General features: G+C 66.4%; 46 protein-coding genes, 7 tRNA genes and 1 other RNA gene (1 of these 54 only partly in view). 27 read left to right on the top strand and 27 right to left on the bottom strand.

What is annotated here, in order from left to right; genetic code table 11:
- The 14 genes from AC5P6S_RS16525 to AC5P6S_RS16460 all read right to left on the bottom strand — a co-directional run.
- Positions 1-247, bottom strand: partial view of a hypothetical protein gene (locus AC5P6S_RS16525; protein ID WP_050483582.1) — the 5' portion only. It extends 92 nt beyond the left edge of the window; the window shows 247 of its 339 coding nt (coding positions 1-247); its start codon is at positions 245-247; the stop codon falls past the left edge of the window.
- Positions 229-2103, bottom strand: a complete 1875-nt coding sequence (locus AC5P6S_RS16520) for a DNA polymerase (protein ID WP_065428010.1) — start codon at positions 2101-2103, stop codon at positions 229-231. Before AC5P6S_RS16520 ends, AC5P6S_RS16525 begins: the two co-directional genes overlap by 19 nt.
- Positions 2104-2115: 12 nt before the next feature.
- Positions 2116-2766, bottom strand: a complete 651-nt coding sequence (locus AC5P6S_RS16515) for a Gabija anti-defense Gad2 family protein (protein ID WP_049434078.1) — start codon at positions 2764-2766, stop codon at positions 2116-2118.
- A gap of 10 nt (positions 2767-2776) precedes the next feature.
- A complete protein-coding gene (locus AC5P6S_RS16510; protein WP_005412417.1) occupies positions 2777-3025 on the bottom strand; it encodes a hypothetical protein in 249 nt (82 codons plus the stop codon).
- Between the two features lie 165 nt (positions 3026-3190).
- Positions 3191-4657, bottom strand: coding sequence for a toprim domain-containing protein (locus AC5P6S_RS16505; protein WP_005412418.1), 1467 nt, complete (start codon positions 4655-4657; stop codon positions 3191-3193).
- Between the two features lie 151 nt (positions 4658-4808).
- On the bottom strand, positions 4809-4988 hold the full coding sequence (locus AC5P6S_RS16500) for a hypothetical protein (RefSeq protein ID WP_049434079.1): 180 nt from the start codon (positions 4986-4988) through the stop codon (positions 4809-4811).
- Positions 4985-5371, bottom strand: coding sequence for a helix-turn-helix domain-containing protein (locus tag AC5P6S_RS16495; protein ID WP_004154592.1), 387 nt, complete (start codon positions 5369-5371; stop codon positions 4985-4987). Before AC5P6S_RS16495 ends, AC5P6S_RS16500 begins: the two co-directional genes overlap by 4 nt.
- Positions 5372-5382: 11 nt before the next feature.
- Positions 5383-5745: an N-acetylmuramoyl-L-alanine amidase gene (locus AC5P6S_RS16490; protein ID WP_004154593.1), complete on the bottom strand. Its 363-nt coding sequence runs from the start codon at positions 5743-5745 to the stop codon at positions 5383-5385.
- Complete coding sequence (locus AC5P6S_RS16485) at positions 5746-6183, bottom strand: RusA family crossover junction endodeoxyribonuclease (RefSeq protein WP_160314062.1); 438 nt, start codon at positions 6181-6183, stop codon at positions 5746-5748.
- A complete protein-coding gene (locus tag AC5P6S_RS16480) occupies positions 6167-6832 on the bottom strand; it encodes a hypothetical protein (RefSeq protein WP_004154595.1) in 666 nt (221 codons plus the stop codon). Before AC5P6S_RS16480 ends, AC5P6S_RS16485 begins: the two co-directional genes overlap by 17 nt.
- Positions 6832-6990, bottom strand: a complete 159-nt coding sequence (locus tag AC5P6S_RS16475; RefSeq protein WP_154267700.1) for a hypothetical protein — start codon at positions 6988-6990, stop codon at positions 6832-6834. The genes AC5P6S_RS16480 and AC5P6S_RS16475 overlap by 1 nt, the downstream gene beginning before the upstream one ends.
- Positions 6990-7274: a hypothetical protein gene (locus AC5P6S_RS16470; protein WP_329750774.1), complete on the bottom strand. Its 285-nt coding sequence runs from the start codon at positions 7272-7274 to the stop codon at positions 6990-6992. Before AC5P6S_RS16470 ends, AC5P6S_RS16475 begins: the two co-directional genes overlap by 1 nt.
- Positions 7267-7410 carry a hypothetical protein gene (locus tag AC5P6S_RS16465; RefSeq protein WP_005412422.1) on the bottom strand — a complete coding sequence of 48 codons (144 nt, stop codon included), beginning with the start codon at positions 7408-7410 and terminating at the stop codon, positions 7267-7269. The genes AC5P6S_RS16470 and AC5P6S_RS16465 overlap by 8 nt, the downstream gene beginning before the upstream one ends.
- A gap of 44 nt (positions 7411-7454) precedes the next feature.
- Positions 7455-9890 (bottom strand): DNA-directed RNA polymerase, encoded by a 2436-nt coding sequence (locus tag AC5P6S_RS16460; protein ID WP_329750776.1) that lies wholly within the window; start codon positions 9888-9890, stop codon positions 7455-7457.
- A gap of 563 nt (positions 9891-10453) precedes the next feature.
- Between AC5P6S_RS16460 and tig the strand changes: the two genes are divergently transcribed.
- The 11 genes from tig to AC5P6S_RS16405 all read left to right on the top strand — a co-directional run bounded on the left by tig (position 10454) and on the right by AC5P6S_RS16405 (position 19745).
- Positions 10454-11749, top strand: coding sequence for a trigger factor (gene tig / locus AC5P6S_RS16455; RefSeq protein ID WP_005408268.1), 1296 nt, complete (start codon positions 10454-10456; stop codon positions 11747-11749).
- A gap of 76 nt (positions 11750-11825) precedes the next feature.
- On the top strand, positions 11826-12452 hold the full coding sequence (gene clpP, locus AC5P6S_RS16450; protein ID WP_004146318.1) for an ATP-dependent Clp endopeptidase proteolytic subunit ClpP: 627 nt from the start codon (positions 11826-11828) through the stop codon (positions 12450-12452).
- A gap of 126 nt (positions 12453-12578) precedes the next feature.
- Positions 12579-13868, top strand: coding sequence for an ATP-dependent Clp protease ATP-binding subunit ClpX (clpX, locus tag AC5P6S_RS16445; RefSeq protein WP_004154600.1), 1290 nt, complete (start codon positions 12579-12581; stop codon positions 13866-13868).
- 143 nt (positions 13869-14011) lie between these two features.
- Positions 14012-16459 (top strand): endopeptidase La, encoded by a 2448-nt coding sequence (gene lon / locus AC5P6S_RS16440; RefSeq protein WP_012479268.1) that lies wholly within the window; start codon positions 14012-14014, stop codon positions 16457-16459.
- 217 nt (positions 16460-16676) lie between these two features.
- Complete coding sequence (locus AC5P6S_RS16435; protein ID WP_005408270.1) at positions 16677-16949, top strand: HU family DNA-binding protein; 273 nt, start codon at positions 16677-16679, stop codon at positions 16947-16949.
- An 11-nt stretch (positions 16950-16960) separates the two neighbouring features.
- Positions 16961-17035 (top strand) — tRNA-Val (locus AC5P6S_RS16430).
- 26 nt (positions 17036-17061) lie between these two features.
- A tRNA-Asp gene (locus AC5P6S_RS16425) sits at positions 17062-17138 on the top strand.
- A gap of 83 nt (positions 17139-17221) precedes the next feature.
- A tRNA-Asp gene (locus AC5P6S_RS16420) sits at positions 17222-17298 on the top strand.
- Between the two features lie 85 nt (positions 17299-17383).
- Positions 17384-17460 (top strand) — tRNA-Asp (locus AC5P6S_RS16415).
- Positions 17461-17566: 106 nt separating this feature from the next.
- A tRNA-Asp gene (locus AC5P6S_RS16410) sits at positions 17567-17643 on the top strand.
- 146 nt (positions 17644-17789) lie between these two features.
- Positions 17790-19745: a peptidyl-prolyl cis-trans isomerase gene (locus AC5P6S_RS16405; protein ID WP_005408271.1), complete on the top strand. Its 1956-nt coding sequence runs from the start codon at positions 17790-17792 to the stop codon at positions 19743-19745.
- A gap of 212 nt (positions 19746-19957) precedes the next feature.
- Here AC5P6S_RS16405 and AC5P6S_RS16400 read toward each other — a convergent pair whose 3' ends face one another.
- The gene (locus AC5P6S_RS16400) at positions 19958-21157 is read right to left on the bottom strand and encodes a lytic transglycosylase domain-containing protein (RefSeq protein WP_044569572.1); all 1200 of its coding nucleotides are present in this window, start codon (positions 21155-21157) and stop codon (positions 19958-19960) included.
- The gene (gene gloB / locus AC5P6S_RS16395; RefSeq protein ID WP_005412427.1) at positions 21154-21918 is read right to left on the bottom strand and encodes a hydroxyacylglutathione hydrolase; all 765 of its coding nucleotides are present in this window, start codon (positions 21916-21918) and stop codon (positions 21154-21156) included. Before gloB ends, AC5P6S_RS16400 begins: the two co-directional genes overlap by 4 nt.
- Positions 21919-21929: 11 nt before the next feature.
- On the opposite strand from gloB, the gene AC5P6S_RS16390 reads away from it, so the two are divergent.
- Genes AC5P6S_RS16390 through dnaQ form a run of 3 tightly spaced genes read left to right on the top strand, consistent with a single transcriptional unit; the run spans position 21930 to position 23782 of the window.
- A complete protein-coding gene (locus tag AC5P6S_RS16390; RefSeq protein ID WP_005408274.1) occupies positions 21930-22580 on the top strand; it encodes a class I SAM-dependent methyltransferase in 651 nt (216 codons plus the stop codon).
- 13 nt (positions 22581-22593) lie between these two features.
- On the top strand, positions 22594-23046 hold the full coding sequence (gene rnhA, locus AC5P6S_RS16385) for a ribonuclease HI (protein ID WP_005408275.1): 453 nt from the start codon (positions 22594-22596) through the stop codon (positions 23044-23046).
- Positions 23047-23050: 4 nt separating this feature from the next.
- Positions 23051-23782, top strand: a complete 732-nt coding sequence (gene dnaQ, locus AC5P6S_RS16380) for a DNA polymerase III subunit epsilon (RefSeq protein WP_005408276.1) — start codon at positions 23051-23053, stop codon at positions 23780-23782.
- A gap of 111 nt (positions 23783-23893) precedes the next feature.
- Here the strand turns inward: dnaQ and AC5P6S_RS16375 are convergent, their stop codons facing one another.
- Complete coding sequence (locus AC5P6S_RS16375) at positions 23894-24598, bottom strand: PP2C family protein-serine/threonine phosphatase (protein WP_005408277.1); 705 nt, start codon at positions 24596-24598, stop codon at positions 23894-23896.
- Between the two features lie 164 nt (positions 24599-24762).
- Between AC5P6S_RS16375 and AC5P6S_RS16370 the strand changes: the two genes are divergently transcribed.
- A tRNA-Ser gene (locus tag AC5P6S_RS16370) sits at positions 24763-24853 on the top strand.
- 420 nt (positions 24854-25273) lie between these two features.
- Here AC5P6S_RS16370 and AC5P6S_RS16365 read toward each other — a convergent pair.
- Complete coding sequence (locus AC5P6S_RS16365) at positions 25274-28288, bottom strand: autotransporter outer membrane beta-barrel domain-containing protein (RefSeq protein ID WP_495204675.1); 3015 nt, start codon at positions 28286-28288, stop codon at positions 25274-25276.
- 292 nt (positions 28289-28580) lie between these two features.
- On the opposite strand from AC5P6S_RS16365, the gene AC5P6S_RS16360 reads away from it, so the two are divergent.
- Positions 28581-28985, top strand: coding sequence for a DUF6165 family protein (locus AC5P6S_RS16360; protein ID WP_005408281.1), 405 nt, complete (start codon positions 28581-28583; stop codon positions 28983-28985).
- 78 nt (positions 28986-29063) lie between these two features.
- Here AC5P6S_RS16360 and AC5P6S_RS16355 read toward each other — a convergent pair whose 3' ends face one another.
- Complete coding sequence (locus AC5P6S_RS16355; protein ID WP_495204674.1) at positions 29064-30110, bottom strand: glycosyltransferase family 9 protein; 1047 nt, start codon at positions 30108-30110, stop codon at positions 29064-29066.
- 20 nt (positions 30111-30130) lie between these two features.
- Between AC5P6S_RS16355 and AC5P6S_RS16350 the strand changes: the two genes are divergently transcribed.
- Genes AC5P6S_RS16350 through AC5P6S_RS16340 form a run of 3 tightly spaced genes read left to right on the top strand, consistent with a single transcriptional unit; the run spans position 30131 to position 32033 of the window.
- The gene (locus AC5P6S_RS16350; RefSeq protein WP_012479275.1) at positions 30131-30880 is read left to right on the top strand and encodes a 3-deoxy-D-manno-octulosonic acid kinase; all 750 of its coding nucleotides are present in this window, start codon (positions 30131-30133) and stop codon (positions 30878-30880) included.
- Positions 30880-31647 carry an MBL fold metallo-hydrolase gene (locus AC5P6S_RS16345; RefSeq protein ID WP_005408284.1) on the top strand — a complete coding sequence of 256 codons (768 nt, stop codon included), beginning with the start codon at positions 30880-30882 and terminating at the stop codon, positions 31645-31647. The genes AC5P6S_RS16350 and AC5P6S_RS16345 overlap by 1 nt, the downstream gene beginning before the upstream one ends.
- Positions 31644-32033, top strand: coding sequence for a nuclear transport factor 2 family protein (locus AC5P6S_RS16340; RefSeq protein WP_005408285.1), 390 nt, complete (start codon positions 31644-31646; stop codon positions 32031-32033). The genes AC5P6S_RS16345 and AC5P6S_RS16340 overlap by 4 nt, the downstream gene beginning before the upstream one ends.
- Before the next feature lie 78 nt (positions 32034-32111).
- Here AC5P6S_RS16340 and ffs read toward each other — a convergent pair.
- Positions 32112-32208: signal recognition particle sRNA small type (gene ffs / locus AC5P6S_RS16335), an RNA gene on the bottom strand.
- Positions 32209-32508: 300 nt separating this feature from the next.
- On the opposite strand from ffs, the gene AC5P6S_RS16330 reads away from it, so the two are divergent.
- Together AC5P6S_RS16330 and AC5P6S_RS16325 are read left to right on the top strand one after the other, a co-directional pair.
- The gene (locus AC5P6S_RS16330) at positions 32509-32826 is read left to right on the top strand and encodes a DMT family transporter (RefSeq protein ID WP_005408286.1); all 318 of its coding nucleotides are present in this window, start codon (positions 32509-32511) and stop codon (positions 32824-32826) included.
- Positions 32827-33184: 358 nt separating this feature from the next.
- Positions 33185-44077, top strand: coding sequence for an autotransporter-associated beta strand repeat-containing protein (locus tag AC5P6S_RS16325; protein WP_495204673.1), 10893 nt, complete (start codon positions 33185-33187; stop codon positions 44075-44077).
- Positions 44078-44133: 56 nt separating this feature from the next.
- Here AC5P6S_RS16325 and AC5P6S_RS16320 read toward each other — a convergent pair whose 3' ends face one another.
- Positions 44134-44577, bottom strand: coding sequence for a GNAT family N-acetyltransferase (locus tag AC5P6S_RS16320; protein ID WP_012479278.1), 444 nt, complete (start codon positions 44575-44577; stop codon positions 44134-44136).
- Between the two features lie 339 nt (positions 44578-44916).
- Between AC5P6S_RS16320 and AC5P6S_RS16315 the strand changes: the two genes are divergently transcribed.
- Positions 44917-45327: a DUF3592 domain-containing protein gene (locus AC5P6S_RS16315; RefSeq protein ID WP_024956127.1), complete on the top strand. Its 411-nt coding sequence runs from the start codon at positions 44917-44919 to the stop codon at positions 45325-45327.
- Positions 45328-45668: 341 nt separating this feature from the next.
- Here the strand turns inward: AC5P6S_RS16315 and AC5P6S_RS16310 are convergent.
- A tRNA-Ser gene (locus AC5P6S_RS16310) sits at positions 45669-45761 on the bottom strand.
- 145 nt (positions 45762-45906) lie between these two features.
- Here AC5P6S_RS16310 and dnaX point away from each other — a divergent pair.
- From dnaX to AC5P6S_RS16290, 4 genes are all read left to right on the top strand, one after another.
- Positions 45907-47958 (top strand): DNA polymerase III subunit gamma/tau, encoded by a 2052-nt coding sequence (dnaX, locus tag AC5P6S_RS16305; protein WP_049397088.1) that lies wholly within the window; start codon positions 45907-45909, stop codon positions 47956-47958.
- A 6-nt stretch (positions 47959-47964) separates the two neighbouring features.
- A complete protein-coding gene (locus AC5P6S_RS16300; RefSeq protein WP_005408298.1) occupies positions 47965-48285 on the top strand; it encodes a YbaB/EbfC family nucleoid-associated protein in 321 nt (106 codons plus the stop codon).
- A 111-nt stretch (positions 48286-48396) separates the two neighbouring features.
- Positions 48397-48996, top strand: a complete 600-nt coding sequence (recR, locus tag AC5P6S_RS16295) for a recombination mediator RecR (RefSeq protein WP_005408299.1) — start codon at positions 48397-48399, stop codon at positions 48994-48996.
- A 67-nt stretch (positions 48997-49063) separates the two neighbouring features.
- Positions 49064-49423, top strand: a complete 360-nt coding sequence (locus tag AC5P6S_RS16290) for a histidine triad nucleotide-binding protein (RefSeq protein ID WP_005408300.1) — start codon at positions 49064-49066, stop codon at positions 49421-49423.
- Between the two features lie 77 nt (positions 49424-49500).
- Here the strand turns inward: AC5P6S_RS16290 and AC5P6S_RS16285 are convergent, their stop codons facing one another.
- Genes AC5P6S_RS16285 through AC5P6S_RS16270 form a run of 4 tightly spaced genes read right to left on the bottom strand, consistent with a single transcriptional unit; the run spans position 49501 to position 53867 of the window.
- Positions 49501-50028 carry a Slp family lipoprotein gene (locus AC5P6S_RS16285; protein ID WP_005408301.1) on the bottom strand — a complete coding sequence of 176 codons (528 nt, stop codon included), beginning with the start codon at positions 50026-50028 and terminating at the stop codon, positions 49501-49503.
- On the bottom strand, positions 50025-51974 hold the full coding sequence (locus AC5P6S_RS16280; protein WP_012479283.1) for a transglutaminase TgpA family protein: 1950 nt from the start codon (positions 51972-51974) through the stop codon (positions 50025-50027). Before AC5P6S_RS16280 ends, AC5P6S_RS16285 begins: the two co-directional genes overlap by 4 nt.
- Positions 51967-52911, bottom strand: a complete 945-nt coding sequence (locus tag AC5P6S_RS16275; RefSeq protein ID WP_043033683.1) for a DUF58 domain-containing protein — start codon at positions 52909-52911, stop codon at positions 51967-51969. The genes AC5P6S_RS16280 and AC5P6S_RS16275 overlap by 8 nt, the downstream gene beginning before the upstream one ends.
- 2 nt (positions 52912-52913) lie before the next feature.
- Positions 52914-53867, bottom strand: a complete 954-nt coding sequence (locus tag AC5P6S_RS16270; protein ID WP_005408304.1) for an AAA family ATPase — start codon at positions 53865-53867, stop codon at positions 52914-52916.
- Positions 53868-53909: 42 nt separating this feature from the next.
- Here AC5P6S_RS16270 and AC5P6S_RS16265 point away from each other — a divergent pair, with 42 nt between their 5' ends.
- Positions 53910-55751, top strand: a complete 1842-nt coding sequence (locus AC5P6S_RS16265) for a glycosyltransferase family 39 protein (RefSeq protein WP_329755350.1) — start codon at positions 53910-53912, stop codon at positions 55749-55751.
- Between the two features lie 103 nt (positions 55752-55854).
- Here the strand turns inward: AC5P6S_RS16265 and AC5P6S_RS16260 are convergent.
- On the bottom strand, positions 55855-55980 hold a 126-nt coding region (locus tag AC5P6S_RS16260), incomplete at its 5' end, for an integrase core domain-containing protein (protein WP_146257439.1).

Raw genomic sequence — 55980 nt, 5'->3', positions numbered from 1 at the left:
GCACGTTGCCCCGGACGTAGCCGAGGTCAGGTTCGATGCGGTCGAGCGTGGGTGAGTTGGGGCCTTGGGCCTTGCGCCCGACAGCGCGGTACAGCGGGATGCCCAGCGCCGGGCAGAAGTCGGGGACCACGATGTCGTCCGACGTGAGGTCGAACGGCAGTCCCTTCCTTGCTGCCCGGCGTTTCGCTTGGCGCACCAGGGCGAGTGCAATGTCCCGCTTGCCGCGGGTCAGTGCGTCTCGGCCCAATTCCTTCCGATCTTGAACTCGCCATCGAGCGGACAGCGGAAGCCGAAGTATTCGCCAGCCTTGCGGATGGCAGCCTGTGCGGTCTTGCCCACGAACTCGGCCTTGTCCTCGTCCACTTCGATCTGCCACTCGTCATGGACGTTGGCGAGGAACTCGTAGTGGACGCCCGGCACCAACCTTGCGGCTTGCAGGTCGGCGTCGAGGATCACCAGGGCTTTCTTCATCACCAGCGCACCGGCCGACTGGAGCAGGGTGTTGAGCGCGGCGTGGTCGCTGCGGATGTGCAGCTTCCGGCCATCGAGACCGATCAGGTATCCCTTCTCGGCCGCGCGCTTCTTGACCCCGCGTACCAGCTTCTCCAGCGCAGGCAGCCCGGCCAGGAACTTCGAGCGGAGCTTCGCCCCGGCCTGGCGACCCTTACCCACGATGGAGCCGAGCTTCGCGTCGCCTGCCCCGTAGAGGAAGGCGTAGATGAAGGTCTTGGCGTTGTCGCGGGTGGGCAGTCCTGCCGCCGATTGGTTGACGGAGTGGATGTCGCCTTCGAGGATGACCTTGGCGTACTCGCCGCCGTCGTGCTTTGCCATGAAGTGCGCCAGGCAGCGCAGCTCCAATCCCGAGGCGTCCGCGCCGACCTGGAGCTTCCCTGTTGGGACGCAGAACAACGAGCGGCACTCGAATCCGTAGCCGCCTTCCTGGCCCTTGAGGATTCCCTTCTCCTTCGAGTGCTGGACCTTCGGCACCTGAGCGATGTTCGGCTTCGAGTGCGTCATGCGGCCGGTCACCGCTGCGTTCTGATTCACGCTGCCGTGGATGCGGCCGTCCTTCTTGATGGCCTTGAGCCACGCCTCGTCGCCTTCGGCGAGCTGGCCGAGGCGCTTGTTGACGATGAAGTGCTCCAGCAGGAGCGGGATGATCGGGAACTTGAGCGCGCCCAGGACTTCTTCGTCGATCTTCGGCTGGCCCTTCTCGGTGAACTCCTGGGGCTGCCAGCCGTACATTGCAGTCAAGCGGTCAGCGATGTGCTGGCGGCTTGCCGGGTTGAACACCACGTCCTTGTAGGTCGTGACCTCCACGCCCTTGACGTAACCGCGGCGCTTGTCGTCGCGCTTCGGTACGAACTTGCGCTTCACCACCTTCCACGGCGGAATGACCTTGCGCAGCTCGGCCTCCAGCGCAGTGCGCCGGGACACGAGGATGCACTCCAGCTCACGCGCCTTCTCCTGATCGAACAGGTAGCCGTAGCGCTGCTGACGCGAGAGGATCGGCGCGACGGCCTGCTCCAGCTCGATGGCCTCGGTGGGGAGGCCCTTGCTCATCAACAACGCGAACAGCGCTTGCGTGACCGCAACGTCCTGGTCGCAGTAGTCGTCCATTTCCTGAGACCACTGTGCCCAGGGGTCGAGGCCGCGTGCGGCCATCTGCGCCGCGTAGTCGCCTTTCCAGCGGCCGAGGCGGTAGCCCCACGCTTCGAGGGAGTGACGGCCGATCAGCTTGCCCGGCAACACCGGGTTCGCTCCCTGCTTCTTGCGGGCCTTGAAGTCGCGGTCCTTGAGGTCCGGGTAGACCAGCGTGGACATCAGCAGCGTGTCGAAGTACGCCTGGACCTTGAAGTCCGGGAACACCTTGGCGATAGCCGGAATGTCGAATCCGGCGATGTTGTGGCCGACAACGCGCTTGGCCTTCTTGAGCCTCTCGACGGCCTGACGGACTGTCATTTCGCCCGTGCCGTGATCGTTGGCGGACAGGATGGGACCGCGCGGTGCGCCGGTCTCATCTACCTCTTGGAGGGAAATGCAGTGGATCGTGTCAAGTTCGTCGAGGAGGCCATTGGTCTCGCAGTCGAATACGAGGATCAACGGCGGTCCTCCTTACGGGTAGCCGTGGTTGGTTACGGGGATTGCGCGGACGCGGCGGCGGGCGCGGAGGATGTACTCCGGCTCGGGGGCCTTCGGCGGCGTGTGGACGCCCTGCGGCGCGTGGCCGGAGAAGTCGTCGTCCTCGAACAGTTCGTCCTGCTCGGGCTGGTCGGGATGCAGCGTGTAGCCGTAGTCCTCGACGTAGTGCGTGATGCGGCGGATGGTGCGCTCGGTGCCGTTGTTGTTCAGCACGAACAGCAGCTTCTCCGATGCGTCGGCAACCGCGCCTTCGAGGGATACGACCACCACCTCGTCGGTGCTGGGTTCGTAGATGGCGACATGGGCGCAGCACCGCAGATCGAAGCGGGCGCAGTGCTCGTGCGGCGTGCCGAACTCGAAGCCGATCAGGCTCACGAGGTGACCCTCGGGCGAGCGGAAGTTGCGGATACCGTTCGGAGCGGCTTCGCTGGTCCAGTCGCTACGGCCGCTCAGGTACGCGGCCACGTAGGTGTAGCTCGCAAGTGACACGAAGAAGCAGTCGATGTCCTTGATTTCGGTCCCGTCGTAGAACGCGCGCAGGCTTCCGCCACCCAGGATGACCAGGTGGCGGACTTCGGCCGGCAACACGTCGAACAGGGACCGAGCGTGTTGCTCGGCAGTCATGGTTGGTCCCTTAGCGGATCAGGTTGGTGAAGCGCTCGGCGACGCGCAGTGCGCGCTCGGCTTCTTCCTCGTGCTCGTCGGCCTGCGAGTGCAGGACATCGGCCTTGTCGCGCAGCGTCGAGGCGGTGGCGATGCGGTCGGCGCTGATCTTGAACAGCTTGTCCACCTGGCCCTCCAGCACCTTCACCACGTCGGTCACGGTGTCCTTGCGGAACGGGGCGGTCAGCAGGTCGATTGCGATGGCGACGATCTCTTTCATTGGGGTAGTTCCTCGGCTTTGATGTGGATGACCACGCGCCGCCCTGGCTTGCCGTACATGACACGGCAGGCTTGGTCGGAGCGCGGGAGTTGGTAGGGGAGAACGAGGCTCTCAGCGAAGGAGAGCGGAGCATCAGCTGGGATGAAGCCGACGACCGAGCGGCCGTCAGTAGTCGGAGGTGGATACATCGGATGACTCGTCGGCGAAGTCGCCGTATTCGCCCGGAGCATCTGCATTGAGCAGACGGCCGGATGCGTGGTCGTAGCTGTAGTAGAGAACCTGGCCGTTCGACTGGCCGGTGAAGCGATCCTTGAGGACGCGGAAGGTCGTGCAGTTGCGCTCGGCCTCGTTCTCGGCCTGCGTGTTGCGCTCCAGGCCGAAGGCGAAGTGCGTCCAGAAGCCGATGGCGCGGCTGCCCTTGAAGTGACGGAGCATCACGCGCCCGCCTTCCTCGTGGGGCTTGCCTTCCGGCGTGGCGAGGTGCGAGACCAGGTAGATGCAGATGAGGTGGCGCTGCGCGAACTGCGCGATCTTCGCCATCGTGTCCTCCAGCATCTTCCGCTCGTCCTCGGCACCGGCCGCGAACGACGTGAGGTTGTCGAGGACGATGTGCTTGACGCCCTCGGCGACGACCATGTGGGCCATCTTGGCTTCGATCACGTCCCACTCGGACGAGCCGAAGTGGTCGTAGATGAACACCTGGCCCTTGTCGAGAATCTCGAACGCGGCTTCCAGTTCCTCCTGCGTCCAGCTCCCATCGGGAACGTGGAAGCGGCGGCCTGCAACCTTGCCTGCCATGCGCTTCGCCGTCTCGACCGGCTGCTGCTCTAGGAAGAACAGGCCAACACGGTCGCCGGTTTCCTGCGCGATGAAGGCTGCTTCCTCCATCAGCCAGTCGGTCTTGCCGATGCCGGTGCCTGCGCCGAAGGTGTAGACCTCGCCGTACCGCTTGCCGTAGGTCAGCGCGGTGAGGCGCGGGTCGTGCCAGGGCATGCCCATCGAGACCGGCTTGAGTGCCTTCTCCTTGAGGGAGCCGAACGTCACCACGCCATCGGGGCGCTTGGTCTGCGCTTCGTAGATGGCGCGAGTGATCGCCTCGGCGTCGCCACGCTGGAGCAGCTCGTTCGGGTCTTTCGCTGGGAGCTGTGCGATCTTGGCCTTGCCGGGAGTCAGCAGCAGCGCCACTTCCTGCGCGGCGGCCTGGCCCGGTTCGTCCATATCGAACATGAGCACAACCTCGTCGAAGCCGTTGACCCACTCCAGCTCGCGCTTGATGGACTTGGCTGCGCCTTGCGCCCCGTTCGGGACGGACACCACCGGCCAGCGGAGGCCGAGTGCCTGCGCCACGGAGAGCGCGTCGATCTCGCCTTCGGTGATGACGAGGCGTCGCCCCGGTTCGTAGAGGTGCTGGCCGAACAGCCCGCACGCCTTCGAGTCGCCGATGAACGAGAACTTCTTGTCGGGGTAGCGGAGCTTCTGCGCGACGATGCCGCCATCGCGCTTGTAGTTGGCGATCTGCACGGTCTTGCCGTGCTTGTCCTTGCCGATCCAGTAGCCGTACTTACGGCATGCTTCCTCAGTGATACCGCGCTTCGCCAGGGCTTGCGGTTCACCCTTCGCAAAGTCGCTCATGGTTTTCCTGCTGGTGGGTTGAGAGACCTCCTCGCCTTCGGCTGGCTCGTAGTGACCGCAGCCGAAGCAGTAGCCGTGCCCGTCGCTGTAGCGCGCAAGGTTGTCCTTGCTGCCGCAGTTCGGGCACGGCTCTTTGTGGAGGTATTCGGAGTCAGCGCTTTGCACGCTCCACGGACCACATGCGCTTGCGGTAGGAAATGCCGAGGCGACGATTCAGCGCACCCTTGACGGTGCGGCCCAGGCCGCGGAAGGGCTTGTCGGCGCTCGCCCATGCGCGCTCGAAAGCCAGGCGCATCGCGGACGGAATGACGGTGGTGGCAGTGTTGGTCATGCGTTCTTCTCCAGCAGGAACTTGGTGAATGCGGCGACTTCTTCGGTCGCATCGTTGGCGTCGAGGCCCAGCTCGTCGGTGCAGTAGTTGCGATACAGCTGGAGCAGCGCATCGACGCGGTACTGCTTCGGAGCGCGGCGCGCTTCCAGGAGCGGAGCCTTGCTGCGGCGCTGACGGCGCGACAGGCGATAGCGCGTGTACCGCTGCCCCGAGGCGTCCTCGCAGGTCTGCGTTTCGATCTCGAAGCCAGCAGCGCGCAGCTCATCGACGCGCGAGGCAAGGCGGCGGATGCGGTAGACGCCTTCGGCCTGCCACGAGGTCAGGTGCGAGTGGCGACGCAGGTGATCCAGGACGACCTGGGTTTGCGGGGGCAGCGGTTTCACGTTGGGTTCTCCTATCGAGGGAAGTCAGGTGCCCACACGACGGGCTTGCCGTAGGCGGCGAGCAGGCGTCGCAGCGCGGCGTGTTGGGCTTCGGTGAAGTTGTCCTCGGGCTGCATGGCGTCGTTGACGCCGCCCAGGAGGCAGACTTGGTATGCGGATTGGTTGTGCTTACCGGCGAGAGCGCCGGGCTGATTCAGCGGGCGACCGTCGTAGATCGAGCCGTCACGTTCGATGACGAAGTGGACGGCGATCTTCGAGTAGCCCTGCGAGCGGTGCAGGCGTGCGAGTTCTTCGCCGGTCGTGACCTGCTCGGGGCGGGTCATGCTGGCGAGGACGAACAGCGCCTCTACCGATTCCAGAGGTTTGAGGCGCACTTAGAGTTTGTAGAGGTGGACTTCGGTGCGTGGTTCTTCGTCCGGCTGCGCCCAGCGCTTACCGGAGAGCAGCCACATGACTTGCTTGTCGTCGGCCCAATAGCCGGTGGCTTTGGTCACAACGTCCATCGGCCCCTTGGCGAGGTTGTCCACGTCGCCCTTGGGAAACGCGGCCTTCGAGGTCTTGGCGCGTTTGCATACCGCGATGATGACCACTAAAACCGGATCGGTCGGCGACAGGTCCAGGTCACCGGCTGGCAGATGCTTCTCTGCGGCTTCCTTCCAGGTCTTGTAGGTCTTGCCGTAGTAGACGCCCCAGCGCGAAACCTTCGGGCGCGAGGCGGGCACCGGGTCAAACGGGAACGTGAGGGAGGCCAAATGCTCGGCCCCCCTCGCGGTGTCCACGATGACCGACAGCGGATCAGTAGTCGCCGTCATCGCCCTCGTCGTCGGAGTCGCTGTCGTCGTCCGAGTCGTCATCGCTGTCGCTGAACGGCGCGCTGTCGGCGGCCTCGTAGCCGTCCTCCTCGCCGAAGCCGTAGTCCTTGGCGTTGCGCTGGCCGAACTCGACCAGCTCGATCACCTGGACGGCGACCATGTAGCAGGTCAGGTAGAACTTCTTGGCCGATTCGACGAACGAGCCGCCGATCTCGTAGGAGACCTTGAGTTCGCTGCCGCCGCCGATCTGCGGCGGGTTGTCGATCTTCTTGCCGCGGGCGTCGAAGATGTCCGGGCGCATGGTGAACTTCTTGCCGGTGCGCTTGCTGACGCCGCTGGCCTTCATCTTGAACTTCACCAGCACGCGGCCGGTGTCATCGCCGTTCTCGTCGGTTTCTTCGGTGAACACCGGGGCCACTTCGGCACCCTTCTTCTTCTTCGGGTTCTCGCTCAGGAACTCCTGGAACAGCTCGTCGCGCCGGGTTTCCAGCTTCTTCGCCAGCGCCTTGAAGTCCTTGTCGTTCGGGTCGAACGCCAGGCTCACGGTGTATTCGCCTTCCGGCTTGAACTTGGTGTCCGGTTCGTTCAGGCGCGGCCACACGGCGGTGCCCTTGGGGGAGACGAATCGTTCGCGCTTCTTGGTTGCCATCAGTTGTCGGTCTCGTAGTTGGTCGGGAGATAGATGCCCGCGCGCCACAGGTCAGCGGCGGCGGTCAGCGGGGTGTCGGCGGAAATGCCGAAGGCTTCGTCGATGTCGAAGCCGATGAGCGCCTCGTCGATGAAGGCGTCGGTGATCGGGTCACGCATCACGGGTAGTGCGGTTTCAGCTCGCGCTCCGCGTAGCGGCGCACGGCGTTGAGGGTGTTGACCTGCCGGTAGCGGCAGTCCTGCTCCATGCGCGAGACGACCCGCAGCACTTCCATCGGATCGAGGCCGAGCACTTCGCAGAAGTTCTTGAAGGCGCACGCCAAGCCGATCACCTGATCGACCGGGTGGCCGAGGGACTGCACGCTGTCGATCACGACGAAAGCGCCGCGTGCGGCGCTCTCGGCAGAACGTGAGTGCAGTCCGTCGATGACGCGATCACGCACCTGCGTGCAGCTCCGTCATGCGGTGCTTGAACTCCTCGACCGTGCCGTGTTCGGCCGGGTTGTAGATGCCGAGGACCACACCGAAGTGGTCCTGGGCAACGTAGGTGTTCAGTGCGTGCTGGTAGTTGATGCTCATGTTGATGTTCTCGCTTGGGGTATCAATCGCCAAAGGGGGATGGACTAGGCAAAGAAATAGCGCGACTCCAGCACCAGGCTGAGGTCCAGGTCGCCATGCGGCGGGAGGGGTGGGAGTTTCTCTGCCGCTTCTGGCGGGAGCTGCTCGACGAGTTGCTGTCGGAAGTCGGCCAGTACGTCGCCGCTGTATTGATCGACGAACGCCTGTCGGAGTGCGGCGGCGAGAATTGCTGCCTGGCCCGCGTGCGTACCGTAGGAGTCGTGGATCATTGCGAACGACTCGATGCCGTTCTCTGCCGCGAGGCAGGTGGTCAGCATCATGTGGCTGGCATCGCAGGAGTGAACGAAGTTCGGGCTGATCCCGAGCGTCTGCCTGCGACGGTCGAGCTTAGTACCGCCGATGTTGACCACTAAATTCACCTCGCGGCCTCCGACGTGCGGCCGGATGCGGACGCCTTCCTCCTCGCGGTACTCCTGGAGGACCGGGAAGCCAGCGGGGGTCGTCCAGCTCACCGGCAGGTCGGCCGACGAGGCGACCTTGGAGGCGTCACGCAGCCAGTCCATCGCCGCGCGGGCTGCGATCACGACCTCGCCGATGCACTCCCACAGCAGGGTCGCCAGGTACTCGGCGGTCTCCCAATCGTCCTCCATGCCCAGCTTCTTGAACTTGGAGAGCACCTGGGCGCGCATGCCCGACTTCGTGACGCCGTAGGGCAGCGTCATCACCGGCTGCTTCACGATGTCGCGGGTGAGCTGGCCGTCCAGCTTGATCGCCAGCGGGTCGCCGCTCTCGGCACGGGCGCGCAGCTTCTCCTGGGCCACGTCCTTCACGCGCGAATAGATGTCGGCGGGCTTCGGCTGCGGGATCAGGTTGGTGGCTGCGCCGCCCACGGAGTCACGGAGCATGGCCGAGAAGTTCTGGAGGCCGTTGCAGGAGCCGTCGAGCGCGATGGGCAGATGGGAGACGTGATCGCGGCCGTTGAGGCTGTAGCCGAGCCACTCGAAGCACGCGGCCAGCGCGCAGAACGGGCTGTCTGCGTCCATCCAGAAGCGTTGGCCGTCCAGCGGATCGAGGGCGCTGTCGAGAATCTGCTCCTCGTGCTCGCGCACCCAGGCCACGCGCTCCTCGAACGACACCTTGTCCACGCCGAAGCAGTTGGCGACGTGGATGGCGAGCCAGTAGGCACCGTCCTCGCCGAGCGGCACGCCTTGGGCAAACGTCAGCAGGCCCTTGGCCGCATCATCACCCTGCGGGGTCAGCGTCGGGGGCAGGGGGTAGCACCGGCCGCGGAAGTCGAGGTTGTGCGGGAAGTAGATCGCGGGGTACTCGGCGAACTTCTCCGCCAAGGCGATCTTCTGCGCGGCGGCGAGGCGGGTGGACACGCTGCGCGCGTTGGCCTCGTAGACCTTGGCGCGGTCGCGCTTCCATTCCTTGAACTCGTCGGCGTGGTGCTCCTTGAAGTAATCCGGGTCGGTCTCCAGCAGGGCAGGGCGGCTCGGCAGGTCCATCAGCTCGCGCTCCGGCAGCCCGGCGACACCGCCGCCTGCGTTCCACAGCTCGCGCATGACCTCCAGGACGGGCACGTTCACCTTCCAGGCGGTTGCCTGGATGGCATTGAGGGCCTGGTAGACGTTGGGCATATCGACCAGCGCCAGCTCGCGCTTGTAGGCGCGGTTGCGGGTACGCACAAGGTCCGCCCGGCCGCCGATGTCGGTCAGGTAGCCGCCGTCGCGGGGCGTGGTCCACGGACGGGGCGGGACGACCATCGGCATCAGCACCGGCTGGTACAGGGCGGCGCTGTCGTGGGCCTTGGTCAGCCAGTCGAGCACCTTCTGATTCCCGGCGATGAGCAGGTGGCGCTTGCCGCGCTCGGCCACGGTGACCAGCTCGACCAGCCCGGTCGCCTCGACGAACAGCTCGATGAGCTTCATGCCCACCAGCAGCGCGTCCTTGTCGGACAGGTAGAGGCGCTTGTCGTCCTCGGGGGCGAACTCGGCGTCGGCGATGACGTGCCGCATGACGGCGGTGGAGTGCCGGGCCGAGGTGGACTTCTTGAGCTGCTCCTGGACCACCCGGTACAGGCCGGGGTGCTTCTCGCGGAGCAGGGAGAAGTTGATCTCGTTGGCGACCTCGTGGCCCAGGGTGATCGCCACGGACACCGCCTTGCGGTGATCGGCGACCAGCGCGTTGACGCAGGTGAAGCTGGTCAGATAGGCGAGGGCGTGGGGGTTCAGGTGGCGGATGAACTTGAGGGCGGCGTGGCGCTTGCCCGGCTTGCCGGTGTCGGCTTCGGCCACGAACGCCATGATCGCGGCGGCGGTGGCGTTGATGCTCTCCATGACCAGCTTGCGGCCGGGGCCGGTCTCGGCCTCCTGGCGCTGCTCCCTGATCTTCTCGTAGCGGGCAATGCCCAGGCTGGTGCTTTCCTTCTCCAGTTCGAGCTGGGCGGCGTGCAGGTCGTTCTCTTGCCAAGTCGTCATCGTTTGCCCTCGGGGGATGCAAAAGTCAAAACGGGAGGACCGCACCGGGGGCTGCCCGGTACGGTCCTGAGTGGTTCGGTTGTTGGTCCTGGGTGGACCTATGTGGAACTGTAGTAGTCCTCGGTGGTGAACAGCAATGAGTAGTTCTGAATGGTTGTCCTAGGAGGAGGTCCGCCGAAGATGACCACTTTATTCGGCGTCACCTGGTGTCACCTGTCGTGGCACCTGGCGTCACCTATATGTCACCCGAAGCGTCACCTGATAGACTGGAACGCTGTAAGTTGTTGAGTGGTCAGCACTAATCGGCAGGGGCTTCGGGATTTAGGTTCCAGTGCCGCAAGGCGTGGGGGTTCGAGTCCCCCCTTTCGCACCAGTGCCGGCCTGTCCCCCGCCCTGATCGGGCCCCGCTGCCCCCCTTGACCGGCACGCGCTGGCAGTGCAGGCCGAATTGGGCGAAACTAAAGGGCTGCGGCAAGCAGGCGCGTCCCAGACGTCGTGTCCTTACAACCGTTTCATCCCAATCATCGAGCCGGGGGCGTGGGCCACCGGTGGCAGGAGTCAACATGCAAGCTTCGATCGAATCCACCGGCAACCTGGAACGCCGCCTGAGCTTCTCGCTGCCGGAAGACCGTCTGCAGAGCCACATCGTCGGCCGCCTGGGCGAAATCGCCCGTACCACCCGCATCAAGGGTTTCCGTCCGGGCAAGGTGCCGGCCAAGGTGATCGAGCAGCGCTTCGGCGCGCAGGTCCGTGGCGAGGCGCTGGACGGCCTGCTGCGCGAAACCTTCGACGCGGCCGTGCGCGAGCACGATCTGCGCATCGTCGGCAGCCCGCGCATCGACAAGGGCGACGAGGGTGAATTCTCCTTCGTGGCCACCGTGGAAGTGGTGCCGGACTTCGGCGACATCGACGTCAGCAAGCTGACTGTCGTGCGCCACACCGCCGAGATCACCGACGCCGACATCGACCAGATGATCGAGAACCTGCAGAACCAGCGTCGTACCTGGGCCCCGGTCAGCCGTGGCGCGCAGGACGGTGACCTGGTCGCGGTGGAAACCTGGTCGCAGGCCGGTGAAGAGCGCCTGCCGGCCGAAGGCACCGAGAAGGGTTCGATCGTGCTCGGCCAGGGCATGATGTTCGAGACCATTGAAAAGGGCCTGGTCGGCCTGGCCAAGGGCGAAGAGAAGACCCTGGACGTCGAGTTCCCGGCTGACTGGCGCGTGCCGGTGCTGGCCGGCAAGACCGTGCAGGTCACCGTCAAGGTCGCCGAAGTGTCCGAGCCGGTCGTGCCGGCGGTCGACGAAGCCTTCATCAAGAGCTTTGGCGTGAAGGGTGGCGATGTGGAGCAGTTCCGCAGCGACATCCGCGCCAACCTGGAGCGCGAGCTGAAGGGCGCCCTGATGAACCGCCTGCGCCGCGAAGTGGGCGAGCAGCTGATCGCCGCCTATTCCTCGGTGGAAATGCCGCCGCGCCTGGTCGAGAACGAAGCCCGCGCCATGCTGGCCCAGCAGGTCGAGCAGATCCGCCGCAACGGCCAGAACGTCGGCGAGATCCCGGCCGATGCCCACGAAGGCTTCAAGGAAGCGGCCGCCAAGCGCGTGCTGGTCGGCCTGCTGGTCGGTGAAGTGGCCCGCATCAACGACCTGCGCCTGGAAGCCAAGCGCCTGAACGAAACGATGCGTCTGATCGCTTCGACCTACGAAGAGCCGGAGCAGGTCATTGAGATGTACCGCAACGACCCCCAGCTGATGTCTGGCCTGCAGAACCGTGTGATGGAAGAGCAGGTGATCGACTGGATCGCCGAGCGTGCCCAGCACACCGAAGAGAAGCTGTCGTTCCAGGACGCGATCCGCCAGTAAGCCCGGGCGGATCACCGGATGCCCCGTGCCTTTGCCGGCGCGGGGTTGTTGCCCCCCAAGATAGGTACCTCACGTAATGGACAACCGAACCAAAGCCCTGAACCTGGTTCCGATGGTGGTCGAGCAGACCAGCCGCGGCGAGCGTGCCTACGACATCTATTCGCGCCTGTTGAAGGAGCGCCTGATCTTCCTCGTGGGCCCGATCGACGATCACATGGCCAACGTGGTGGTGGCGCAGTTGCTGTTCCTGGAATCGGAAAACCCGGAAAAGGACATCAACATCTACATCAACTCGCCGGGTGGCGTGGTCACCGCCGGCATGGCGATCTACGACACCATGCAGTACATCAAGCCGAATGTGAGCACTACCTGCATCGGCCAGGCTGCCTCGATGGGTGCCCTGCTGCTGGCCGCGGGCGAAGCCGGCAAGCGCTATGCGCTGCCGAACTCGCGCGTGATGATCCACCAGCCGCTGGGTGGCTACCAGGGCCAGGCCACCGACATCGACATCCACGCGCGTGAGATCCTGACCCTGCGTTCGCGCCTGAACGAGGTGCTGGCCAAGCACACCGGCCAGTCGCTGGAGACGATCGCCCGCGACACCGAGCGCGACAACTTCAAGAGCGCCTTCGAGGCGCAGGCCTACGGTCTGGTCGACCAGGTCCTGGAGCGTCGTCCGGATGAGTCGATCCAGGCCGGTTGACCGGCCTTCACGGGGCCATGGAGGCCTCGTTCCTGCAGGGTCGGGCGGGACTGGTGTCCCCTCGGCCCTGTGCTATTCTCGAATCGAACCCCCGTTCAGCGGGTGGGGTAACTGGGTAAGCGAAGCATGAGCGAAGACCGCCAAGGTCGTTCCACGGACACCGGCAAGATCCTCTACTGCTCTTTCTGCGGCAAGAGCCAGCATGAAGTGCGCAAGCTGATTGCGGGTCCGAGCGTGTTCATCTGTGATGAATGCGTGGAGCTGTGCAACGACATCATCCGCGAGGAGCTTGAGGAAAAGGCGCAGTCGGCGCGCAGTTCGCTGCCGAAGCCGCGCGAGATCCTCGAGGTGCTCGACCAGTACGTGATCGGCCAGAACCGCGCCAAGCGCACCCTGGCCGTGGCCGTGTACAACCACTACAAGCGCATCGAGAGCCGGCAGAAGAACGACGACGTCGAACTGGCGAAGTCGAACATCCTGCTGGTCGGCCCGACCGGTTCGGGCAAGACCCTGCTGGCCGAGACCCTGGCCCGCCTGCTCAACGTGCCGTTCACCATGGCCGACGCCACCACGCTGACCGAAGCCGGTTACGTGGGTGAGGACGTGGAGAACATCATCCAGAAGCTGCTGCAGAAGTGCGACTACGACGTCGAGAAGGCGCAGCAGGGCATCGTCTACATCGATGAAATCGACAAGATCTCGCGCAAGAGCGAGAACCCGTCGATCACCCGCGATGTGTCCGGCGAAGGCGTGCAGCAGGCCCTGCTGAAGCTGATCGAAGGCACCGTGGCCAGCGTTCCGCCGCAGGGCGGCCGCAAGCACCCGCAGCAGGAATTCCTGCAGGTGGACACCAAGAACATCCTGTTCATCTGCGGCGGCGCGTTCGCCGGGCTGGACAAGGTGATCCAGGCCCGTTCCACCGACGTCGGCAGCATCGGCTTCGGCGCCAAGGTGAAGAGCAGCGAGCGCAAGCAGGAAGTGGGCAAGGTGCTGGCCGAAGTCGAGCCGGAAGACCTGATCAAATTCGGCCTGATTCCCGAGTTCGTCGGCCGCCTGCCGGTGGTGGCGACCCTGGAGGAGCTGGACGAGCCGGCCCTGATCAAGATTCTGACCGAGCCGAAGAACGCCATCACCAAGCAGTTCAAGAAGCTGTTCGAGATGGAGAACGTCGAGCTGGAGTTCCGCCCGGACGCGTTGTCGGCCATTGCCCGCAAGGCGCTCAAGCGCAAGACCGGTGCCCGCGGCCTGCGCACCATCGTCGAATCGGTCCTGCTGGACACCATGTACGACCTGCCGTCGCAGGAAAACGTCAGCAAGGTGGTGGTGGACGAGTCGGTGATCGAGCACAAGTCCGAGCCGTACCTGATCTACCAGACCCCAGCGGCCCCTGAACAGAAGGCCGCAGGCGCCGAGTGATCCTTCCAGGTTGTTGATTGGAAAGGATTTTCAAGGAATGCCTTGCATCTGAAAGCCGATGGCCCCATAACGGGGCCATCGGCTTTTTTTGTCTCCGGAAGATGCCCTCCCGGAGGCGGTTTTCCCCCTTCCCTGGAGCCCCCATGGCCCGTTCCCCAAGTGAAACCCTCGACCTGCCGGTCCTGCCGCTGCGCGACGTAGTGGTGTTCCCGCACATGGTCATCCCGCTGTTCGTCGGCCGTGACAAGTCCATGCACGCGCTCGAACAGGCAATGGAGGCGGACAAGCGCATCCTGCTGCTGGCGCAGAAGTCGGCCGAAACCGATGACCCGCATGCGGCCGACCTCTACCAGGTCGGTACGCTGGCGCAGGTGCTACAGCTGCTGAAGCTGCCCGACGGCACCATCAAGGTGCTTGTCGAAGGACTGTCGCGCGTACAGGTCACCCACGTCGACGAGCGCAACGGCTCGCTGCACGGCCAGGCGGTGGAGATCGAGGCCACTGACGAGCGCGAAGCGCGCGAGGTCGAGGCCATCGCCCGCTCGCTGATGTCGCTGTTCGAGCAGTACGTCAAGACCAACCGCAAGCTGCCGCCGGAGCTGTTGCAGACGTTGTCGGGCATTGATGAGCCGGCGCGCCTGGCCGACACCATCGCCGCGCACATCAGCGTGCGCCTGGCCGACAAGCAGCGCCTGCTGGAAACGCTGGCCGTGGGCGACCGCCTGGAAATGCTGGTCGGCCTGGTCGACGGCGAGATCGACGTGCAGCAGATGGAGAAGCGCATCCGCGGCCGCGTGAAGTCGCAGATGGAGAAGAGCCAGCGCGAGTACTACCTCAACGAACAGATGAAGGCCATCCAGAAGGAACTGGGTGACCTGGACGACGCACCAGGCGAGCTGGAAGAACTGGCCCGCAAGATCGCCGAAGCCGGCATGCCGAAGGCCGTTGAAGCCAAGGCGCGCAACGAACTGAACAAGCTCAAGCAGATGTCGCCGATGTCGGCCGAAGCCGCGGTGGTGCGCAACTACCTGGAGTGGCTGCTGGGCGTGCCGTGGAAGAAGCGCAGCAAGGTGCGCAAGGACCTGAAGGCCGCGCAGGACACCCTCGACGCCGACCACTACGGCCTGGAGAAGGTCAAGGAGCGCATCCTTGAATACCTGGCGGTGCAGTCGCGCGTGAAGCAGATGAAGGGCCCGATCCTGTGCCTGGTCGGGCCGCCGGGCGTGGGCAAGACTTCGCTGGGCCAGTCCATCGCCAAGGCCACCAACCGCAAGTTCGTGCGCATGTCGCTGGGCGGCGTGCGCGACGAGGCCGAGATCCGTGGCCACCGCCGTACCTACGTCGGTTCGATGCCGGGCCGCATCGTGCAGAACCTCAACAAGGTCGGCAGCAAGAACCCGCTGTTCGTGCTCGACGAGATCGACAAGATGTCGATGGACTTCCGTGGCGATCCGTCTTCGGCGCTGCTGGAAGTGCTCGATCCGGAGCAGAACAACGCGTTCAACGACCACTACCTGGAAGTGGACCTGGACCTGTCCGAAGTGATGTTCGTGGCCACCTCGAACTCGCTCAACATTCCCGGCCCGCTGCTGGACCGCATGGAAGTGATCCGCATCCCCGGCTACACCGAGGATGAGAAGCTCAACATCGCCACCCGCTACCTGGTGCCCAAGCAGGTCAAGGCCAACGGCCTGCAGCCGGAAGAGCTGGAGATCGGCAGCGATGCCATCCAGGACATCGTGCGCTACTACACGCGCGAATCGGGCGTGCGCAACCTGGAACGCGAGATCGCCAAGATCTGCCGCAAGGTGGTGAAGGAGATCGCGCTGGCCGGCCCGCAGCCGGTGAAGGCGAAGAAGGGCGCGAAGAAGAAGGCGCTGGTGAGCGTGTCCAGCAAGAACCTGGACAAGTACCTGGGCGTGCGTCGCTTCGACTTCGGCCGTGCCGAGGAAGAGAACGAGATCGGCCTGGTCACCGGCCTGGCCTGGACCGAGGTCGGCGGCGATCTGCTGCAGATCGAATCGACGCTGGTGCCGGGCAAGGGCCAGCTGATCCTGACCGGCCAGCTCGGCAACGTGATGAAGGAATCGGCTTCAGCGGCGCTGTCGGTGGTGCGTTCGCGCGCGGTCGGCTTCGGCATCGACAGCGACTTCCTGCAGAAGCACGACGTGCACCTGCACGTGCCCGATGGCGCCACCCCGAAGGACGGCCCGAGCGCCGGTGCGGCAATGGTCACCTCGCTGGTGTCGATGCTGACCAAGGTGCCGGTGCGTGCCGATGTGGCGATGACCGGCGAGATCACCCTGCGTGGTCGCGTCACCGCCATCGGTGGCCTGAAGGAAAAGTTGCTGGCGGCACTGCGTGGCGGCATCCGCACGGTCATCATCCCGGAAGAGAACCGCAAGGACCTGGCCGACATTCCGGCCAACGTCACCCGCGATCTGAAGATCGTCCCGGTGAAGTACATCGAAGAGGTCCTGGACCTGGCGCTGGAGCGTCCGTTGGCACCGAAGAAGGCGCGCAAGAGTGCGCAGCGTGTCACGGTGCGCAGCAAGGCCAAACCGAGTGGAAGCGCGCGCGTCAAGCATTGACGCGCGCTGTCCAATGGCCCGAAACCCGCGTCATTGCTGGCTTTCCAGCTTGCGTGGGGGTAGGGCCACTGGTATAAAAGCAGCACTCGCGAATGAGTGATCGCTGTCAGCGATGACTGAATCGGCGAACCGTTTCCACATGGTGGCCGCATGCAGAAGGCATGCGGTTGCTTCCCTGTCGAATAAGCGGAACCCACCGCCAAAGGAGTTGTAGAGAATGAACAAGACCGAATTGATCGATGCCGTTGCTGAAGCTGCCGACCTGACCAAGGCCGAGTCCAGCCGCGCTGTCGATGCCGTCGTTGCTGCCATCACCAAGGCGCTGAAGGACGGCGATGCGGTCACCCTGGTTGGCTTCGGTACCTTCCAGGTCCGCGACCGTGCTGCACGCACCGGCCGCAACCCGAAGACCGGCGACACCATCAAGATCGCTGCTTCGAAGAATCCGTCGTTCAAGGCTGGCAAGGCCCTGAAGGATGCTGTAAACTAAGCGGCTCGCTGGGGTGCTTAGCTCAGCGGTAGAGCGTCTCCTTTACACGGAGAGGGTCGGGGGTTCGAAACCCTCAGCACCCACCACAGCACCGCGGTAAAAGTTTGAGTGTGGAGCGGTAGTTCAGCTGGTTAGAATGCTGGCCTGTCACGCCGGAGGTCGCGGGTTCGAGTCCCGTCCGCTCCGCCATTCAACGAGGCCTCCGGCCAAAAGCTGGAGGCTTTGTTTTCTTCCCGGTCCAGGCCGGCTGGAAAGCAAAAAAGCAACAATGCGGAGCGGTAGTTCAGCTGGTTAGAATGCTGGCCTGTCACGCCGGAGGTCGCGGGTTCGAGTCCCGTCCGCTCCGCCACTACATCGAGGCCCCCGGCCTGAAGCCGGGGGCCTTGTCTTCTCCCCGGAAGGTTCGGGAAGAAGGCGAAAGGTTTTGCAAGAACGGAGCGGTAGTTCAGCTGGTTAGAATGCTGGCCTGTCACGCCGGAGGTCGCGGGTTCGAGTCCCGTCCGCTCCGCCATTGCAGAATTCTTAAGTCCCTGTGAAAAAACTTTGAAAAAAGTGTTCACCGGGCTGGGTTTCCAGGGAGTCTTCGGATATACTGGGCGCCTGCAAAGTTTCAGCGCGGAGCGGTAGTTCAGCTGGTTAGAATGCTGGCCTGTCACGCCGGAGGTCGCGGGTTCGAGTCCCGTCCGCTCCGCCAACTCTAAAAGCCCTCGGCGCAAGCCGGGGGCTTTTTCTTTGTGCCGTCGGAAGCGGTGCGCAGGCCACGCCGGTGCTGCTTTTGGTCCCTGCGACGAAGCGGGTTACACTGCCGGGCTCGCCAATCAGGCCTTGTGATTCCTCACCATGCTGCAGAAACTCCGCGACAAGACCTCAGGCTGGATCGTCACCGTGATCCTGGGGCTGCTGATGATTCCGTTCCTGTTCGTGATCGACAACAGCTACCTCGGTGGCGTTGGCGCACAGAACGTGGCCAAGGTTTCCGCGCCGCCGACCTGGTGGCGTTCGGCACCGTCGTGGTGGCCGGTGCGCATGCTGTGGCAGCACCATGAGATCAGCGCGCAGGATTTCCGCACCCGCTTCGAGCAGGAGCGCATGCGTGAGCGCCAGCAGCAGGGCGAGAATTTCGACCCGCGCGCGTTTGAAAGCACCGAAAACAAGCTGGCCGTGCTCGATCAGCTGATCGACGAACAGGTCGTGCGCCTGGTCGGCGAGCAGGCCGGTGTCGTGATCGGCGATGGCGCGGTGCGCGAGTACATCGCCACCATCCCGGCCTTCCTCGATTCGAACGGCAAGTTCAACGAGAACAACTACCGGCTGGCGCTTGCCGGTGGCAATCCGCCGCGCACGCCGACCCAGTTCCAGGAACTGGTGCGTGAGAGCCTGCAGCAGTCGGTGATCCCGTCGGGCCTGCAGAACTCGGGCTTCGTTACCCAGTCCGAGACCGAGCGCCTGCTGAAGCTGCTGGGCGAGACCCGCGATGTCGAACTGGCCGCGCTGCCGGAAGTGCCGGCCGATACCGCGCCGGTGACCGACGCGCAGATCAAGCAGTGGTACGACAGCCATGGCAAGGACTTCCGCCAGGCCGAGAGCGTTTCGCTCGAGTACGTCGAGATCAATGGTGCGAACCTGCCGGCACCGACCGCCGCCGACGAAGCCACCCTGCGCAAGCGCTATGAAGACGAGAAGGCGAAGTTCACCACGCCGGAGCAGCGCCAGGCCTCGCATATCCTGATCACCGGCGACGGTGCCGAAGCCAAGGCGAACAAGATTGCCGCCGAAGCCAAGGCCGCCGGCGCCGACTTCGCTGCACTGGCCAAGGCCAACTCGGAAGACCCGGGTTCGAAGGGCCAGGGTGGTGACCTGGGTTGGGTCGAACGCGGCGCGATGGTCAAGCCGTTCGAAGATGCGCTGTTCGCTGCCAAGGCCGGTGACGTGATTGGTCCGGTCAAGACCGAGTTCGGCTATCACATCATCAAGGTTGCTGCGGTCCGTGGCGGCCAGGGCAAGTCCTTCGAGGAAGTGCGTGACACGCTGGCTGCCGAGCAGCTGAAGGCCGACGGCGAGCGCGGCTTCAACGAACTGGCCGGCCGTCTGGTCGACGCCATCAACAAGAGCCCGAGCGATCTGGCTGCCGCGGCCAAGGAAGTGAACCTGCCGCTGCAGACGCTGGGCCCGATCACCCGTGCCACCGCCAGTGGCATCGCCGCTGACCCGGGCGTGCTGCGTGCCGCCTTCTCCGACGTGCTCGTGCAGGACGGGACCGCCAGCGACCCGATCGCGCTGGGCGGCGCGACCAACCACAGTGTGGTCATCCGCGTGGCCGCACACACCCCGGAACAGGCCATGCCGCTGGACAAGGCGCGCGAGCAGGTGATCGCTGCGATCCGTGCCGACCGTCAGCGCCAGGCCAGCGACAAGGCGGCCGATGCCGTGCTGGCCAAGCTGAAGGCGGGCGCCACCCTGCAGTCGCTGGCGGCCAGCGAGAAGCTGCAGCTGAGCCCGATGCCGGGCCTGCCGCGCAGCCAGCCGGTACCGACGCCGGAAATCAACCGCGCGATCTTCAGCGCGCCGGTGCCGGCCGATGGCAAGCCGAGCTACGGCAAGGTCGATGTCAACGGCCATGCGTTGCTGTTCGCGGTGAACAAGGTGAACCCGGGCGACGTGAAGGAAGTGACCGCCGAGCAGCAGAAGCAGCTGAAGGACCAGCTGAGCCAGATCGATGGCATGGCTGCGGCCAAGGCCTATGTCGAGGCGATGCGCAAGAAGTTCGTGATCCAGACCACCGAAGCGAACCTGTAAGCCTCGCGGCGGGCAGGATCGAAGAAGGCCCGGCAATGCCGGGCCTTTCTTTGTCTTCGCGTCGTTTGTGGCGCGCTTGGCCTCTGGTAGTGGTCGAGCTTGCTCGACCGCCTTTTGTAAAGTCGAGCCGTGCTCGACTGCATCCGCTGGGCGCAGGCATGAAAAAGCCGAGCATGGGCTCGGCTCTATACGGGAGGCGCTTGGCCTGTGCGTCAATCCTCGACGCGCAGCACCGCGCCAGGCTTCAGCACGCTGCTGCCGCTCAGGCCGTTCAGCGACAGCAGGGCCTTGACCGGCATGCCGTAGCGGCGGGCGATGGTCCAGGCCGACTCGCCATCACGCACGGTGTGGCGGCGGCTGCGCGGACGGTCGGCGATCGCGGCGACGGTTCTGGTGACCTGCGGCGTCGGTACAGCGGCCGCCACCGGTGCGGTGGTGGCGACCAGCGCGGTCGCTGCCTCCGCTACCGTCGCATTTGCGGCCGAGACCGGCGCCAGCACGCGGGTGGTACCCGAGGGGCGGCCACCGGAGGCCAGGGCCGGGTTGAGGCGGGCGATCCTGGCAGGGTCCAGGGCGCGCTGTGCGGCCCACTGCTGCACGCTGGTGCCCGCAGGCAGGGTGTGGTCCTTCAGCACCGGCACGGTGCGGTCCAGCGAGGCCATCACGCCAGGCTGGTCTTCCACGTCTTCCAGCACGCAGGCCAGGGCATGCAGCTTCTCGACGTAGGCATGGGTGACCGGCGACAGGCCGGGCAGCGCCGAAGGCTTGGCGTTCTGCGCGTTCATGCCAGCCTTGCGCATGGACTGCAGCACGCGGTACTCGCCGGCGTTGTAGGCCATCGTGGCCAGGCGCCAGTCGCCGCCGAACATGCCGTGCAGGGTCTTCAGGTAGCGCACTGCGGCCTGGGTCGAATCGACCGCCGACAGGCGGCCGTCATAGCCGTTGGTCATCGGCACGCGATGGTTGCGCGCGGTGGTGGCGATGAACTGCCACAGGCCGGTCGGGCCGCTGCCATTGCGGGCATTGGGCCGGTAGCCGCTTTCCACGAAGGGAATCAGCGCGAACTCGGTGGGCAGGTCGGCCTTGCGCAGCTCTTCGACCACGTAGCCGAACAGCACCAGCGCATCGTCATCCTGGTTGGCCAGGCGCGAGGGGGCGTGGGCGAACTGCTTCTGCCAGCGCGGGCTGGTGGCCTCGGCGTCGCAGCTGGGTTCGGCCAGGCCGTCGCGGAAGCTGGTGAAGATCTCCTGGCCGTTGCGCACCGAAGCGGCGGGCAGCGCAGCCGGATCCAGCGGCAGGGCCGCAGCGGCGGTCAGGTTCTGGCTGATGCCGGCGCCCAGCGACTGTGCGCCCGCGGTTCCGGCCAGCCCCAGGGCAAGGCCCAGGGCCAGCGGCAGACTTCGGCGCATCATGCGCGGAAGCCGTCTTTCCAGTGCCGGAGACCGGCCATCACGTCGACGTCGTCAACGACGTCACGGCCCAGGTGTGCCGAGACCGACGCACGGATCGGCGCCGCGTGCACACGCAGGAAGGGATTGCAGTCGAATTCGTTGGCCAGGGTTACCGGCAGGGTGGAACGGTCATCGCGGCGCATGGCCAAAGCCTCCTCTTGGCGCTGCCACAGGGCAGCGTTGGCGGGGTCGACATGCCGCGCGAAGACGGCATTTGACACGGTGTACTCGTGGGCGCAACAAAGCAGCAGTTGCGCGGGCAAGGTACCCAGCTTGCGCATCGATGCCAGCAGCTGGGACGGCGTACCTTCGAACAGACGTCCACAGCCCAGGCTGAACAACGAATCTCCGCTGAAAAGATGTTCAGCAGTGTGAAACGCGATGTGGCTGCGGGTATGCCCGGGCACGGATAGTACGTGGAACGTCCGGCCCAGTGCCTGAACGCGTTCACCTTCGCCGACGCGTTCGGTGGCCGTGGGGATGCGCTCTTCGACCGGCGCGATGACCCGTACACCGGGAAAACGAGCCTGCAGTGCGGGCACGCCACCGATGTGGTCGTCGTGGTGGTGGGTGAGCAGGATCGTGTCCACGCGCAGGCCCTGATCGGCCAGTGCGAGCACTGGCGCGGCATCGCCGGGGTCGACGACCACGGCAGTGCCATCGTCGGCGATCAGCGTCCAGATGTAGTTATCCGCAAATGCGGGCAGGGCAGTCAGTCGCATAGAATTGGACCATGCCCGCGCTGCAGAGCACCCGTCAAGCGAGCCAGACCCCGTGGTTCGACAGTGAGCCGGCGGCGGCGCTGCGCGTTCTGGAACGGCAGTTGCTGCTTCCGCAGCTGTCGGCGCTGCCCGCGCAGCCCTGGCTGTGGATCGCGCCGAGTGCGGCCTGGCTGGAGGATGCGCAGCTGGGTGGGCGCGGCCTGCGCCTGTACCGGCAGGGGGCGGGACCGGGCTATGACGGCGATACCCGCTGCGGGCTGCCCTTGCCCCTGGCCAACGAGAGCGTCAATGCGATCGTGCTGCAGCATGTCACCACCGGCGATGCCGACCTGCTGCTCGACGAGTGCGAGCGCGTACTGATGCCGGGCGGCCATCTGTGGCTGAGCAGCCTCAATCCGTTCAGCCCCTACCGCACGCACTGGCGGCAGCATGGGCTGGTGGTGCGTACGCCGCAGCGGATCCGCCTGCTGCTCGGCCGCCATGGCCTGGAGTGCGACGATATGCGCTACCTCGGCCCGCTCTGGCGCGGTGCCGGCAGCCGTCGCCCGGGGGGCTGGGCGCCATTGCGCGCGGCCTGCCTGTTCCATGCGGAGAAACGCACGCTGGCCCTGCCCGGGCCGAAACCGCTGCCGGTGCGCTGGCACGGCACCGTTGCTACCTGATTCTGGAGCTGTATTGAAAACCATCGAAATCCACACCGACGGATCCTGCCTCGGCAATCCCGGCCCCGGCGGCTGGGCTGCGTTGCTGCGCTACAAGGGCCACGAGCGCGAGCTCAGTGGCGGTGAAGCGCACACCACCAACAACCGGATGGAGCTGATGGCGGCCATTTCCGGGCTGGAGACGCTGACCGAGCCGTGCAACATCGTGCTCTACACCGACTCGCAGTACGTGCGGCAGGGCCTGACCCAGTGGATGCCCGGCTGGATCCGCAAGAACTGGAAGACCGCTGGCGGTGATCCGGTGAAGAACCGCGAGCTGTGGGAGCGCCTGCACGCGGCCACGCTGCGGCACCAGATCGACTGGCGTTGGGTGAAGGGTCACTCCGGCGACCCGGACAATGAGCGGGTGGATACCCTGGCCCGCAACGCGGCGATCCAGATCCGCGACGCCAGCCCGGTAAACTGAGCCCATGCGTCAGATCATCCTCGATACCGAAACCACCGGCCTGGAGTGGAAGAAGGGCAACCGCATCGTCGAAATCGGCTGCGTGGAGCTGTTCAAGCGCCGCCCGACCGGCAACAACTACCACCAGTACATCAAGCCGGACTGCGAGTTCGAACAGGGCGCGCAGGAAGTCACCGGCCTGACCCTGGAGTTCCTCGATGACAAGCCTGAATTCGCGCAGATCGCCGATGAGTTCCTGGCGTTCATCGATGGCGCCGAGCTGATCATCCACAACGCGGCGTTCGACCTTGGCTTCCTCGACAACGAGTTGTCGCTGCTGGGGCCGCAGTACGGAAAGATCGCCGACCGCTGCACGGTCATCGATACCCTGGCGATGGCGCGTGAGCGCTTCCCGGGCCAGCGCAACTCGCTGGATGCGCTGTGCAAGCGGCTGGGCGTGGACAACTCGCACCGTGCGCTGCACGGCGGCCTGCTCGATGCGCAGATCCTCGGCGATGTCTATATCGCACTGACCTCGGGCCAGGAAGAGATCGGCTTCGGCCTGGGCGATGACGATGGCGGCGGTGCCGGCGCGGCGTTGCAGGCTTTCGATACCAGCAAGCTGCTGCCGCGTCCGCGCGTAGTGGCTACGCCGTCGGAACTGGAAGCGCACGCTGCGCGGCTGGAACGGCTGCGCAAGAAGGCCGGCCACGCACTGTGGGATGGCCCGAAGGTGGAAGAGCCCGCCAGCGCGTAATACATCGAGGTAGTGCCGGCCGCTGGCCGGCATCGTCCTGATACGAGGTTCCCCGGGTGAGCCGGCCAGCGGCCGGCACTACCGCCTCCACGCATGGCGTGGCTGTACCGGTTAATGGCAGCGCACCAGGATCACGCTGATGTTGTCACGGCCACCGCCATCGAGTGCGGCGGCGACCAGCGTATCCACGCATTCCTGCGCGCTGGCATCTTCGAATGCCAGGGTGCGGGCGATGCCGCGGTCATCCACTTCCTCGGTGAGACCGTCACTGCACAGCAGCAGCTGCATGCCCGGACGCAGCTCACCACTGGTGGTGGCCACGTTCAGGTGGGCTGGATCGGTCACGCCCAGTGCCTGGGTGACCACGTTGCGATGCGGATGCGCGCGTGCCTGTTCGGCGGTCAGGTTGCCCTGCGCGACCAGTTCCTGCACCACGCTGTGGTCCTGGCTGAGCTGCGCCAGCTGGCCGTCGCGCCACAGGTAGGCGCGGCTGTCGCCGACCCAGGCCACTTCATAGCGGTTGCCCTGCACACGCGCGGCGACCACGGTGGTGCCCATCGGCAACGTGTCGTTGCGCCGGCGCGAGGCGCGGATGATCTCTTCGTCGGCAGTGCGGATGGCCTGTGCCAGCGGTGCTCCGCGGCGGATCTCGCGCACGATGGTTTCGCGTGCCAGTGCACTGGCCACTTCGCCGCAGGCATGCCCGCCCATGCCGTCGGCCACCAGCCACAGGGCCAGCTCGCTGTCACCGTAGTAGGTGTCCTCGTTGAGCTCGCGGCGCATGCCGGGGTGGGTGAGGTGTCCGAATTCGATCATGGTAGGCAGGGCGGGGTATTGCCGGGGAGACAGGCATCATCGGGTGGCCGCAGGCATCCGGCAAGGCATGTGCCCAGGAAATTTTCAGTTCGTTGGCCGGAATGACTTGTCGTCGGCCTCACTTCCTCGTATGATGCGCGTCCCCGGTCCGCCGGGGACCACCCGGAGAGGTGGCAGAGTGGTTGAATGTACCTGACTCGAAATCAGGCAGGCGTTTATAGCGCCTCGGGGGTTCGAATCCCCCCCTCTCCGCCAGATAAAAGAAAAGGGCTGCCGAAAGGCAGCCCTTTTCTTTTATCTGGCGCGGGACGCGACGCGCGTTTCGCGCGCCGCCCCACACGTTGCGTCGCAACGCGTGGGCCCCTCCCTTTGCCTGCCTCTCCCCGCCCCTATCGGGGCAGCCCCTCAACAGAGGGGCTTGTTCCACCCGGCGATTCCCTGTGTGGCGGATGCAAGTCATTGCTTGGATGAGTTCGGTGATCATCCCCTTGACTGGAGAGGGCTGCCGAAAGGCAGCCTTTCTTCTTTCATCAGGCGCGGGAACGCGACGCGCGTTTCGCGCGTCGCCCGACACGTTGCGCCGCTCGTTGCCCGCTGGGTGCATCCACGCACGGCGTGGAAGGCAAGGCCATTCGCACAGGGCGGGGATCCATGCCCTGTGCGAATGGCGTGTGCTCAGAACGTGTAGCCCAGCCCCAGCTGTATGCCGTTCTGGGTCTGGCCATCGCGCCGCTCGCCCACGTAATCAACCATCACCGACAGGCGCTTGCTGGCACGGCTGGTCACGCCCAGGTTCCAGGTCAGGACCTGCTCACCGACGGGCTGGCTGCTGGCACTGAACAGCAGGTCCGGGGCGGCGGCGAAGCCGTTGCTGTAGCGGGCCTGGGTATCGCCCAGCTCCTTCTGCCAGACCACGCGGGCCCGCGGGGTGATGCGCTCGCCGTTGTTGCCGTCGAAGGTCTTGAACAACTGCAGGCCGGCGCCTACGCGGATGCTTTCCAGGCTGCCACTGCGGCCGATGAGTGCGGCTGCGTGCTGACCTTCGTTGAAGTGCGTGGCCGAGGTGCGCATGTAGTCGATCACCGGCAGCAGCGGCTGTATCACCAGGCCGTTGCCGGTGGTGAACGAGAACGCATGCTCCACGCGCGCGGAAATCGCGTCGTTGCTGTACTTCGCACGCAGCGGTGCCTGCAGGCCCTCGATCCCCTCGATGCTGCGACGGGTATCGTGGCGAAGATCGGTGTAGCGGACAGCGGCGGACAGGTAGCCGCGCGAATAGAGCGCGTCCACGTAGCCGCCGATATCCAGCGCGCGGACATCGCCGCTGAATCCTGCACCTTCGCTGGACCTGGTCGACATGTCGGCCGCGGCAAGGCTCACGCCCAGTGTCACACGGTCGTCTGCCAGGCGGGTATCGGCACCAAGTGCGATGCCGCCGATGGTGTGGCTCAGGCCGGCGACGCCGGCATCACCCTCGATACGGCCGTGGCTGCCGAAGCCCCGCGCCCAGAAGCTGCGGTTGCGTCCGGCGTCGCCCGCCTCACTGCCCGCATCCGCCGGTGCGACCAGGTGCATCGCCAGCTGGTTGAACAGGCGATTGCCGGTCATCGCAGATTGTGCCGAGGCCGTCTGTGCGGCCTGTGCAGCCAGGCCGTCCGCATCGCCACCGCTGCGTGATGCTGCCTGGTGCTGCTGCACGACGTTGCCGATGCTGCCGACCAGTGCGGTATCGGCCAGGCGCAGGCTGGCATGCGCGTCGCCGCGCAATGCTCCCGCCTGGCGCGCGATGTCATCGCGGTCAGCGAACTGCAGGGCACCCAGCAGTCCGCTCATCGAGGAGGTGCGCTGCGCAGCGGCCTGTTGCAGTGCGATGCCCAGACCGTCGCCGGATGCGGCGTTGCCGAACAGGCGTGTGTCGTCGAAGGACGGATTGGCGGTCAGCCACAGGCCGCTGCCGGTCTGGTTGACGGTGAAGCTGAGCAGTGAATTGTGGCGAGGGCGGAATACGGCGCCGGGAGCGGTGAGGTCCACCGCGCTGCCGGCCTCGCCACTGCGCTCGACGTACTGGAAGCGCCCTTCGATGAAGTCCGACACCGGCGCCGCGCGGGTCAGGGTATCGGGCGTGGCGGTGCGGCACCACAGGCCAGCGTACTCACCGTTCGACGGGCTGCAGGGGGCGATGGGCAGCTGCAGGGCGCTGGCATCCACCTGGGTCCCCACCAGGTGGTTCTGCTGCCCGGCCGGGAAGAACGCCTGCTTGACGTCCAGCGTCAGCCTGGCGGTGGGGGCAATGCTCAGCACGGCGCGGTTGATGTTGCCGAACAGGTTGTAGTCACCCGCCTGCCGGTCCTCATCGACCAGGAAGTAGCGGGCTTCTTCCAGCGTCAGTGCCGGTGCAGTGCGCTGGCTGTCGACCTGGAAGGCCAGGTTCGCACCGTCATTGAGGTTGATGTAGCGACCCTTGCCGATCCGGAAGCGCTCGCTGGTGAACACGTCGTCGCCACCCGGCGCGAGTGCTTCCAGCGAGTAGGGGCGCATGACGATGCCGGACGGCGCGAGCGTTCCGCCCTCGTTGATGTCGATCGTGGCATTCAATGAACCGTGCCCGGTCAGCACGCCGCCGCGTTCGATCACGGTCAGGCTGCGCAGTGCGCCCTGCTGCAGTTCGATGCGCCCGCCATTGCGGGCGCCGATGGCTTCGGCGTGGTGGATCCAGCCATTCTGCTGCAGGCGCAGGGTGCCGCCATCGGCGACCACATACTGGGCGGCGGAAGCGGTATCCAGCGACCAGACCCCGCCCTTGCCGATACGGATCACACCGAAGGCGTCGTCCAGCCGGATGTCCGGGGCCGATTGCTGGAAGTAGCGCAGGTTGGCCAGCGCATTGGTGTAGCGCCCGCGCACGGCCAGGTTCGGATTGAGGTCTCCGCTCACGTCCTTGTCGACGGAAAGCACGTCGCCGGTCTGGACGTAACCGGCTTCGGTGACGACGCGATCACTGTAGAAGGTCACACCGGGATACGCGGTGCAGTTGCCTGCCGCGCTCTGGTCGCGGGTCGGGCAGAAGCGCGTGGCCACGGCCGCCACGTTCGGGTCGAAGTAGCGCAGGAAGCCCGACTGCTGGGTCAGTTCATAGTGCGCCTGGACGATGCGCGCTTCGATGACCGCGAAGTCGGTCGGGCCGAACATGTCCCGGTAATACTTGATGTACTTGTCCTGCCCCGGGTAGAGGGTAGGACCGTTCGGGCCGGATTCGCCATGGATGCCCAGCACCGTCTCCGTGTAGTTGCCGTGCGTCGGCAGCAGGCCGAACTGCGTGACCTTGCGCTTCACGCCGGCAACGAAGGCGTCGGCGCAGGCCGAGTAGCAGCCGCCGTCCAGTACGGTATCCAGCCCGTGCTGGCGGATGATGGCACCCATGCCCACGCCACCGGAGGCGGCCCCGCCCGGCGAGTTGCGGAACACCACCTGGCGCAGCGGCGTACCCCGGGCCTGCGCGGCCAGGATGTAGGCCTCCAGCGTCTGCGGATCGGTCGCCAGTACGTTGCCGGTGTAGTAGAGCGTGTCTCCATTCACGTGGAACGCACTGGCATGGGCCTGCGGCGAGGCAGCGATGCCGAGAAGTGCTGCAACAAGGGCACTGCCGAGGACGGTGGCGCGACGGGTGGGGAGGGCGGGATATCGATGCATGCGGAGTTCCACGGAAAGGAGTGAAGTGCGGTTGCCGCCCCTTTTTCGCTGCATGAACACGCTGATGCGGCGTGGTTTCAACACGTTGCGGCGTGGGCAGGGCGGGTCGCGCGCGCTCGGCCGTTGGACTGGCCGGGCGAGGAGGGCGACAGGCCGCCTCTCCAGACCGCTAACGCAGCTGCGGGGGGATCTCCCCCAGTCATCGCGCTCGGCTGACCCTGCAGGCGCCGGGGCGCAGCGTTTGCGCCGCGCGGGTTACCATGTATGCATCACCTGCTGGAGCCTTCCCCCCATGAGCGCTGAAATCCTTGTCCCCGTGTCCTTCGGCGAGCTGCTGGACAAGATCTCGATCCTGCAGATCAAGTCCGAGCGCATCAGCGACGAGGGCAAGCTGGCCAACGTGCGCAGGGAGCTGTCGGCGCTGGAGCAGACCTGGATGGCGCACCCGGCGGCGGTGAAGGACATCGCCAAGCTGCGTGCCGAGCTGAAGGCGGTCAACGAGCAGCTGTGGGACATCGAGGACGACATCCGCCTGAAGGAAAAGGCGCAGGCGTTCGACCAGGGCTTCGTCGACCTGGCGCGCAGCGTCTACCTGCGCAACGACGAGCGTGCGCGCATCAAGAAGGCGATCAACCTGGCGCTGGGCTCGGCGTACGTGGAAGAGAAGTCCTACCAGGATTACGCGCAGCGCGCGTAATCCCTGCGGCCAAAAAGGGGAGGTGCACGCCACGCGTGGATGAAACCGCTGGGCGCAGGCCAACGCCCGGCCGGCCAATTACCCCAGATGATCGGCCACGTAACGCTCGAAAGCCGCAATGCCGTCTTCGACAGTGATCAGTTCCATCACATCGTCGAACTCGATCTTGGTGCCCCATTTCAGATCGGCAGCCTGCTTGGCCAGGTACTTGCGTGCGGCGTCGTCGTAGCGGTCCACGCAGTAGCGGCGGTCCGAGTACGGTCCGCTGCGGTTCGGGTTGCTGGCCGCATGCAGGCCCAGCACCTTGGCGCCCATCGCGTTGGCGATGTGCATCGGGCCCGAGTCCGGAGTCATCACCAGGTTGGCGCGGGCAAGCAGGGCAGGCAGCTGCTTCAAGGTGTCCTTCCCGACCAGGTCCAGCGCCGGCGTGAGCAGTTGTGCCTGGATGGCATCGGCCATGCTGCGCTCCAGTTCGCTGCGGCCACCGCACAGCACCACCTGCCAACCACGCTGCGCGGCGTGGTTGGCCACGGCTGCATAGCGGTCTGCATACCAGTTGCGGCGCACGTGGCTGGAACAGGGCGAGATCATCAGCACCGGGCGCCCATCGTCCTGCCATTGCGCAGCGGCCCAGTCATATGCGGACTGGGGCACGGCCAGGTCCCAGCTGACCTCGGTCTGGCGCAGGCCCAGCGGCTCGCAGAAGCTGCCGATGGCATCCAGCACATGGACGCGGGGGCGGTCGGGAATGCGCTCGTTGATGAAGAGCCCGTGCAGGTCCTTGGAACGGCTGCGGTCGTAGCCGATGCGTCGCTCGGCGGGAATGAACGCCGACAGCAGGTTGGCGCGGAACGCCACCTGCATCTGCAGCAGCGCTTCAAAACGCCCCGGTGGCAGCTGTTTGCGCAGCTCCTTGACCCCTGCCATGCCGCTCTTCTTGTCGTAGGCGTGGAAGGTGACGCCGGGCAGGCCATCGAGCAGTTTGTGGCCGACCTTGTCGATGATCCAGTGGATCGGCGTGTCCGGACGCGCAGCCTGCAGGGTGCGCACCAGGGGCACCACGTGGGTGACATCGCCGAGTGCGGACAGGCGCAGGAGGCACAAGGAGGAGGACGCTGATGCCATGTGTTGTTAGACTCAATGAAATGGTCGCATTCGACGCCAATGAAGCGCTGACGCCATGCCGCGAGGGTCGCGGCATCGGGGCCATTCTGTTCGACCGCGAGCGGCTGCGGCAAGCCGAGGTTGGCCTGTTCTCGCCCCAGCACTGGGGCAGCAAGGCCCGGCCGGTCGGCGAGGGCGGCCGCGGCAGCGCCTGGTTCATCGATGCGCCGTTCGGCGCCAGCGTGCTGCGCCACTACCTGCGCGGCGGCCTGGCAGCGAAGATCAGCCATGACCAGTACCTCTGGCGTGGCTCGGACCGGACCCGGAGCTTTGCCGAATTCCGCCTGATGCGCGCCCTGCGCGAGAAGAAGCTGCCGGTGCCCAGGCCGATCGCCGCGTACTACATGCGCGAAGGCCTGCGCTACCGGGCGGCAATCCTGATGGAGCGGATCGAGGGCGTGCGCTCGCTGGCCGACCGTGCGCTGGTCGCCGGACGGGGCGCGCCCTGGGAAGAGACCGGGCGGCTGATCGCCCGCTTCCACCGTGCCGGCCTGGACCATGCCGACCTCAACGCGCACAACATCCTGTTCGATGGCAACGGCCATGGCTGGCTGATCGACTTCGACCGTGGGGTGATCCGCATTCCGGCCACCGCCTGGCGCGAACGCAACCTCAAGCGCCTGCTGCGCTCGCTGATCAAGCTGCGCGGCGAGCGCAGCGTGGAGGACGTGCAGAAGGACTACGCGCGGCTGAGGCGCGCCTATGACATGGCCTGGAACCGGGGCACCTGATGGGCTGGTCGTTGCGTTTCCTCGGCGTCGGCAACGCGTCGGCGGTCGAGCTGGGGTCGCCGATGTCGGTGATCGAGCGGGACGGGCGGCCATGGCTGACGATCGACTGCGGCGGCGAAGGCCTGACCGCGTTCAAGGCGCACTATGGGCACATGCCGCAGGCACTGTTCGTCACCCATGTGCACCTGGATCACGTGGCCGGTTTCGAGCGGCTGTTCGTCGATACCTTCTTCAGCACGCAGCGCCGCGGCAAGGTGCGCCTGTATGTGCCTGCCACCGTGGTGCCGCTGCTGCACAAGCGCATCGGTGACTACCCGAACGTGCTGGCCGAGGGCGGTGCCAACTTCTGGGATGCGTTCCAGTTGATCGTGGTGGGCGAGGCGTTCTGGCACGAGGGCGTGCGCCTGGAAGTATTCCCGGTACGCCACCACTGGCCGGAGACGGCCTACGGCCTGCGCCTGCAGGGCGCGCTGACCTGGAGTGGTGATACCCGGCCGATTCCGGAGATGCTGGCCCGCTTCGCCAATGACAACGAACTGATCGCCCACGACTGCGGCCTGCACGGCAATCCGTCGCATACCGGTGTGGACGACCTGGAGCGCGAGTACAGCGCGGAACTGCAGGCGCGGATGATGCTCTACCACTACGCCAGCGTGGCTGATGGTGTGGCGCTGGCCGCGCGCGGCCACCGCGTGGCGCAGCCGGGGCAGTGCGTGCCGCTGGCAACCCCGACTGCACCGCACGTGCTGGCGCAGGATCCGCCGTGAGCGGTGCCGGCCAGCCCGCCGACGCGGCGCTGGCCGCCGAGCTGGAGGTGCTGGAGCGCGCGCTGCATGCGCCTGCGGTGCGGGCCGATCCTGAGCGCCTTGACGCATTGCTGGACGAGGATTTCAGCGAGATCGGCAGTTCCGGGCAATGCTACGGCCGTGATGCAGCCTTGCAGGAGATCCCGTTGGAGCGCGCGCAGGTGCTGATCGAATCGGAACAGTACGCGGTGTGGTTGCTGGCCGACGGTCTGGCCCAGGTGCGTTATCGCAGCCGCCATTACCTCGACGGCCAGCCGCAAGGCTGGGTGCTGCGCAGCTCGCTGTGGCGCCGGCACGGGGATGGATGGCGCATGCTGTTCCACCAGGGCACGCCCGAGGCACGGTAGGACCGGGCCATGTCCGGCGAAAGGCGCCAACCAGGGTTGGCACCTGCCAGGGGCGGGGCGTCGCCGGAAAAGGCGATGGCCCCGCCGGCTGACCTCGGCGCCCGCGTCGATCGATACCGTTGCTGCCTTCCGGCCCTGGCGGGGTTTTCGACCTAGCGTCGCGAGGGGCCGACGGGGCCACCATAGAGACGTCGGCCGCCCGGAGGGCAGCCAGTTCACGGACCAGGGGAAGCAGCGCGCGATGCGCCAGAGACCACAGCCGGACTGCGCATCGGCTGGCCGATGGCAGACGCGTAGTCTAGCGCAGGCAGGTGCATCGACGCCAGCTTCACGCGCTGAATCCGCTGTAACCCGTTCCCGCCCATGGCGGCCCGGGCCACCCGCCGTTGCTAGAATGCCGGCCAGGAGGAACGGCCTCCCCCACATCGGGAATCAAAGACCAGGACGGCCTGGCCCTACCAAGAGGAGGGCCGTCATGGCCTGGATCTATCTGTTGTTCGCCGGCCTGCTGGAAATCGTCTGGGCCGTGTCCATGAAGCAGTCCGAAGGCTTCACCAAGCTCACCCCCACCGTGGTCACGATCGTCGGCATGATCGCCAGCTTCTGGTTGCTGGCGGTGGCCATGCGCAGCCTGCCGCTGGGCACCGCCTATACGATCTGGACCGGCATCGGCGCGGTCGGTGCGTTCGTGGTTGGCATCGTGTTCCTCGGCGAGCAGGTCAGCCCGATGCGGATCGGTGCAGCGGTGCTGATCGTTTCCGGCCTGGTGCTGATGAAACTCTCGAGCAGCTGAATGATTTACTTATGGCGGGGAAAGGAATCTCCGCTTCCAGCAGGTATATGCATTTTCGGCAAGACCATTTTGTCCGCCCGTTTTATTTGACGTACGTCATGAAAATAACGAGCGTGATTCACATGCCACTGGCACCGACGGTCGCACAGTGCCGCCATTCGTCGGGCGAAACCGGGGAGTTTTCGCCTTGAGGGACACGCTGTCGTACCTGTCGCCGGGTGCGACGGCGTGAAGATGTGAAGATTTTCAGGAGTTAATGCCTTCAAACCTTGTTTCCGCATCGGGAGCCGGGGTGGGCCGCATTGTCTCCAAAAAACCTGCCAGCTGTGCCATCCGGTCTTTTCATGGAGATTTACCGATGAACCGCATTTACCGTCTGGTTTTCAATCGTGCCCTTGGGGTAATGCAGGTTGCTTCGGAGGTCGCCCGGAATCCCGGCGGAAGCGCGGTCAGCGCAGGGCGGGTGCCGCGATTGCGGGCGCACCAGCTGGCGGTGGCTTTGGCCGCCACACTGGCCAGCGGATCGGCATTCGCAGCGTGCACCGGCACCACAACCGTAAACTGCGACAGCACCACCAACATCAACAACTACTCCAACGCGACCAACGGCCTCACGCTGAACATCGCCGCGGGTGCATTGCTGCGTACGCCGCCGGTCGTAGGTGGCGGCAACGCAGCAACGCTGACCGGCGACAACGTGACGGTCAACAACAATGGCACGATCGATCCGAGCTCGATCATCCTCGCCTCGCCCGGCCTGGTCATCGGCAATGGTTCTGCCAACAACAGCGCGATCGTCGTCAACAACAACGCCAGCGGACAGATCAAGGGTGTCGTCAACATCGCAACGCTGCTGGGCTTCGGTGGACAGGCGCTGGTGGCACAGAATGTCAACGGCACCACCACCATCAACAACGCCGGCCTGATCAGCACGTCGCTGATCGGTGCAGGCAGCGTTTCCGACGCGACCACGGTGGTGACCTATGGTGGTGCAGCCGCCAATGTGACCAACACAGGCACCATCGACGGACGCGTCGGCCTGGGTGCTTCTGGCGGTAACACGTTCCTCAATGCGGGGGCGGTCAGTGGCAGCGTTCACCTGGGTGATTCAACCGGCGGCAACACCTTCACCGCAGTGTCGGGTTCCAGCGTTGTGAGCGGCGGCGGCAGCGCTCTTGCCGGCGTGATTACCGGTGTCACCGGGGTAAAGGTTGCGGCTGCGGGATCGGTCGACGCCGGTACCGGCAGTGGTGCGGCCAACAACACGCTGGTGTTGCAGAACGTCGTCAGCGGTCCGGGGTCCGGCATCGGCGGAGCGGTGACCACGCTGGGCTGGAACCAGTACCTCAACTTCCAGAAGCTCACCGTCAACAGCGGCACCTGGAACCTGCAGGGTGCGTGGGCGGGTGCGGGTACGACCACGCTCAATGATGGCCTGGTCAATTTCAACAATGCCGGTTCCTTCGGCACAGGGCTGTTCACCGCCAACGGCGGTGCCATCGCCTCCGCCACGGCCGGTCTGAACCTGGCCAACCCTTTCAGCCTTGGTGGCAATCTGTCCCTGGCAGGGACCAATGCGTTCAGCCTGGGGGGCTTGCTGTCCGGTACTGGCGGGCTGACGGTCAACAACACCGGCATCGTTACTCTCGGCGGCGCAAACCTGTTCTCCGGCGGCGTCAACCTCAATGCCGGCGGCCTGGTGCTGGGCAATGCCGGTGCACTGGGCAGCGGCAACCTGACCGTGGGTGGCAGCGCTTCACTGGATACGACGGCGGGCTTCACCCTGGGCAACAATCTGGTGATCAATGGCGGGGGCTCGCTGAACCTGCTGGGCAGCAATGCGTTGTCATTGAACGGTTCGATCTCCGGTGCCGGCAACCTGACCAAGAGCGGCGCCGGCACCCTCACCTTGAACGGCGCCAATGCGCTGACCGGCAGTTTCAACCTGGCCGGAGGCGCGTTGGCGCTGGGCGCGGGCGGCAGCCTGTCACCCACCGGCGCGATCACGGTCGGCGTCGGTACCACCCTGGACCTGTCGGCGGCCGCCAACCAGACCATCGGTTCGCTGGCGGGCCTCGGCGGTTCGGTCAACCTGGGCAGCCACACGCTCACCCTCGCGGGGCTGGGCGATACCAGCTACAGCGGTACGTTCGCCGCAGGCACGGGTGGCCTGGTCAAGCTGGGCACCGGCGTGCAGACCTTGTCGGGCGTGAACAACCTCAGTGGCGGCGTGGCACTCAACGGCGGTGGCCTGCTGCTGGGCAATGCTGCTGCGCTGGGCAGCGGTGCGCTCAGTGTCGGCGGCAACGTGACGCTCGATGGAACCACGGGGGCGCTTGCACTGGCCAACGCGGTCAACCTCGGTTCGGGTGCCAGCCTCAATCTGCTCGGCAACCAGGCGTTGACGTTCAACGGCGTGATCGGTGGCACCGGCAGCCTGGTCAAGAGTGGTGCGACCACGCTGACCCTCAACGCTGCAAATACCTTTGGTGGTGGGCTGGCGCTCAATGCCGGTGGCCTGGTCCTGGGCAATGCCGGCGCGCTCGGAACCGGCGCGCTGAATGTCGGCGGTGCGACAACGCTCGATGCCAGCGCGGCGCTGAGCGTGGGCAATGGCATCAACCTCGGCGCAGGTGGCCTGCTGAATGTACTGGGCAGCAGTGCATTGACGCTGGGCGGCGCCATCGGTGGCACCGGCAGCCTGGTCAAGAACGGTGCAGCCACGCTTACGCTGGGTGGCGCAAATACCTTCACCGGCGGCCTGGCGATCAATGCCGGCAAGGTTGCGGTGGGCAGCGGCGGAAGCCTGGCCGCCGGCGGTGCGGTCAGCCTGGCCGGCGTTGGCGCGGACCTGGACATCTCGCTCGGCGGCAACCAGACCATCGGCGCGCTGTCCGGTATTGCCGGCAGCACGGTGACGCTGGGCAGCAGCACGCTCACCTTCGGTGATGCCACCAACCAGACGTTCGCGGGCGTGATCGGTGGTACCGGCGGCCTGGTCAAGCAGGGCACGGGCATCCAGACGCTGAGCGGCGCCAACACCTTCAGTGGCGGCGTGAATCTGACGGCGGGCGGCCTGCTGCTGGGCGACAGCAGTGCGATCGGCAGCGGGGCGTTGACGGTCAGCGGCAACGGTTCGCTGGATAGCACGGCAGTGTTGAACCTGGGCAATGCGATCAACCTTGGCGCGGCATTGACCCTGCCGGGCAGCCAGAACCTGACCCTGGCCGGCAACATCACCGGCACCGGCAGCCTGGTCAAGAATGGCGCGTCGACACTGACCTTGAACGGCACCAACACCTTCAGCGGTGGACTGAGTGCAAACGCCGGCAGTCTGCTGCTGGGCAACAGTGGCGCACTCGGTACGGGAGTATTGGGCATTGGCGGCAGCGTCTCGCTCGATGGCGGCGCCCCGCTGAACCTGGCCAACAATGTGTCCCTGGGCGCGGGTGCCGCGCTGTCGCTGCCGGGCTCGCAGGCGATCACGCTGGGTGGCGTGGTGTCCGGTGCCGGCAGGCTGGTGAAGAATGGTGCCACCACGTTGACCCTCAACGGCGCCAACAGCTTCGGTGGTGGGCTGACCGTCAACGGCGGCGGCGTGTTCCTGGGGAACGCCGGCGCACTGGGCACCGGTGCACTGTCGGTGGGCGCCAATGCCACGCTGGACAGTTCGGTAGCGCTGAACCTCGCCAACGACCTCAACCTTGGGGCAGGCGCGGCGCTGGATCTGCTGGGCAGCCAGAACGTGTCGCTGGGCGGTCTCATCAGTGGTACTGGCAGCCTGGTCAAGAACGGTACGGCGACGCTGGCGTTGAACGGCGTCAATACGTTCAGCGGGGGCGTCGGCCTCAACGCGGGCCTGCTGCAGCTGGGCAATGCGCAGGCGCTGGGTACCGGCCAGCTGGACGTGGGCGGCAACGCTTCGCTGGAGGCCACAACGGCGCTGGCGCTGGGCAACACCATCGGTCTCGCTGCCGGTGCCAACCTTTCCGTGCTGGGCAGCAATGACCTGACGCTGGCCGGTCCGGTATTCGGTGCCGGTGGGCTGATCAAGGACGGCACGGCGCGGTTGACGTTGTCGGGCGCCAATACCTACAACGGAGGCACCACCATCAACGCCGGCACGCTGGCGCTGGGCGCAGGCGGCAGTCTCGCCGCAGCCGGTGCGGTGAATCTTGCCGTTGCGGGCGCGACACTGGACATCTCCGCAGCCGGTGTGGCACAGACCATCGGCGCGTTGAATGGCGTGGCGGGCAGCCAGCTGGCGCTGGGCGCGCAGTCGCTGACCTTTGGCGGTGCCAGCAATGGAAGCTTTGCCGGTGTGATCGGTGGTACCGGTGGCCTGGTCAAGACCGGCACGGGCGTGCAGACGCTGTCCGGTGCAAACACGTTCAGTGGTGGCCTTGCGCTCAATGCGGGTGGGTTGGTACTGGGCGATGCAGGTGCGCTTGGTACCGGTGCGCTGGGTATTGGCGGCACCACCACGCTGGACAGCACGGTGGCATTGAATCTGGCCAACGCGGTGAACTTCGGTGCCGGCACCCAGCTCACCCTGGGCGGAACCAGTGACGTTGCATTCGGAGGCGTGCTGAGCGGCAACGGCAGCCTGGTCAAGAATGGTGCGGGCCTGCTGACCCTCAACAACACCAACACCTTCGGTGGCGGCCTGACCTTGAACGGTGGTGGCCTGGTGGTCGGCGCGAATGGTGCGCTCGGTACCGGTGCGCTGGCGGTCAATGCCAGCACCACGCTGGATGCGGGCACTGCAGTGACGCTCGGCAATGCGGTCACGCTGGGCTCGGGCGTCGCACTCACGCTGCCCGGCAGCAATGCGCTGACGCTGTCGGGCGTGGTAGGCGGCAATGGCAGCCTGATCAAGAATGGCGGCACCACGTTGACGCTGTCCGGTGCCAACACCTACACCGGCGGTACCACCATCAACGCCGGCACGCTGGCGTTGGGCACGGGTGGCAGTCTCGCCGCAGTCGGTGATGTCACGTTGGGCGCAGGCGCAGGCTTCGATATCTCCGGTGCCGGCGGCAACCAGACCATCGGCGCGCTCAACGGCGCGGGCGGCAGCACGCTGACGCTGGGCGGCAATTCGTTGACCTTCGGTACCGCCGGCAACGCCGCGTTCGATGGCGTGATCAGCGGCGGTGGTGGCCTGGTCAAGGTGGGCGCGGGCGTACAGACCTTGTCCGGCGCCAATACCTTCGGTGGCGGCGTGACGCTCAATGCAGGCGGACTGGTGCTCGGCAATGATGCGGCGCTGGGCACGGGCGCATTGACCGTCGGTGGTGCTGCCACGCTGGATACCACCGGCCTGGCAACGCTGGCCAACAACATTGCGCTCAATGCCGGGCTGACCGTAATCGGGACCAATGCACTGACGCTCAACGGCGTCCTTTCCGGGGCCGGCAGCCTGACCAAGAATGGCAGCGCGACGCTGACGTTGAATGGCGCCAACACCTACACCGGTGGCACCAACATCAACGCCGGCACGCTGGCGCTGGGGGCCGGTGCCAGCCTGGCCGCGAGCGGTACCGTCAATCTTGCCACCGGCGCCACGCTGGACCTGTCGGCCGGCAGTGGCACGCAGCAGTTCGGCACGCTGGTCGGCAACGGTACGGTGAACCTCGGTGCCAACTCGATCGAAGTGGGCGGCGCCACCGATGGCACCTTCAGTGGCTCGATCGCAGGCACCGGTGGCCTGACCAAGGTCGGTGCCGGCATCGAGACGCTGACCGGTGCCAACACCTACACCGGCGGCACGTTCATCAACGCCGGTACCCTGGCGATCGGCCCCGGCGGCAGTCTGGCCGCGACCGGTGCGGTGACGCTCACTGCGGCAGGCACGGGCTTCGATATCTCCACTGCCGGCGCCAACCAGACCATCGGGGCGTTGAACGGCGTGGCGGGTTCGACGGTGAGCCTGGGCGCGCAGACGCTGACCCTGGGCGGCGTTGGCAACAGCATCTTCGATGGCGCGATCTCCGGCACCGGCGGCCTGGTCAAGAACGGCGCCGGCAGCCTCACGCTGGGCGGTGCCAACCTGTTCAGCGGTGGCGTCGCGCTCAATGGCGGCGCATTGGTGGTCGGCAACAACGCTGCGCTCGGCAGCGGTGCGCTGACGGTGGGAAGCAACGCGACGCTGGATGCATCGACCGGCGTCAGCCTGGCCAACAGCATCAACCTCGCATCGGGTGCCAACCTCGATCTGCTTGGCAGCCAGGCGCTGACCCTGGGTGGCGTGATCTCCGGCACGGGCGGGCTGATCAAGGACGGTGCGGCCACGGTGACCCTGAGCGGCGCCAACACCTACACCGGTGGCACCACCATCAACAGCGGCACGCTGGCGATCGGCGCTGGTGGCAGCCTCGCCGCGGCCGGCGCAGTGAACCTGGCCGGTGCTGGCACGTTCGACATTTCGGCGGGCAACCAGGCCATCGGTTCGCTGGCCGGCGTCGCCGGCAGTACGGTGGCGCTGGGCGGCAGCACGCTGACCCTGGGCGGCACCGTGGACAGCACCTTCAGCGGTGCGATCAGTGGCAACGGCGGCCTGGTCAAGAACGGCGCAGGCGTGCAGACGCTCAACGGCGCCAGCACCTTCAGCGGCGGCGTAGCGCTCAACGCCGGTGGCCTGGTGGTCGGCAACAATGCTGCGTTGGGCACCGGTGCGGTGACGGTCGGAGGCGCTGCGACGCTCGATTCGAACACGGCGGTCACCCTCGCCAACAACTTCACCCTCAACAACGCGTTGACCGTCCTCGGCAGCAACAACCTCACCCTCAACGGCATCCTCAGTGGTACCGGCTCACTGACCAAGGAGGGTGCCGCGACGCTGACCTTGAATGGTGCCAACACCTATACCGGCGGTACTTTCATCAACGCCGGCACTCTGGCACTGGGTGCTGGCGCCAGCCTGGCCTCCTCAGGCACCGTCAACCTGGCCACGGGGGCGACCTTCGATCTGTCAGCAGGCAGCGGCACGCAGCAGTTCGGTACCCTGATCGGCAGCGGTACAGTGAATCTGGGCGCCAACACGCTGACGATCGGAGGCCCTGCCAATGGCACCTTCAGTGGTTCGGTGGCCGGCTCCGGTGGCCTGATCAAGGAAGGTTCGGGCACCCAGACGTTGACCGGCACCAACACCTTCACCGGTGGCACCACCATCAACGCCGGCACGCTGGCGATCGGTGCCGGCGGCAGCCTTGCAGCGACCGGTGCGGTCACCCTGGCCAACGCCGGTACCACCTTCGACATCAGCGCGGGTGGTGCGCAGGCGATCGGTTCGCTGGCAGGCGTGGCAGGTTCGACCGTGGCGCTGGGCGGCAGCACGCTGACCCTCAATGGCGTGGGCAATACCACGTTCGCCGGCACCATCGGAGGGGCCGGTGGCCTGGTAAAGAACGGCGCAGGCATCCAGGGCTTGACGGGCGTCAACGTCTTCACGGGCGGCGTGACCCTCAATGCCGGTGGCCTGCTGCTGGGCAACGGCGGTTCGCTGGGCATCGGCGCGCTGACCGTAGGCGGCAACGCCAGCCTGGATGGCACCAGTGCGCTGACTCTGGCCAACACCGTGCAGCTGGCCAGCGGCACGCTGACTCTGGCCGGCAGCAACGCGCTGACCTTGAACGGACCGATCAGCGGTGCCGGTGGCCTGCTGAAGGATGGCGCGGCGACGGTCACCCTGGGCGGTGCCAGCAGCTATACCGGCACCACCACCATCAACAGCGGCACGCTGGCGGTAGCAGCCGGCGGCAGCCTGTCCGGTGCCAGCACGGTCAACCTGGCCGGTGCTGGCACACTGGATATCAGCGCCGGTGGCAATCAGAGCATCGGCGGCCTGGCCGGTGTGGCCGGCAGCACGGTGGCGCTGGGAGGCGCAACGCTGACTACCGGCGGCAACAACGCCAGCACCGTGTTCGCTGGCGTCCTCAGTGGCACCGGCGGCCTGGTGCAGGGAGGTACCGGTACGCTGACCCTGAGCGGCGACAACACCTATACCGGCGGTACCACCATCAACGGTGGCAGCACCCTGCAGATCGGCAACGGTGGCAGCACCGGTTCGGTGCTGGGCGACATCACCAACAATGGCAGCCTGGTCTACAACCTCGGCACCACGGCAACCGTGGGTGCGGTGGTCAGTGGCAATGGCGGTCTGACCCAGGCCGGCAGCGGCACGCTGGTGCTGACCGGCAACAACACCTACACCGGAGGGACCACCATCAATGCCGGCGGCACGCTGCAGATCGGCAACGGTGGTGCGACCGGTGCGATCGTCGGCGACATCACCAACAACGGCGCGCTGGTGTCCAACGTGGCCGGCAACACCACGCTCGGTGGCACCATCAGCGGCAGTGGCGGCCTGACCCAGTCCGGCAGCGGCACGCTGGTGCTGACCGGCAACAACACCTATACCGGCGGCACCACCGTCAATGCCGGTGGCACCCTGCAGGTGGGCAATGGCGGTGCGACCGGTGCGATCACCGGCAACGTTGCCAACAACGGCAGCCTGGTATTCAACGTGGGCGGCAACACCACGGTCGGTGGCGCGATCAGCGGCAGCGGTGGCCTGACCCAGGCCGGCAGCGGCGTGCTGACCCTGGTCGGCAACAACACCTATACCGGTGGCACCACGATCAATACCGGCGGTACGCTGCAGGTCGGCAACGGCGGGGCAACCGGCGCCATCGCTGGAGACATCACCAACAATGGCGCGTTGATCTCCAACGTGGCCGGCAACACGCAGCTGGGCGGCACCATCAGCGGTACGGGTGGCCTGACCCAGGCGGGCAGTGGGTCGCTGGTGCTGACCGGCACCAACACCTACACCGGGGGTACCACCATCAACGCCGGCGGCACGCTGCAGCTGGGCAATGGCGGCGCGACCGGCTCGATCATTGGCGATGTCACCAACAACGGCACGCTGCTGTCCAACGTGGCCGGCAACACCACGCTGGGTGGCACCATCAGCGGCAGCGGCGGCCTGATCCAGGCCGGCAGCGGCACTCTGACCGTGACCGGCAACAACACCTACACCGGGCCGACCACGATCAATGCAGGCGGCACGCTGCAGGTCGGCAACGGCGGTGCGACCGGCGCGATCGGTGGCAACGTCACCAACAACGGCAACCTGGTGTTCAACGTGGCCGGCAATACCACGGTCGGTGGCGCCATCAGCGGCAGCGGTGGCCTGACCCAGGCCGGCAGCGGCACGTTGATCCTGGGCGGCAACAACACCTATACCGGTGGCACCACCATCAATACCGGCGGCACGTTGCAGGTTGGCAATGGCGGCGCCAGCGGTGCGATCGCCGGCAACGTCAGCAACAACGGCAGCCTGGTGTTCAACGTGGGCGGCAACACCACCGTCGGAGGCACCATCAGCGGCAGTGGTGGCCTGACCCAGGCCGGCACCGGAACGGTCACCCTGACCGGCAACAACACCTACACCGGCGGCACCACCATCAATGCCGGCGGCACCGTGCAGGTCGGCAATGGCGGCGCCAGCGGCTCGATCACCGGCAATATCACCAACAACGGTGGCCTGGTCATCAACACCGGCGGCACCACCACGCTGGGCGGCACCATCAGCGGTGGTGGCAGCATCGTGCAGGCAGGCCCGGGCGGCCTGAACCTGGGCGGCAACGGCGGCGGCTTCAGCGGCACCGGCCAGGTCACCGGTGGTGGCCTGAATGTCACCGGCAACATCGGTGGCCAGTGGACCATCGGCAGCGGTACCACGCTGTCCGGTACCGGGACCATCGGTGGCACGGGTGGCGGCGTGACGGTGTCCAGCGGCGGCGTGCTGTCGCCGGGCAATGGCCCGGGCAACGGCAGTGGTGCAGGCAATGGCACCGGCACGATCACGGTGGGCGGCAACCTGACGTTGTCGCCGGGCAGCACGCTGGGCGTCGATCTGGGTGCCAGCGGCAGTGACACGGTGCAGGTGGGCGGCAGCGCCAACGTGGGTGGCAGTACCGTGCAGGTGAACACGATTTCGCCGAGTACCAGCTACCAGCAGGGCCAGCAGTACACGGTGGTCAATGCGGGCGGTGGCGTGAGTGGGCAGTTCGCTTCGGCGACCTCGCCGTCGGCCTTCCTGACCATCACCCCGGTCTATACCGCCAACACGGCCAACCTGCAGATCGACGTGGCGCAGACCGCGGCATTCACCACGGCGGCGAAGACGCGCAACCAGTACAACACCGCTGCAGCGCTGGACAGCCTGCCGCAGAGTGGTCCGGCACTGGGCCTGTACAACACGCTGCTGATGTATGACGCGGGTACCGCGCGTGCGGCGTTCGACCAGTTGTCCGGCGAGGTGCATGCGGCCAGCCGTGCGGTGCTGCTGTACGACAACTACCTGGAAGAGGGCATCCGCCAGCGTCTCGGCAGCGAACTGCCGACCGTGCGTGGCGAGCGTGCCTCGGCCTGGCTGGCCGGCAGCGGCAAGGTGTTCCGCCAGGACGGTGACGGCAACGGCGATGACATCCGCTCCAACCGCAATGCACTGATGGCGGGCGTGGACTGGCAGCTGGGCGAACACGTGGTGCTGGGTGCGGCCGCAGGCAACGAGCGGCTGGATACGCGCCTGTACGATCGCAGCTCGCGGGCCCGCCTGCGCGGCAACACGTTCGGCCTGTATGCGCAGGGCCAGTGGAACAACGGCTTTGCGGTCGGTGGCAGCGTATCGCGCGGTGACTACCGCACGCGTACCACGCGTGAGGTGCCGCTGCTGGGCCAGACCCTGTACAGCCGCCAGGACTCGGATGTGACCATCGCGCAGGTGGAGGGCAGCTGGACCTGGACCCATGGCAGGACCCAACTGCAGCCGTATGTGCAGTTCACCAGGCACTGGGTCGACAGTGATCGTGCGGTGGAGCAGGGCGGCACGGCTGCGCTGGTGCTGGAAGGCGGCAAGGACACGCTCAATGTCAGCACCGTGGGCGTGCGCGGCCGTTGGGATGTGGGCAGCGGCGAGCGCTTCCCGGCGCAGCTGACGGTTGGCCTGGGCTGGCAGCATGCATCGGGTGATACCGATGTGGCCAGCCGCAACCGCTTCGCGGTGGGCGGCAATGCCTTCGACGTCTACAGCGCGGTGATGGCACGCAATGCGCTGGTCAGTCAGGTGGGCGTGGCGGTGGGCCTCGGCCGCAACAGCCAGCTGTCGATGTTCGTGCAGGGCCAGCACGGCGATGGCCGCCGCGACGTGGGCGGGCAGATCAACCTGCGTGTGGGCTTCTGAGGAGAGTGGGGCGACGTTGGATCCACGCCTGCGTGGATCCAGGGCGGTGCGGAGGGCTAGACCCTCCGCTCCATCTCCACGGCATCGATCCCGGCGCCGTGGCCATTGGAAACGATCCGCGTCACCTGGAAGCCCAGGCCGGCATAGAAGCCCTGGGTGTGCTGGCTGGTACTGAGCGTGATGCGCTTGATCGAGGGATCCGCTTCGGCCTGGCGCAGGCGTGCCAGCGCCAGTTCCCGGCCCAGTCCATGCCGGTGCAGCGCGCGCTGTACCATGCCCCAGCAGAAACCGGCACTGCCGTCGCCGCGTCGCGACAGGCCGCCGCACGCCACGATGCTGCCATCTCGTTCGATGACCTGGAATGCACAGTCCATGGCCTGTTCTTGCAGGAAGCGCCCAAAGTCGCTGCGCTCTTCGGGCGCGAAGTAGGTGGGCACGTTGCTGTCGAAAATCGACAGGCAGGCGCTGGCATCGGCGGGGCGGTAGAGGCGGAGGTTCATGGAAAATGCCTTGGCGTTGCCCGGGCGCATTTCAACCGTCCAGACGTTGTCCTTCTCAAGGGGGTATCGCGCGACGAGGCCGCAGGAGCCGCCGAAGTGCTCCAAGGTACATGGAGCGGAGTCGATCTTCTCACGGATGATTTCGCCCACCTCGAATGACTGTGCGGAACACAGGCGCCTGCACCAGGCGGGTGCGTCAGTGGCGAGGCGCATGCGGCCGCGATGGCATGCAGCGGGGCGCGGCGGCTCTTGGGCTATGCTTTCGACACGTGGGACTGACCGCGCGGCAGGATCCGCCGGCCCCATTCGTCTTCCTGCCTGCAACGGAGCTGCCCAGCGATGCCCGACCCTTCTCTTTCCCGGACTGCCCAGGTCATGCGCGGTCTGCTGTTTGGCGCGGTGGGGCTGTTGATCCTTGCCGTGGCCGCCTTCGAAGTGACGCATCGCCTTGAGTTCCTGCAGATCGCGCAGGCCGTCGATGGCCAGGTCGAGCGCCTGAACGCGGGCGGATCACATCCGCAGATTGCGTTCACCACCGCGACCGGCCAACACGTCTCTTACCCGCAGGGTGGCATGATCTTCGGCTATGAGCCTGGACAGCCGGTACGCGTGCTGTACGATCCGGCGCAACCGCGCCTGGAGCCGGTCCTGGATACGTTCGGTGCGCTGTGGGGAATGACGGTCGTGTGGATGCTGCTGGGGCTGGCGTTCGTCGGCGTCTGCGTGCGGGGACTGCTCCGGCGCAGGTGACTCGCAGCGGATCGCGCGCTGTCGGCGGGCGAACCGTTGGACCTGCCCCTGGCGGCAGGGCCTGTTCAGTTCGGTAGTACCTGCCGCGCTTCCCGCCAGCCAAATAAAAAAGCCGCCCAGTGGGCGGCTTCTTCATTTATCTGGCGGAGAGAGGGGGATTGTCGGGTGCATCCCTGCACCCGATCCCGATCCCGATGCGCGTTGCGCCCCGGGACCAGCCTGCGGCTGTCCGGTTCTGCTCCTGCAGAACCGTCGAACCCCGGCGGGGCTTCTCACCACCCATCCCATCCGCCAGACAAACGCAAAAGGGCCACCCTGTGGGCGGCCCTTTTGCGTTTGTCTGGCGGAGAGAGGGGGATTCGAACCCCCGAAGCGCGGTTTAGACGCTTACACACTTTCCAGGCGTGCTCCTTCAACCACTCGGACACCTCTCCGGATCCCTGCCATCGGCAAACGCCTCAGCAGGGGCGCAGATTCTAGCGGGCTGCGCGGCACTTCACAAGCACCCCGGCCAGGAACCCGCGAAAGATGTGCCGGAGGCGAGGGGGGCTGGACAGGCATGGCACAATGGAACATCCGATGGAAAACGGTGGCCTGATGTCCTATCTCGTCCTTGCCCGCAAGTGGCGTCCAAAGCGTTTTGCCGAGCTGGTGGGCCAGGAACACGTGGTCCGTGCGCTCAGCAACGCGCTGGACAGCGGCCGGGTCCACCATGCGTTCCTGTTCACCGGCACCCGCGGCGTGGGCAAGACCACCATCGCGCGCATCTTCGCCAAGTCGCTGAACTGCGAACAGGGCACCAGTGCCGATCCCTGCGGCCAGTGTGCAGCCTGCCTGGATATCGACGCCGGCCGCTACATCGACCTGCTGGAAATCGACGCCGCGTCCAACACCGGCGTGGACGACGTGCGCGAGGTGATCGAGAACGCGCAGTACATGCCTTCGCGTGGCAAGTACAAGGTCTACCTGATCGACGAAGTGCACATGCTGTCCAAGGCGGCGTTCAACGCGCTGCTGAAGACGCTGGAAGAGCCGCCGGAGCACGTGAAGTTCCTGCTGGCCACCACCGATCCGCAGAAGCTGCCGGTCACCGTGCTCAGCCGCTGCCTGCAGTTCAACCTCAAGCGCCTGGACGAGGACCAGATCCAGGGCCAGATGACCCGCATCCTGGCGGCCGAGGAGATCGAGGCCGACGGCAGTGCCATCGTGCAGCTGGCCAAGGCCGCTGATGGCAGCCTGCGGGATGGCCTGTCGCTGCTGGACCAGGCGATTGCCTATGCCGGCGGCGCGCTGCGCGAGGACGTGGTGCGTACCATGCTGGGCACGGTCGACCGCACCCAGGTGGCGGCGATGCTCGATGCGCTGGCTGACGGCGATGGCCCGCGCCTGCTGCAGGTGGTGGCCGCGCTGGCCGAATTCTCGCCGGACTGGAGTGGCGTGCTGGAAGCGCTGGCCGAAGGCCTGCACCGCATCCAGGTGCAGCAGCTGGTACCGGGTGCGGCCGTTGCCGAAGGCCTGGATGCCGCCGCATTCGCCGAGCGCCTGCGCCCGGAAGTGGTGCAGCTCTGGTACCAGATGGCCTTGAACGGCCGTCGTGACCTGCCGATGGCGCCGAGCCCGCGCGCGGGCTTCGAGATGGCCGTGCTGCGCATGCTGGCGTTCCGCCCGGCCGCGGCGGTCCCGCCGGTGCCGAAGTCGGTGGAGGGGGCAGGCAATGCGCCGGGTGGCAATGCTGCCGGTGGTGGCACCGGTGCGGGTACCCACGAAGCGACGCCGGCGACTGCCGCCGCTTCGGCAAGCCCGGCCTTGGTGGCGCAGGTGGCCGCTCCGGTGCAGGCCGCGCCGCGCGAACCTGAACCCGAACCGGACCCGGCCCCGCAACCCGAACCGGACCCGACGCCGGAGCCCGAGCCGGTTCCGGTGGAAGAGCCGGTGTCACCGCCGCCGGTGAAGGCCGAAGCAGCGGCGCCGCCGTCCGTTGAAACAGAAGCGGGCGACGACCTGCCGCCGTGGGCCACCGACGAAGCCGAGGCACGTGACGAGGCGCTGGCGGCCGAGATGGCTGGGCCGGAAGCTGCCATGGTGGCGCCCTGGCATGAGCCGCCGGCTCCCGTCGCGGCTCCCAGCGAGCCTGCACCGCCCGCACGCCCGTTCCGCACGGAAGGCATTGCCATCGCGCCGGTCGAGCCGGCGCCAGTGCAGGAGAACGCGCCGCTGGAAGGTGTCAGCGACCTGGCCAGCGCCGAGGACTGGCTGGATCTGGTCGCCAACAGTGGCCTGAGCGGCCCGTCGCGGCAGCTGGCCGCCAACGCTGCCTTCATCAGTTGCCAGCACGGGACCTTGAAACTGGGCCTTTCGCCCGGATTTGAATACCTGCGCTCGGAGCGCGCGCTGGCCGCCCTGGGCGAGATGCTGGAGAAGGCCCTCGGCCAGGCGCCGAAGATCGTGGTCGAGACCGTGGAAACCGAACACGTTCCGGCCGAGACCCTGCACCAGCGTGCCGACCGCCAGCGTAGTGAGCGGCAGCAGGTGGCAGAGGCCGTTTTCATGGACGACCCGGAAGTGCAGGTGCTGATCCAACAGCACGGTGCCCGGGTTGTTTCCGATTCCATCCGTTCTTTTGACGAGTAAGACACCATGCGCGGAAACATCGCACAACTGATGCAGCAGGCCCAGAAAATGCAGGAAAACCTGCAGAAGGCCCAGGAAGAAATCGCCAAGATCGAAGTGACCGGCAGCGCCGGCGGCGGCATGGTCAGCGTGACCCTGACCGGTGCCAAGGAATGCCGCAAGGTGCGCATCGACCCGTCGCTGACCAGCGACCCGGAGATGCTGGAAGACCTGATCGCCGCCGCCTTCAATGATGCCTCGAACAAGATCGATGCCGAGTCGAAGTCGAAGATGGGGTCGGCCACCGCCGGCATGCAGCTGCCGCCGGGCATGAAGCTGCCGTTCTGATTTCCCAGGGGGCGCCTGCCGCTGCAGGTGCCCGCTCCAACCCTCGGTCGAGCATGGCTCGACTCTACAGACAGCTGTCGAGCGTGCTCGACGCCATGAAAGCATGCCGCCGTGTCCGCACCCCTGCTTGAACAATTGATCGACGCATTGCGGGTGCTGCCTGGCGTCGGCCAGAAGACTGCACAGCGCATGGCCTATCACCTGCTCGAGCGCGAGCGCGAAGGTGGCCAGCGTCTGGCCGAGACACTGGCATTGGCGGTGGAGCGAATCGGCCACTGCGTGCAGTGCCGCGATTTCAGCGAAACTGAGCTGTGCCCGACCTGTGCCAACGGCAGCCGCGAGCGCAGCCAGCTGTGCGTGGTCGAATCGCCGGCCGACCGCCTGGCCATCGAGAACGCCACCGGCTTCCGCGGTGTCTACTTCGTGCTGCAGGGGCGGCTGTCGCCGCTCGATGGCATCGGCCCGCGCGAGCTGGGCCTGGAGCAATTGGAGCGACGGTTGGCCGAAGGCGAGGTGCAGGAGCTGATCATCGCCACCAGCGCCACTGTCGAGGGCGAGGCCACCGCGCACTACCTGGCGCAGCTGGCGCGCGCACGCAAGGTGCAGCCGAGCCGTTTGGCGCAGGGCCTGCCACTTGGCGGTGAACTCGAATACGTCGATCGCGGCACGCTCTCGCACGCGTTCGGAACGCGCAGCGAATTCCGCGATTGAATGCCGGCCGGGCATCCCCCGGCGCGGCCGGCCTACAATGCGGATGACATCCCCGCCGAGGCCGACCATGAGCAACGAAACCCTCTTCAGCAAGATCATCCGTCGCGAGATCCCGGCCACCATCGTCTACGAGGATGACGAGGTGCTGGGCTTCAAGGACATCGCACCGCAGGCACCGGTGCACGTGCTGTTCATTCCGAAGAACGAGATCATTCCGACCCTGGATGACCTGCAGCCGTCGCAGGCGCACCTGATCGGCAAGCTGGCGCTGGCTGCCGCCGAGTACGCGCGCCGCGAGGGCTTCGCACAGGACGGCTACCGCATCGTGATGAACTGCCGCGAGCATGCCGGGCAGACCGTGTTCCATATCCACATGCACCTGCTGGCCGGTGCGCCGCTGGGGCATTTCGGTGCGCCTGGGCGTTGAAGCCCCTGTCCACGCCATGCGCGGATGAAAAAGGCCGCCCGAGGGCGGCCTTTTCCGTCATGCCTGTGCGGTGACGATCACCACCAGCCCCAGCGACCATAGCCGCCCCAGTACGGACCATACGGGCCCGGGCCCCACGGGCCATAGGGGTAGGGCACCACGTCGACCTGGCGCTGTTCCGGCCACAGGTAGATCACATCGGCCGACAGCTTGGGCAGGCGGTAGTCGTACTCGCCGATGCGGGTGTTCTGGTAGCCGTCGATCTTGCCGATGAAAGTCACGTCACGACCGGCTTCGAACACGGCCGGGTCGTAGAAGCCGGCACGGCAGGCGATGAAGCGGCCGTCGCTGGCGTCGGACGAGGTGGTGTTCGGACGGCCACTGCCATTGAGCGGGCGCGAGATGATCTGGAAGCAGGTCTCGCCCTGGCCGGGCTTGGTTTCGATGATGCGACCGCCCCAACGGACCGGCGTGCCGACCTGCTGGGTAGCGACCGAGTCGCGCGGGGAGACCAGGCTGAACTGTCCCTGCAGCGGCTTGGGGGCCGTGGCGCAGGCCGACAGGGCCAGCGTGGCCACAGCGGTGAGAAGGAACTTGGTGTTCATGGGGAGGCTCCGGAAGTCGGGCGATGCCTGCGCAGGTCCCGCAATAATGAAGCGAGGTCGGTGCAAGTTCCAGCGTAGCGCGCGTCGGCGAAACGCTGGCTGAGTGCGAGCAGGGCCGGGTCAGGGCGCTGCCGGTGCACCCGCTGGGCCCAGTCCTGTGCGGTTTCGTGCGGTTCACGGGCCAGGCCGAGGCGGGCGTAGCGCCGTCCGAGCCGGTGCCAGGCGCGCAGCAGCGGGTCGCGTTCGCGCTCGCCACGGGCCAGCAGCCAGGCCATCCACGCCAAGGCCAGCATCGTTGCCACCACGAAGCCAGCGACAAGTTGCGTGGGGCCCAGATCATCCAGCCCGAACGGCGTGAGCAGTTGCTGCTGGCGGCGTGCATCGAACGAGAGCACCAGGTCGTTCCAGCCGCGGCGCAGCCAGTCGCCCATCTGCCCCAGCTGCTGCCAGCGTTGCTGCAGTGGCGTGTCCGTACCGGCCTGCAGGCGGTCGTCCAGTGTGTCCAGGATGCGTTCCGGTGCCACGGCTGCGGTCGGGTCAACCCGTACCCAGCCGCGCTGCGGCAGCCATACCTCGGCCCAGGCATGGGCGTCCATCCGCCGCACGATCCAGTAGTCGCCAAGGCGGTTGTAGGTGCCACCGGCAAAGCCGGTCACCACCCGTGCCGGGACGCCGGCATTGCGCATCAACACCACGAAGGCCGAGCTGAAGTGTTCACAGAAGCCGGCCTTGTAGCCGAACAGGAACTCGTCGATCGGGTCGCGCCCTGCCGCAGGGGTGTCCAGCGTGTACGAGAAGTCGGTGGTGATCCACTGCAGCGCGCGGCGCACGATGGCCTCGTCATCGCTGCCAGCCTGCTGCCGCCATTGCTGCGCCAACGTGGCGGTGCGCGGGTTGAAGCCACTGGGCAACTGCAGCGCGGCCCGTCGCAGATAGGGTGACAGCGTGCTGTCGAAGCGTTGTGGTGGCGCCGAATGCAACCGCCAGCGGCTCAGCGACGCCAGTGACCGCTCGCTGCTCAGGCTCATGTCCGCATCCAGCGTGCTGCCTGCAGGCGCGCGGCTGGGCAGGTCCAGTGCCACCAGCTGGCGGCGGTCGGTGGGTTCGTAGTCGATCTGGTAGTCCCAGCCCTGCGTGCCGGCCTCGACCACGGCCGCCGGCCGTCGCTCGCTGGCGCGGTCACGTGTCCAGCGCCGGCCATCGAAGGCGGTCAGTACCGGTCCTCGCCAGTAGCGTTGCATCGGCTCGGGTACCGCGCCGAAGAACTGCACGCGCAGCGCCGGGGCATCGTCGGCCATCAGGTCCAGCCACTGGCCGGGCTCCATGCTGTCGGACAACCCCGGCGTACCCACGGCGCGCTCGGGAACACCCCACAGTGGCGTGGCCAGGCGCGGGAACAGCCAGAAGCAGGCCAATGCCAGCGGCAGGCCGATCGCCAGCAGGCGGCCAACGCCGCGCAGCTGCCCTCGCAAGGGCAGCGGCGCGGCGTGGCCTTCATCCCCGGCCAGCCGTTGCAGGGCGAGCAGCGCGCTGATCCCCGCCAGTGCGGCCAACACCGTGGTCAGTGGTCCTTGGTCGAGCAGGAACGCCGCAAACGGGGAAAACAGCGCGAACCCGAGCAGGCTGCGGGCATCGCGCCGGCTGCGCAGTTCGCTGGACTTGATCGCCAGCATCGCTGCCAGCAGGGCGCAACCGGTATCGCGCCCAGGTCGGACCATCCCCATCTGCCAGGCGATGGCACCGAGCATGGCCAGCACCAGCAGCAGGCGCACCGGCATGGGCAGCACCTTCCGCCACGACAGGACCGCAGTCACGAGCGCTGCGGCCGCGATCACGCCCGCCAGCAGGGGCGGCAACTGCAGCAGCAACGGCAACAGCGCCAACGCCGCGCTGGCCAGGGTCCAGTTGCGGGCATTGCGGTCGAGCGCGGGCGTGGTCTCAGTCATGCGGCATCAATGCCAGTGCACGCAGGCACAGGTGGTGGTGGCTGGCGCCCTGGCCTGGCCCGAACGGCGGGTGTGCAGGCAGCAGCAGGGTGTAGCGGCGGCCTTCGCGCTCGGCCATGTCGACCCATCGCGCCAAACGCGCGATGCGTGCTTCATGGCCCAGCGGGGACAGCGTGCGCCAATCGAGGATGACTTCGATGCCAACCGGCTTTTCGTACTCGCGCACCAGCAGGCTGTCGCGGCGTGCCGAGTGCTTCCACGAAATGCTGCGTGGCGCATCGCCCGCACGATAGGGCCGTAGCTGATGCAGTTCCTCGCCACTGGCATGGGCGCGCGTGTGCAGCGGATCGTTGCCGCTTTCCGGCAGTGCAGGGGCCAGCGCCTCGGGTTGCGGATAGACCAGCAGCGGTTGTTCCGGCCACACCCACGACCATGCCCGCACCAGGCCCAGTGGCTGGGTGGTGGAGAGGCGGATGCGCGGGAGCTCCAGCCAGCCGCGGCGTTCGCTGGGAACGTGCAGCTCCACTTCACCGCGGCCGTGTGCAGGCAGCGAGGTCCAGGCTTCGCTGTCACCCAGCTGCAGGTGCAGGCCGTGGCGTGCGCGCGGATCACGCAGTGACAGGTCCACGCGCAGGCGCAGTGGTTGCCCGGCAGGAACCGGCTCGGCGGAGATCGCGTCGATCTGTACGCCGGACAGCTGCAGGTGCGCGGCGATGGCGCTGGCGATCGCCGCTGCCGCCAGCAGCAGGGCCAGCAGCAACGCCGGGTTGTTGTTGTAGTTCAGTGCGCCCAGCAGCATTGCCGCCAGCAGCGCGGCGACGAACAGGCCGAAACGGGTGGGCAGCACGTAGATGCGATGGCGGTCCAGGCGCTGCGGCAGTGCTTCAGGCCTGCGCGGGCGTGCCAGCAGTTGCAGTCGTGCCCAGCGCGTGGCCACCCTCAATCCACCGCAACGGTCTGCAGGATGGCCCGTGCCAGTGCCGGCCCCGAGCTGGACTCGGCTTCGGCCACGAGGCGATGACCGGCCACCGCCACGAACAGGGTCTGCACGTCCTCGGGCACCACGTGGCCGCGGCCCAGCAGAAGTGCATGCGCCCTGGCCGCGCGCAGCAGCGCAAGGCCGGCACGCGGTGACAGGCCCACGCGCACGCCGGCGTGCTGGCGGCTGCGGGTCAGCAGGGCCTGCACGTAGTCGACCAGTGCATCGCTGGCATGGACCTGGCTGACGGCTTCACGCAGCGCGCGTACCTGGGTGTCATCCAGCTTCGGTACGGCACGTGCGATCAGGTCGCGGCGGTCTGTACCACGCAGCAGTTCGCGTTCGGCCTGCGCACTGGGGTAGCCCATCGCCAGGCGCAGCAGGAAACGATCCAGCTGCGAATCCGGCAGCGGGAAGGTACCGGACAGGTCCACCGGGTTCTGCGTGGCGATCACGAAGAACGGATCGGGCAGGGGATGGGTCTGCCCATCCAGGGTGACCTGCTGTTCGGCCATCGCCTCCAGCAGCGCGCTCTGCGTGCGCGGCGGCGCACGGTTGATCTCATCGGCCAGCAGCACGTGGGTGAACACCGGCCCCGGGTGGAACTGGAACTGGCGGCTGCCGGCCTCGTATACCGAAACGCCCAGTACATCGGCGGGCAGCAGGTCGGAGGTGAACTGCACGCGCTGGAAACTGAGGCCCAGGCTGCTGGCCAACGCATGCGCCAGCGTGGTCTTGCCCAGGCCGGGCAGATCCTCGATCAGCAGATGGCCACCGGAAAGCAGGGCGACGAAAGCCAGCCTGACTTCCGGCACCTTGCCCAGCACCAGTGCGTTTACCTGATCCTGTGCCTCCCGCAGGGCCTGGCGCAGTTGATCGGTTAGCATGCTGGGATTGGGGGACGAGGCTGGCATGATCGTCTCAGGTCTGGAATCCATTCGATTATCCATAGAGCAATGCAGGGCGAACAGCGCGCGCGGACAATATTTCTCTGGTTATGGACGCTGGTCACAGCGGCCAAGCTGGTAGTGGCTGCGCGGCTGCCACTGTTTGTTGACGAGGCGTTCTATTGGCAGGAAGGCCAGCATCTGGCCGCTGCGTATTCGGACCTTCCCGGACTGACCGCGTGGTTGGCGCGCCTGGGTGTGGAGATCGGTGGCCACCATGTGCTCGCGTTGCGCCTGCCGTTCCTGGCCATCGGCGCGCTGCTGCCGTTGCTGGTGGTGCGCACGGCCACGCGCTGGTTCGGCAATGTGGCCGGTTGGCAAGCGGGCAGCCTCACGCTGTTGATGCCGTTGTCGGCGACGCTGGGCCTGCTGGCGGTGCCGGATGTGCCCATGGCACTGGCCGCGGTGATCTGCCTGCACGCCGGTGCGCGGCTGCTGCACAACGTTGATGCATCGTCGGCGATGAAGCTTGCGCTGGGCCTGTCGATCGGTGCGCTCAGTCACTACCGTTTCATCGGTGTCATCGGCGTTGGCTTCATCGCGTTGCTGGCGCTGCCGCAGGGGCGGCGCATGCTGGCCGATCCGCGCGTATGGGTCGCGCTGGCGGTGGGCGTGCTGGCGTGGCTGCCGTTGCTGGCATGGAACGCGGACAACCACGACGCCGGCCTGAAGTTCCAGGTGGTCGAGCGCCATCCCTGGACGTTCGAATGGAACGGGCTGTGGTTCCTGGTGATCCAGCCCATGCTGGTCACCCCGATCCTGTGCATGGCGATGTGGAAGGTGGCGCTGGCCGGTACCCGCAGGGGCGGCGGCACGCGCGTGCAGTGGCGCTACTTCGGCCTGGTCGGGGGCGTATCCACGCTGGGCATCTTCCTGCTGGGCTTCTTCACCGACGTCGAGCGGATCAGTTTCCATTGGCCGCTGCCGGGCTACCTGGCCCTGCTGGTGGCGGTGCCGGTGGTGCTCAACGGCTGGCCACGCTGGCTGCGGCGCACCGGCTGGTGGCTGGCGGGCGCAGGCATGGTGCTGGCGTTCGGCTATTACCTGATGGCCTCCACGCCTGCGTTGCGCGAGCAGCTGGCAGGCAGCAAGTACTACCCGCGCAATTTCGCTGGCTGGCAGCCGTTGGCGATGGCGGTGCGCGAAGAGTTGCAGCAGATGCCGGCGGGCACGCGGGTGCTGGCGGGGAACTTCAAGGTGGGGGCCGAGCTGGGCTTCCAGCTCGGCAATGGCGATATCGAAGTGCTGCCGCATCCGCTCAACGACAAGCATGGGCGCACCGCGCAGCTGGCGCAGTGGGAACTGCTGCATGAGGGCAAGCGCTCGACGCCGATGCTGCTGGTGCTTTCACCCAGCGACCAGCGTTATCGCGATCTGCTGGCGCGCTATCACGCCATCTGCGGACAGGTGGGGCCGCTGCCGGCGCCGCGGGTGGTCAGCAGTGACCATGGTTTCCAGCGTTTCCTGCTGTTCCGGCTGCCGGCGCAGCGCGCGGCGGGGGCGTGCGTGACTCCGGCAATGGCTTGGCTGGATACGCCTTCCAACGGCGAAAAGGTGTCTGGCACGCTGGCGATCAAGGGATGGGCGTTCAAGGATGGTGTCGGCCTGGCACGGGTTGAGGTGCTGGTCGATGGCCGCTCGATGGGGGATGCGCGCTATGGCCGCGCATTCGACGTGCGCCAGACCTGGCCGGACAGCACCGATCCGCAGCATCCTGCGGTGGGCTTCGATGCTTCATTGGACACGAGCACGCTGGCGCAGGGACGACATTGGCTGGGCCTGCGCCTGCACGGTCGCGATGGCAGCGTGGAGGAATGGCAGGAGCAGCCGTTCGAGGTTCGCGGGCGCTGAGGCGGAGCGCGGTCCAGGTGGTCGCGCGCCAGGTTGGTTGCGTGCTCCAGGTTGGTCGGGTGCTCCACGTTGGTCGGGGGCTCCACGTTGGTAGAGTCGACTGTTAGTTGTGTAAACCCACCACGTTGTTCAGCAGGACTCTGGAAATAGGTGGCTGGCCACCGATCCCCATGTGAGGGCGGTGCCAGTTGTAGTGGTGCAGCCATTGGGTCAGCACGGAATTGCGCTG

Source organism: Stenotrophomonas sp. YJH_SMC_119 (assembly GCF_059368315.1).
This window is presented reverse-complemented; position numbering and strand designations above follow the sequence as displayed.

Bases quoted from the DNA above. Each gene is read 5' to 3' on its own strand.
- AC5P6S_RS16515 (WP_049434078.1), bottom strand. From the start codon at position 2,766: ATGACTGCCGAGCAACACGCTCGGTCCCTGTTCGACGTGTTGCCGGCC.
- AC5P6S_RS16510 (WP_005412417.1), bottom strand. From the start codon at position 3,025: ATGAAAGAGATCGTCGCCATCGCAATCGACCTGCTGACCGCCCCGTTC.
- AC5P6S_RS16505 (WP_005412418.1), bottom strand. From the start codon at position 4,657: ATGAGCGACTTTGCGAAGGGTGAACCGCAAGCCCTGGCGAAGCGCGGT.
- AC5P6S_RS16500 (WP_049434079.1), bottom strand. From the start codon at position 4,988: ATGACCAACACTGCCACCACCGTCATTCCGTCCGCGATGCGCCTGGCT.
- AC5P6S_RS16485 (WP_160314062.1), bottom strand. From the start codon at position 6,183: ATGACGGCGACTACTGATCCGCTGTCGGTCATCGTGGACACCGCGAGG.
- AC5P6S_RS16480 (WP_004154595.1), bottom strand. From the start codon at position 6,832: ATGGCAACCAAGAAGCGCGAACGATTCGTCTCCCCCAAGGGCACCGCC.
- AC5P6S_RS16475 (WP_154267700.1), bottom strand. From the start codon at position 6,990: ATGCGTGACCCGATCACCGACGCCTTCATCGACGAGGCGCTCATCGGC.
- AC5P6S_RS16465 (WP_005412422.1), bottom strand. From the start codon at position 7,410: ATGAGCATCAACTACCAGCACGCACTGAACACCTACGTTGCCCAGGAC.
- AC5P6S_RS16460 (WP_329750776.1), bottom strand. From the start codon at position 9,890: ATGACGACTTGGCAAGAGAACGACCTGCACGCCGCCCAGCTCGAACTG.
- tig (WP_005408268.1), top strand. From the start codon at position 10,454: ATGCAAGCTTCGATCGAATCCACCGGCAACCTGGAACGCCGCCTGAGC.
- clpP (WP_004146318.1), top strand. From the start codon at position 11,826: ATGGACAACCGAACCAAAGCCCTGAACCTGGTTCCGATGGTGGTCGAG.
- clpX (WP_004154600.1), top strand. From the start codon at position 12,579: ATGAGCGAAGACCGCCAAGGTCGTTCCACGGACACCGGCAAGATCCTC.
- lon (WP_012479268.1), top strand. From the start codon at position 14,012: ATGGCCCGTTCCCCAAGTGAAACCCTCGACCTGCCGGTCCTGCCGCTG.
- AC5P6S_RS16435 (WP_005408270.1), top strand. From the start codon at position 16,677: ATGAACAAGACCGAATTGATCGATGCCGTTGCTGAAGCTGCCGACCTG.
- AC5P6S_RS16405 (WP_005408271.1), top strand. From the start codon at position 17,790: ATGCTGCAGAAACTCCGCGACAAGACCTCAGGCTGGATCGTCACCGTG.
- AC5P6S_RS16400 (WP_044569572.1), bottom strand. From the start codon at position 21,157: ATGATGCGCCGAAGTCTGCCGCTGGCCCTGGGCCTTGCCCTGGGGCTG.
- gloB (WP_005412427.1), bottom strand. From the start codon at position 21,918: ATGCGACTGACTGCCCTGCCCGCATTTGCGGATAACTACATCTGGACG.
- AC5P6S_RS16390 (WP_005408274.1), top strand. From the start codon at position 21,930: ATGCCCGCGCTGCAGAGCACCCGTCAAGCGAGCCAGACCCCGTGGTTC.
- dnaQ (WP_005408276.1), top strand. From the start codon at position 23,051: ATGCGTCAGATCATCCTCGATACCGAAACCACCGGCCTGGAGTGGAAG.
- AC5P6S_RS16375 (WP_005408277.1), bottom strand. From the start codon at position 24,598: ATGATCGAATTCGGACACCTCACCCACCCCGGCATGCGCCGCGAGCTC.
- AC5P6S_RS16365 (WP_495204675.1), bottom strand. From the start codon at position 28,288: ATGCATCGATATCCCGCCCTCCCCACCCGTCGCGCCACCGTCCTCGGC.
- AC5P6S_RS16360 (WP_005408281.1), top strand. From the start codon at position 28,581: ATGAGCGCTGAAATCCTTGTCCCCGTGTCCTTCGGCGAGCTGCTGGAC.
- AC5P6S_RS16355 (WP_495204674.1), bottom strand. From the start codon at position 30,110: ATGGCATCAGCGTCCTCCTCCTTGTGCCTCCTGCGCCTGTCCGCACTC.
- AC5P6S_RS16350 (WP_012479275.1), top strand. From the start codon at position 30,131: ATGGTCGCATTCGACGCCAATGAAGCGCTGACGCCATGCCGCGAGGGT.
- AC5P6S_RS16345 (WP_005408284.1), top strand. From the start codon at position 30,880: ATGGGCTGGTCGTTGCGTTTCCTCGGCGTCGGCAACGCGTCGGCGGTC.
- AC5P6S_RS16330 (WP_005408286.1), top strand. From the start codon at position 32,509: ATGGCCTGGATCTATCTGTTGTTCGCCGGCCTGCTGGAAATCGTCTGG.
- AC5P6S_RS16325 (WP_495204673.1), top strand. From the start codon at position 33,185: ATGAACCGCATTTACCGTCTGGTTTTCAATCGTGCCCTTGGGGTAATG.
- AC5P6S_RS16320 (WP_012479278.1), bottom strand. From the start codon at position 44,577: ATGAACCTCCGCCTCTACCGCCCCGCCGATGCCAGCGCCTGCCTGTCG.
- AC5P6S_RS16315 (WP_024956127.1), top strand. From the start codon at position 44,917: ATGCCCGACCCTTCTCTTTCCCGGACTGCCCAGGTCATGCGCGGTCTG.
- dnaX (WP_049397088.1), top strand. From the start codon at position 45,907: ATGGAAAACGGTGGCCTGATGTCCTATCTCGTCCTTGCCCGCAAGTGG.
- AC5P6S_RS16300 (WP_005408298.1), top strand. From the start codon at position 47,965: ATGCGCGGAAACATCGCACAACTGATGCAGCAGGCCCAGAAAATGCAG.
- AC5P6S_RS16290 (WP_005408300.1), top strand. From the start codon at position 49,064: ATGAGCAACGAAACCCTCTTCAGCAAGATCATCCGTCGCGAGATCCCG.
- AC5P6S_RS16285 (WP_005408301.1), bottom strand. From the start codon at position 50,028: ATGAACACCAAGTTCCTTCTCACCGCTGTGGCCACGCTGGCCCTGTCG.
- AC5P6S_RS16280 (WP_012479283.1), bottom strand. From the start codon at position 51,974: ATGACTGAGACCACGCCCGCGCTCGACCGCAATGCCCGCAACTGGACC.
- AC5P6S_RS16270 (WP_005408304.1), bottom strand. From the start codon at position 53,867: ATGCCAGCCTCGTCCCCCAATCCCAGCATGCTAACCGATCAACTGCGC.
- AC5P6S_RS16265 (WP_329755350.1), top strand. From the start codon at position 53,910: ATGCAGGGCGAACAGCGCGCGCGGACAATATTTCTCTGGTTATGGACG.